The organism is Pseudomonas sp. A2 (assembly GCF_023100865.1).
GTDB classification, from domain to species: Bacteria; Pseudomonadota; Gammaproteobacteria; order Pseudomonadales; family Pseudomonadaceae; genus Aquipseudomonas; species Aquipseudomonas asiatica.
Map to the genome: position 1 here is coordinate 4,960,480 of NZ_CP039127.1, position 56,812 is coordinate 5,017,291.

Annotated in this window: 51 protein-coding genes and 1 pseudogene (2 of these 52 running past the window's edge); 25 read left to right on the forward strand and 27 right to left on the reverse strand. The window is 63.3% G+C overall.

Going from position 1 to position 56,812, the window contains the following annotated elements; translation table 11 throughout:
- The 3 genes from E5221_RS22985 to E5221_RS22995 form a co-directional block, all read left to right on the forward strand.
- Positions 1-340, forward strand: partial view of an ATP-binding protein gene (locus tag E5221_RS22985; protein ID WP_024087686.1) — the 3' portion only. It extends 1,418 nt beyond the left edge of the window; 340 of the gene's 1,758 nt are visible here — the last part of the coding sequence; its start codon lies off the left edge, out of view; its stop codon occupies positions 338-340.
- Complete coding sequence (locus tag E5221_RS22990; RefSeq protein WP_054571986.1) at positions 334-1,668, forward strand: sigma-54 dependent transcriptional regulator; 1,335 nt, start codon at positions 334-336, stop codon at positions 1,666-1,668. The genes E5221_RS22985 and E5221_RS22990 overlap by 7 nt, the downstream gene beginning before the upstream one ends.
- 278 nt (positions 1,669-1,946) lie before the next feature.
- On the forward strand, positions 1,947-3,266 hold the full coding sequence (locus tag E5221_RS22995) for an MFS transporter (RefSeq protein WP_003258436.1): 1,320 nt from the start codon (positions 1,947-1,949) through the stop codon (positions 3,264-3,266).
- 267 nt (positions 3,267-3,533) lie between these two features.
- Here the strand turns inward: E5221_RS22995 and E5221_RS23000 are convergent, their stop codons facing one another.
- The gene (locus E5221_RS23000) at positions 3,534-4,286 is read right to left on the reverse strand and encodes a membrane protein (protein WP_025340470.1); all 753 of its coding nucleotides are present in this window, start codon (positions 4,284-4,286) and stop codon (positions 3,534-3,536) included.
- Positions 4,287-4,630: 344 nt separating this feature from the next.
- Here E5221_RS23000 and E5221_RS23005 point away from each other — a divergent pair, with 344 nt between their 5' ends.
- Positions 4,631-4,996 (forward strand): hypothetical protein, encoded by a 366-nt coding sequence (locus tag E5221_RS23005; RefSeq protein WP_015271636.1) that lies wholly within the window; start codon positions 4,631-4,633, stop codon positions 4,994-4,996.
- Positions 4,997-5,114: 118 nt separating this feature from the next.
- Complete coding sequence (locus E5221_RS23010) at positions 5,115-5,720, forward strand: flavin reductase family protein (protein WP_013974025.1); 606 nt, start codon at positions 5,115-5,117, stop codon at positions 5,718-5,720.
- Here the strand turns inward: E5221_RS23010 and E5221_RS23015 are convergent, their stop codons facing one another.
- On the reverse strand, positions 5,721-5,987 hold the full coding sequence (locus E5221_RS23015; RefSeq protein WP_247846513.1) for a hypothetical protein: 267 nt from the start codon (positions 5,985-5,987) through the stop codon (positions 5,721-5,723).
- Positions 5,988-6,117: 130 nt separating this feature from the next.
- Positions 6,118-6,411: an antibiotic biosynthesis monooxygenase family protein gene (locus E5221_RS23020; RefSeq protein ID WP_003258431.1), complete on the reverse strand. Its 294-nt coding sequence runs from the start codon at positions 6,409-6,411 to the stop codon at positions 6,118-6,120.
- A gap of 202 nt (positions 6,412-6,613) precedes the next feature.
- On the opposite strand from E5221_RS23020, the gene E5221_RS23025 reads away from it, so the two are divergent.
- On the forward strand, positions 6,614-7,534 hold the full coding sequence (locus E5221_RS23025; protein WP_003258430.1) for an AraC family transcriptional regulator: 921 nt from the start codon (positions 6,614-6,616) through the stop codon (positions 7,532-7,534).
- Between the two features lie 134 nt (positions 7,535-7,668).
- Here E5221_RS23025 and E5221_RS23030 read toward each other — a convergent pair whose 3' ends face one another.
- Positions 7,669-9,306, reverse strand: coding sequence for a 5-guanidino-2-oxopentanoate decarboxylase (locus E5221_RS23030; protein WP_061550393.1), 1,638 nt, complete (start codon positions 9,304-9,306; stop codon positions 7,669-7,671).
- Positions 9,307-9,420: 114 nt separating this feature from the next.
- Here E5221_RS23030 and E5221_RS23035 point away from each other — a divergent pair, with 114 nt between their 5' ends.
- Positions 9,421-10,296, forward strand: a complete 876-nt coding sequence (locus E5221_RS23035; protein ID WP_247846514.1) for a LysR substrate-binding domain-containing protein — start codon at positions 9,421-9,423, stop codon at positions 10,294-10,296.
- Positions 10,297-10,394: 98 nt separating this feature from the next.
- Here E5221_RS23035 and E5221_RS23040 read toward each other — a convergent pair whose 3' ends face one another.
- Both E5221_RS23040 and E5221_RS23045 read right to left on the reverse strand, forming a co-directional pair.
- Complete coding sequence (locus E5221_RS23040) at positions 10,395-11,009, reverse strand: NAD(P)-dependent oxidoreductase (protein ID WP_061550395.1); 615 nt, start codon at positions 11,007-11,009, stop codon at positions 10,395-10,397.
- 27 nt (positions 11,010-11,036) lie between these two features.
- Positions 11,037-11,912 (reverse strand): MBL fold metallo-hydrolase, encoded by an 876-nt coding sequence (locus E5221_RS23045; protein WP_061550396.1) that lies wholly within the window; start codon positions 11,910-11,912, stop codon positions 11,037-11,039.
- Between the two features lie 103 nt (positions 11,913-12,015).
- On the opposite strand from E5221_RS23045, the gene E5221_RS23050 reads away from it, so the two are divergent.
- Positions 12,016-12,921, forward strand: coding sequence for a LysR family transcriptional regulator (locus E5221_RS23050; protein WP_061550397.1), 906 nt, complete (start codon positions 12,016-12,018; stop codon positions 12,919-12,921).
- Between the two features lie 25 nt (positions 12,922-12,946).
- Here E5221_RS23050 and E5221_RS23055 read toward each other — a convergent pair whose 3' ends face one another.
- Positions 12,947-13,816 (reverse strand): oxaloacetate decarboxylase, encoded by an 870-nt coding sequence (locus E5221_RS23055; RefSeq protein WP_003259571.1) that lies wholly within the window; start codon positions 13,814-13,816, stop codon positions 12,947-12,949.
- Positions 13,817-14,268: 452 nt separating this feature from the next.
- Between E5221_RS23055 and E5221_RS23060 the strand changes: the two genes are divergently transcribed.
- The gene (locus E5221_RS23060; protein WP_247846515.1) at positions 14,269-15,720 is read left to right on the forward strand and encodes an MDR family MFS transporter; all 1,452 of its coding nucleotides are present in this window, start codon (positions 14,269-14,271) and stop codon (positions 15,718-15,720) included.
- Positions 15,721-15,972: 252 nt separating this feature from the next.
- Here the strand turns inward: E5221_RS23060 and ttgR are convergent, their stop codons facing one another.
- The gene (gene ttgR, locus E5221_RS23065) at positions 15,973-16,605 is read right to left on the reverse strand and encodes an efflux transport transcriptional regulator TtgR (protein ID WP_013974034.1); all 633 of its coding nucleotides are present in this window, start codon (positions 16,603-16,605) and stop codon (positions 15,973-15,975) included.
- 259 nt (positions 16,606-16,864) lie between these two features.
- Here ttgR and ttgA point away from each other — a divergent pair, with 259 nt between their 5' ends.
- The 6 genes and pseudogenes from ttgA to E5221_RS23095 all read left to right on the forward strand — a co-directional run bounded on the left by ttgA (position 16,865) and on the right by E5221_RS23095 (position 25,220).
- On the forward strand, positions 16,865-18,019 hold the full coding sequence (ttgA, locus tag E5221_RS23070; RefSeq protein WP_013974035.1) for a toluene efflux RND transporter periplasmic adaptor subunit TtgA: 1,155 nt from the start codon (positions 16,865-16,867) through the stop codon (positions 18,017-18,019).
- 3 nt (positions 18,020-18,022) lie between these two features.
- Positions 18,023-21,175 carry a multidrug efflux RND transporter permease subunit TtgB gene (gene ttgB / locus E5221_RS23075; RefSeq protein WP_061550399.1) on the forward strand — a complete coding sequence of 1,051 codons (3,153 nt, stop codon included), beginning with the start codon at positions 18,023-18,025 and terminating at the stop codon, positions 21,173-21,175.
- A complete protein-coding gene (locus E5221_RS23080; RefSeq protein ID WP_039613768.1) occupies positions 21,172-22,629 on the forward strand; it encodes an AdeC/AdeK/OprM family multidrug efflux complex outer membrane factor in 1,458 nt (485 codons plus the stop codon). Before ttgB ends, E5221_RS23080 begins: the two co-directional genes overlap by 4 nt.
- Positions 22,630-22,991: 362 nt before the next feature.
- Positions 22,992-24,248 (forward strand): OprD family porin, encoded by a 1,257-nt coding sequence (locus E5221_RS23085; RefSeq protein ID WP_061550400.1) that lies wholly within the window; start codon positions 22,992-22,994, stop codon positions 24,246-24,248.
- Positions 24,249-24,334: 86 nt separating this feature from the next.
- Positions 24,335-24,505 (forward strand): annotated as a pseudogene (locus E5221_RS23090) (LysR family transcriptional regulator); the annotation flags it as partial.
- 202 nt (positions 24,506-24,707) lie between these two features.
- Positions 24,708-25,220 carry an Mpo1-like protein gene (locus E5221_RS23095; protein ID WP_247846516.1) on the forward strand — a complete coding sequence of 171 codons (513 nt, stop codon included), beginning with the start codon at positions 24,708-24,710 and terminating at the stop codon, positions 25,218-25,220.
- 127 nt (positions 25,221-25,347) lie between these two features.
- Here the strand turns inward: E5221_RS23095 and pcaC are convergent, their stop codons facing one another.
- The 9 genes from pcaC to pcaR form a co-directional block, all read right to left on the reverse strand.
- Entirely contained in the window at positions 25,348-25,740 is a 393-nt protein-coding gene (pcaC, locus tag E5221_RS23100; RefSeq protein ID WP_013974040.1) for a 4-carboxymuconolactone decarboxylase, read from the reverse strand.
- 10 nt (positions 25,741-25,750) lie between these two features.
- Positions 25,751-26,542, reverse strand: a complete 792-nt coding sequence (pcaD, locus tag E5221_RS23105; protein ID WP_039613769.1) for a 3-oxoadipate enol-lactonase — start codon at positions 26,540-26,542, stop codon at positions 25,751-25,753.
- 11 nt (positions 26,543-26,553) lie between these two features.
- On the reverse strand, positions 26,554-27,906 hold the full coding sequence (locus tag E5221_RS23110) for a 3-carboxy-cis,cis-muconate cycloisomerase (protein ID WP_061303730.1): 1,353 nt from the start codon (positions 27,904-27,906) through the stop codon (positions 26,554-26,556).
- 9 nt (positions 27,907-27,915) lie between these two features.
- Positions 27,916-29,205 (reverse strand): MFS family transporter, encoded by a 1,290-nt coding sequence (locus tag E5221_RS23115; protein ID WP_013974043.1) that lies wholly within the window; start codon positions 29,203-29,205, stop codon positions 27,916-27,918.
- 189 nt (positions 29,206-29,394) lie between these two features.
- Positions 29,395-30,600 carry a 3-oxoadipyl-CoA thiolase gene (gene pcaF / locus E5221_RS23120; protein ID WP_177342413.1) on the reverse strand — a complete coding sequence of 402 codons (1,206 nt, stop codon included), beginning with the start codon at positions 30,598-30,600 and terminating at the stop codon, positions 29,395-29,397.
- Positions 30,597-31,376 carry a CoA-transferase subunit beta gene (locus E5221_RS23125; protein ID WP_015271653.1) on the reverse strand — a complete coding sequence of 260 codons (780 nt, stop codon included), beginning with the start codon at positions 31,374-31,376 and terminating at the stop codon, positions 30,597-30,599. The genes pcaF and E5221_RS23125 overlap by 4 nt, the downstream gene beginning before the upstream one ends.
- Positions 31,373-32,233: a CoA transferase subunit A gene (locus E5221_RS23130; protein WP_015271654.1), complete on the reverse strand. Its 861-nt coding sequence runs from the start codon at positions 32,231-32,233 to the stop codon at positions 31,373-31,375. Before E5221_RS23130 ends, E5221_RS23125 begins: the two co-directional genes overlap by 4 nt.
- Positions 32,234-32,463: 230 nt before the next feature.
- The gene (locus tag E5221_RS23135) at positions 32,464-33,810 is read right to left on the reverse strand and encodes an MFS transporter (protein WP_023660978.1); all 1,347 of its coding nucleotides are present in this window, start codon (positions 33,808-33,810) and stop codon (positions 32,464-32,466) included.
- A gap of 328 nt (positions 33,811-34,138) precedes the next feature.
- Positions 34,139-35,029, reverse strand: coding sequence for a pca regulon transcriptional regulator PcaR (gene pcaR / locus E5221_RS23140; protein ID WP_013974048.1), 891 nt, complete (start codon positions 35,027-35,029; stop codon positions 34,139-34,141).
- 490 nt (positions 35,030-35,519) lie between these two features.
- Between pcaR and E5221_RS23145 the strand changes: the two genes are divergently transcribed.
- Together E5221_RS23145 and E5221_RS23150 are read left to right on the forward strand one after the other, a co-directional pair.
- Complete coding sequence (locus E5221_RS23145; protein WP_003259583.1) at positions 35,520-35,720, forward strand: hypothetical protein; 201 nt, start codon at positions 35,520-35,522, stop codon at positions 35,718-35,720.
- A 311-nt stretch (positions 35,721-36,031) separates the two neighbouring features.
- The gene (locus tag E5221_RS23150) at positions 36,032-37,504 is read left to right on the forward strand and encodes an inorganic phosphate transporter (protein ID WP_013974049.1); all 1,473 of its coding nucleotides are present in this window, start codon (positions 36,032-36,034) and stop codon (positions 37,502-37,504) included.
- 156 nt (positions 37,505-37,660) lie between these two features.
- On the opposite strand, the gene E5221_RS23155 is transcribed toward E5221_RS23150, so the two are convergent.
- On the reverse strand, positions 37,661-39,136 hold the full coding sequence (locus E5221_RS23155; RefSeq protein WP_247846517.1) for a helicase HerA-like domain-containing protein: 1,476 nt from the start codon (positions 39,134-39,136) through the stop codon (positions 37,661-37,663).
- Positions 39,137-39,305: 169 nt separating this feature from the next.
- On the opposite strand from E5221_RS23155, the gene E5221_RS23160 reads away from it, so the two are divergent.
- From E5221_RS23160 to E5221_RS23175, 4 genes are all read left to right on the forward strand, one after another.
- Positions 39,306-41,180 carry a methyl-accepting chemotaxis protein gene (locus tag E5221_RS23160; RefSeq protein ID WP_061551884.1) on the forward strand — a complete coding sequence of 625 codons (1,875 nt, stop codon included), beginning with the start codon at positions 39,306-39,308 and terminating at the stop codon, positions 41,178-41,180.
- Positions 41,181-41,431: 251 nt separating this feature from the next.
- Positions 41,432-42,553, forward strand: coding sequence for a glycosyltransferase family 1 protein (locus E5221_RS23165; protein ID WP_123084930.1), 1,122 nt, complete (start codon positions 41,432-41,434; stop codon positions 42,551-42,553).
- The gene (locus E5221_RS23170) at positions 42,546-43,310 is read left to right on the forward strand and encodes a DUF2334 domain-containing protein (protein WP_015271659.1); all 765 of its coding nucleotides are present in this window, start codon (positions 42,546-42,548) and stop codon (positions 43,308-43,310) included. Before E5221_RS23165 ends, E5221_RS23170 begins: the two co-directional genes overlap by 8 nt.
- The gene (locus E5221_RS23175) at positions 43,307-44,299 is read left to right on the forward strand and encodes a lysylphosphatidylglycerol synthase transmembrane domain-containing protein (protein ID WP_039613775.1); all 993 of its coding nucleotides are present in this window, start codon (positions 43,307-43,309) and stop codon (positions 44,297-44,299) included. The genes E5221_RS23170 and E5221_RS23175 overlap by 4 nt, the downstream gene beginning before the upstream one ends.
- Before the next feature lie 308 nt (positions 44,300-44,607).
- On the opposite strand, the gene purU is transcribed toward E5221_RS23175, so the two are convergent.
- Complete coding sequence (purU, locus tag E5221_RS23185; protein ID WP_023662871.1) at positions 44,608-45,459, reverse strand: formyltetrahydrofolate deformylase; 852 nt, start codon at positions 45,457-45,459, stop codon at positions 44,608-44,610.
- Between the two features lie 284 nt (positions 45,460-45,743).
- Between purU and mvaT the strand changes: the two genes are divergently transcribed.
- Entirely contained in the window at positions 45,744-46,121 is a 378-nt protein-coding gene (mvaT, locus tag E5221_RS23190) for a histone-like nucleoid-structuring protein MvaT (protein ID WP_003259590.1), read from the forward strand.
- An 85-nt stretch (positions 46,122-46,206) separates the two neighbouring features.
- On the opposite strand, the gene sbcB is transcribed toward mvaT, so the two are convergent.
- The 3 genes from sbcB to E5221_RS23205 all read right to left on the reverse strand — a co-directional run bounded on the left by sbcB (position 46,207) and on the right by E5221_RS23205 (position 48,581).
- On the reverse strand, positions 46,207-47,640 hold the full coding sequence (gene sbcB, locus E5221_RS23195; RefSeq protein WP_247846519.1) for an exodeoxyribonuclease I: 1,434 nt from the start codon (positions 47,638-47,640) through the stop codon (positions 46,207-46,209).
- A 71-nt stretch (positions 47,641-47,711) separates the two neighbouring features.
- Positions 47,712-48,071 (reverse strand): PilZ domain-containing protein, encoded by a 360-nt coding sequence (locus E5221_RS23200; protein ID WP_003259592.1) that lies wholly within the window; start codon positions 48,069-48,071, stop codon positions 47,712-47,714.
- Between the two features lie 123 nt (positions 48,072-48,194).
- Positions 48,195-48,581: a hypothetical protein gene (locus E5221_RS23205; RefSeq protein ID WP_003259593.1), complete on the reverse strand. Its 387-nt coding sequence runs from the start codon at positions 48,579-48,581 to the stop codon at positions 48,195-48,197.
- A 179-nt stretch (positions 48,582-48,760) separates the two neighbouring features.
- Between E5221_RS23205 and pyk the strand changes: the two genes are divergently transcribed.
- The gene (pyk, locus tag E5221_RS23210; protein WP_013974057.1) at positions 48,761-50,215 is read left to right on the forward strand and encodes a pyruvate kinase; all 1,455 of its coding nucleotides are present in this window, start codon (positions 48,761-48,763) and stop codon (positions 50,213-50,215) included.
- Between the two features lie 124 nt (positions 50,216-50,339).
- Here pyk and E5221_RS23215 read toward each other — a convergent pair whose 3' ends face one another.
- Positions 50,340-51,260: an iron-sulfur-binding ferredoxin reductase gene (locus E5221_RS23215; RefSeq protein ID WP_247846520.1), complete on the reverse strand. Its 921-nt coding sequence runs from the start codon at positions 51,258-51,260 to the stop codon at positions 50,340-50,342.
- Between the two features lie 248 nt (positions 51,261-51,508).
- Here E5221_RS23215 and E5221_RS23220 point away from each other — a divergent pair, with 248 nt between their 5' ends.
- Positions 51,509-53,032 carry a fumarate hydratase gene (locus tag E5221_RS23220; protein ID WP_013974059.1) on the forward strand — a complete coding sequence of 508 codons (1,524 nt, stop codon included), beginning with the start codon at positions 51,509-51,511 and terminating at the stop codon, positions 53,030-53,032.
- Between the two features lie 121 nt (positions 53,033-53,153).
- Here E5221_RS23220 and E5221_RS23225 read toward each other — a convergent pair whose 3' ends face one another.
- Positions 53,154-54,032 carry a carbon-nitrogen hydrolase family protein gene (locus tag E5221_RS23225; RefSeq protein ID WP_247846521.1) on the reverse strand — a complete coding sequence of 293 codons (879 nt, stop codon included), beginning with the start codon at positions 54,030-54,032 and terminating at the stop codon, positions 53,154-53,156.
- Positions 54,029-54,619, reverse strand: coding sequence for a GNAT family N-acetyltransferase (locus tag E5221_RS23230; protein ID WP_013974061.1), 591 nt, complete (start codon positions 54,617-54,619; stop codon positions 54,029-54,031). Before E5221_RS23230 ends, E5221_RS23225 begins: the two co-directional genes overlap by 4 nt.
- A gap of 115 nt (positions 54,620-54,734) precedes the next feature.
- Between E5221_RS23230 and E5221_RS23235 the strand changes: the two genes are divergently transcribed.
- Positions 54,735-55,133, forward strand: coding sequence for a nuclear transport factor 2 family protein (locus E5221_RS23235; protein ID WP_025340507.1), 399 nt, complete (start codon positions 54,735-54,737; stop codon positions 55,131-55,133).
- A gap of 117 nt (positions 55,134-55,250) precedes the next feature.
- On the opposite strand, the gene E5221_RS23240 is transcribed toward E5221_RS23235, so the two are convergent.
- Both E5221_RS23240 and E5221_RS23245 read right to left on the reverse strand, forming a co-directional pair.
- Complete coding sequence (locus tag E5221_RS23240; protein ID WP_186675098.1) at positions 55,251-55,829, reverse strand: DJ-1/PfpI family protein; 579 nt, start codon at positions 55,827-55,829, stop codon at positions 55,251-55,253.
- A gap of 51 nt (positions 55,830-55,880) precedes the next feature.
- On the reverse strand, positions 55,881-56,812 hold the 3' portion of the coding sequence (locus E5221_RS23245) for a phosphatidylserine/phosphatidylglycerophosphate/cardiolipin synthase family protein (RefSeq protein ID WP_247846522.1). The gene runs 226 nt beyond the window's last position; only the last 932 of its 1,158 coding nucleotides appear in the window; its start codon lies beyond the right edge, outside the window; it ends in the stop codon at positions 55,881-55,883.

A 56,812-nucleotide genomic window follows, 5' to 3' on the forward strand; every position in this document is an offset into this window, starting at 1 on the left:
TGCCATTCGCCTGGAGCAGGTGCTGATCAACCTGCTGCGCAATGCCCTCGACGCCATGGCCGACAAGCGCTACAAACGCCTGGAGATCCGCATCGAGCCCGACGGCGAGCTATGGCGCCTGAGCGTGCTGGATTCGGGTGGCGGCATTGCCGAGGCCAACCTGGCCAAGGTCTTCGACCCATTCTTCACCACAAAGCCGGTGGGTGAAGGCCTTGGGCTGGGGCTAGCCATTTCCTACGGCATCGTCCACGAGGCCGGCGGCAAGCTGCAGGCCGAAAACCTGCCTGGCGGCGCGCGCCTGAGCCTTACCCTGCCCCGTGACCTGGAGCCTGCATGTTGAATTCAGTGATCGTCGTCGATGATGAAGCCAGTATCCGCACGGCGGTCGAGCAATGGCTGAGCCTGTCGGGCTTCAGCGTGCAACTGTTCGCCCGCGCCGAAGAATGCCTGGCACACCTGCCACGGCACTTTCCCGGGGTGATCATCAGCGATGTACGCATGCCGGGCATGGATGGCCTGCAGTTGCTCGAACGCCTGCTGGCGGACGACCCCGACTTGCCGGTGATCCTGCTGACCGGCCACGGCGATGTGCCCATGGCAGTGGAAGCCATGCGCAGCGGGGCCTACGACTTCCTGGAAAAACCCTTTACCCCGCAGCACCTGCTGGGCAGCCTGCGCAGGGCCCTGGAAAAGCGCCAGCTGGTCTTGGAAAACCGCCGGCTGCACGAGCAGGCCGATCTCAAGTCACGCCTGGAAGGCACACTGCTGGGTATGTCCCAGGGCCTGCAACAGCTGCGTCGGCAAGTGCTGGACCTGGCCAGCCTGCCGGTCAATGTGCTGATCCGCGGCGAAACCGGCAGTGGCAAAGAGCGCGTGGCCCGCTGCCTGCACGATTTTGGCCCGCGCGCCGACAAGCCGTTCGTCGCCCTCAATTGTGCAGCCATCCCCGAGTCGCTGTTCGAGGCCGAGCTGTTCGGCCATGAAAGCGGCGCCTTTACCGGCGCCCAGGGCAAGCGCATCGGCAAGCTTGAGTACGCCAACGGTGGCACGGTGTTCCTCGACGAAATCGAAAGCATGCCACTGGCCCAACAGGCCAAGCTGCTGCGGGTAATCCAGGAACAGAAGCTGGAACGCCTGGGTGCCAACCAGAGCATCAGCGTCGACCTGCGCATCATTGCCGCGACCAAGCCCGACCTGCTCGAAGAAGCCCGCGCCGGGCGCTTCCGCGAAGACCTTGCCTATCGCCTGAACGTGGCCGAGTTGCGCCTGGCGCCGTTGCGTGAACGGCGTGAGGACATTCCACTGCTGTTCGAGCACTTTGCCCGTGCCGCCGGCGAAAAGCTTGGTCGCGCAGCCCCGCCACTGTCGGGCGCGCAACTGGCGCAGCTGCTGTCGCATGACTGGCCGGGCAACGTGCGTGAGCTGGCCAACGCGGCGGAGCGGCATGCATTGGGGCTGGGCTCGCCGAACATCGAGGTGACGCCTGCCGGGCAGTCGTTGAGCGAACAGATGGAAGCGTTCGAGGCGCAATGCCTGCGCGCGGCGCTGCGCCAGCACGGGGGCGAAATCAAGGCGGTGATGGAGGCCTTGCAGCTGCCGCGGCGCACGCTGAACGAAAAGATGCAGCGGCATGGGTTGGTGCGCGAGGACTTCATCGGGCGGGAATGAGCGGAAATCCGCTTATCTCGCTCAATCAGCAAGCAAAAAACCGCTCATTAATCTGATTTTCCGGGGCTGCTTTGCAGCCCTTCGCGGGCACGCCCGCTCCCACAAGGAAATGCGCCACGTCAGGAATAACGCGGCTTCTGTGGGAGCGGGCGTGCCCGCGAAGGGGTGCGCAGCGCCCCCATTTGAAGCCCAATGCACCCATTTGGCACACCTTCTGCAATCACCTGTGCAAGCTGCGCTACGGCGCGCTCCACAAAAACAACGAGAAGGTATCCCTGATGGATAATGCCACCTCCCTGCCAGCCGGGGCGTCCACCGCGCCTGCCACAGAAAAAACCACCGCCAGCCGCCTGAAGTCGATCTTCAGCGGGTCCATCGGCAACATGGTCGAATGGTACGACTGGTACGTCTACGCCGCATTCTCGCTGTACTTCGCCAAGGCCTTCTTCCCGGCCGGCGATTCCACCGCACAATTGCTCAATACCGCCGCGATCTTCGCCGTGGGCTTCCTCATGCGCCCGATCGGTGGCTGGTTGATGGGCCTGTACGCCGACCGCAAAGGCCGCAAGGCCGCATTGATGGCCTCGGTACTACTGATGTGCGCAGGCTCGCTGGTCATCGCCCTGACCCCGGGTTACGAAACCATCGGAGTCGCCGCACCCATCCTGCTGGTCATTGCACGCCTGATGCAGGGCCTGTCGGTGGGTGGTGAATACGGCACCTCGGCCACCTACCTCAGCGAGATGGCCAGCAAGGACCGCCGTGGTTTCTTCTCCAGCTTCCAGTACGTCACCCTGATCTCCGGCCAGCTCATCGCCCTGGCGGTACTGATCGTCCTGCAACAGACCCTGACCACCGAGCAGCTGTATGCCTGGGGCTGGCGCGTACCGTTCGTGATCGGTGCACTGTGCGCCGTGGTGGCCCTGTACCTGCGTCGCGGCATGGAAGAAACCGCCTCCTTCACCAAGAAGGAAAAGGCCAAGGAAAGCCTGATGCGCACCCTGCTGCGCCACCCCAAGGAGCTGATGACCGTGGTCGGGCTGACCATGGGCGGCACCCTGGCCTTCTACACCTACACCACCTACATGCAGAAGTACCTGGTCAACACCGTTGGCATGAGCATCAGCGACTCGACCACCATCTCGGCCGCCACGCTGTTCCTGTTCATGTGCCTGCAGCCGGTGATCGGCGGCCTGTCCGACAAAATCGGTCGACGCCCGATCCTGATCGCCTTCGGCGTGCTCGGCACCCTGTTCACCGTACCGATCCTCAGCACCCTGCACACCATCCAGACCTGGTGGGGCGCGTTCTTCCTTATCATGGCGGCGCTGATCATCGTCAGCGGCTACACCTCGATCAACGCCGTGGTCAAAGCCGAGCTGTTCCCTACCGAAATCCGCGCTCTGGGCGTGGGCCTGCCGTACGCCCTGACCGTGTCGATCTTCGGCGGCACCGCCGAGTACGTGGCCCTGTGGTTCAAGAGCGCCGGCATGGAGAGTGGCTTCTACTGGTACGTGACCGCCTGCATCGCCTGCTCGCTGCTGGTTTACGCAACCATGAAGGACACCAAGCAGCACTCGCGGATTACCACTGAGTGAGTGTGAGCTTGCCGTAATCAAGAAGGGCGCCCCGTTATCGGGGCGCCTTTTTTCATACATGCGAATGCGTCATGCAATCCAGGTGTACGGTTTTAGGGCTCCAGCGCATGCGAGACGCACCGCGCGGACGGCGCTCGATTTCAGCAACAGCGCAAACATCAAGCCATACCTCCGAAGCCTTCTGATGAGCCGATTAGAAATCCTGTTCGGCTCAACATGTGAGCCGAATAGCCCAATTAATCGGCTCACTGGTATCGGAAAGCAGGCTCAGGACATCTCCAACGCCTGACGCGGCTCACGGCGCTGGTACCAGGTGGCCATCAGCACCAGTACCAACAACACCCCTCCCAGCACCGCCGAAGAGCCGACCGTGCCGAAGTCCAAACCGCCCTTCTCGTGGGGCTTGGTGAGGAAGTCGCCCAAGGTGGCGCCGAACGGGCGGGTAAGCACGAACGCAACCCAGAACAACACCACGCCAGGGATGCGTGTCCAGTAGCGGGCCACCACTACCAAGGCGATGGCACTGCCGATCAACAGTGCGCCACCGGCAAAACCGAGCCCCGAGTCATCGGCCAGGTAATCGCCCAGCGCCGTGCCGAGGGTGTTGGAAAACAGGATCGCCACCCAGTAGAACAATTCGCCCGTGCGGTTCTTGATGCGGGTGACATCCAGCGGGTTGCCGCTCAGGCGCCATACCAGGAAGGTCAGCAGCAGGATGCCGATGAGGATGGCCGAACCCGCGGCGTAGCCCAGGCCCAGGGTGCGGTCCATGAAGTCGGACATGGTGGTGCCGGCGGTGCTGGTGGAGAGGATCACCAGCCAGTACAGCATCGGGTGGTAGCGGCGCGAGTACAGCTGGCCGAGCAAGGTCAGCAGGAACACGCTGATAAGCAGCAACGAACTGAGGGCATAGCCGATGTTCAGGGTCATCGACAGCAAATCCCCCGCCGTTTCGCCAAGGGTGGTAGCGCAGATCTTCATGACCCAGAAGGCCAAGGTGATTTGCGGAAGTTTGTTCATTGTTGTGCCGCTCCGGTTTGAGGTGCGGCGATGGTGCTGAGCAGCATTTGAAAAATCGGTTGGTGATGTATGAAAAATGCGTTCAGCAGCCTTCAATGACAAATTTTTCATCCTTAACGCCTCATTAATTCCACCGCCTCAAGCTGAAATGGCTGGCAGAACGTCGGCGCATGGGCGGGCACATCCTGAGCCAGAACCGCTGCCCGAGCCACAAGATGCACGCCAACACATATCGAACTATTCGATTTTCAAGCGCTACTATTTGCGCTTTTTAATCAAATTAATCGGCGTAGGATTAAACCCATAGAAACAAAACAACCTCAAAAACCCCTGGAGCAACGACCATGAAAAACAAACTGATCCTTACCCTGGCCCTCTCGGTTTTCGCTGCTGGCGCTTTCGCCGAAGATGGCTTCAACCGCACCAACGCCCACACCTTCGCAGCGACCCAGAGCCAATCCGCTGCCTACGCTGAAGATGGTTTCGACCGTACTGGCGGCCAGCGCTTCGCTGAAGATGGCTTCGACCGCACCGGTGGCCAGCGCTTCGCCGAAGACGGCTTCGACCGCACTGGTGGCCAACGCTTCGCCGAAGACGGCTTCGACCGCACCGGTGGTCAACGCTTCGCCGAAGACGGCTTCGACCGCACCGGTGGCCAGCGCTTCGCCGAAGACGGCTTCAACCGCACCAACGCCCACCGCATCAGCTGATCCCTGATGCGAGCACCCAGCCCGGCTTCGGCCGGGCTTGATCATTTGCAGGCGGGCACAGGCTTGGCACACTAGGCGCCTTGTCCACCAAGAGGTAGGGCCAGCAAGCCCAGCACAGATGTATTACTACGAACCCGCAAAAGGCCACGGCCTTCCCCACGACCCGTTCAACGCCATCGTCGGCCCCCGCCCTATCGGCTGGATCTCCTCACAGGACCGCGAAGGCCGCCTGAACCTGGCGCCCTACAGCTTCTTCAACGCCTTCAACTACATTCCGCCAATCATCGGTTTCTGCAGCGTCGGGCGCAAAGACAGCCTGAACAACATCGAGCAGACCGGCGAGTTCGTCTGGAACCTGGCCACTCGCACGTTGGCCGAGCAGATGAACCAGAGCTGCGCACCGGTTGCCGCCGAGGTAAGCGAATTCGAATTGAGCGGCCTCACCGCCACGCCATCGAGCATCGTCAATGTGCCGCGTGTCGGCGAAACCCCAGTGGCTTTCGAGTGCAAGGTCAGCCAGATCGTCCAGCTCAAGCGGGCCGACCAGGAACTGGTGCCCAGCTGGTTGATCCTGGGTGAAGTGGTGGCGGTGCACATTGCCGAGCACCTGTTGAAGAACGGCATCTACGATACCGCTGCCGCCGAGCCGATCCTGCGTGGTGGTGGCCCGGCAGATTATTTCGAGCTGGGCAACCTGTTCAAGATGGCCCGCCCACCGGCCTGATCACCAGATCAGCTCACCCTCTTCGCTGACGCCCTGCAGGCGTTGCAGCTCGGCCGTGGCCGCTTCGTCGGCGGCCACGGCGCCCTGGAACACCTGGCCGTCGAGAATCTTGTGAAAGCGCGGCGCGCCACCCATGCCCAGGGCCTTGACCGCGATGGCCGCGTTGTAGCCGCCACCTTCCACCGGGACCATCGCCGAAACCGCTTCGAAATGCGGGAATTCTCTACGTGCCATGTTGCTATCTACCAGGTTGATCAAGGGCAGCATCTTACCCTATTCATCTGTACCGGCCCTATCGCCGGCAAGCCAGCTCCCACAGGTACTGCACCGCCCTCGAAACCTGCGATAAACCTGTGGGAGCTGGCTTGCCGGCGATGAGGCCAGAACAGGCAACACCTCAATCAAAGGTATGCAGATCCAGGCTACTGACCACCTGTTCCTGCACCAACTCACCAAACACTTCCAGTGTCGGCGAAGCAAAGTAGCCACTCATCGCCTGCTGGTCTTGCCAGCTGCCACTGAGCAACCATAAATCGGCATCAGCCTGCGAACGCTGCACCGAAAAACTCAGGCAGCCCGGTGCTCGCAACGAGGGCTCGAGCAGGTCACGCAGGCGCGCGCCCAGCTCCGCCGAGCGCCCGCTGCTGGCACGGATGAAAGCAAGGTGGGTGACCGGTTGTGTCGGGGTCATTGCACAATCTCCTTGAAGCAGGCGGACGAAAAAGCCAGGCTGCCAAGGTTAGGGCCTCGCCCGCGCGACACGTTAGGCCATTACTGCTCGCCGATTGCCTGATCCTGCAGCGCGGCAGGATCAGGCAATCGGCGTGCAGCTTTTGACTAGCGCCCGCCATTGCCCAAACCTATGCTGCGTCGGTCAGCAGAGGAAAGCCATCATGACCATCGCCACGTCCATCGACCCAAGCCTGGAACTGCAACGCCAGGAGCTGGCCGAGCTGATCCGCCGCCACGCCGGGGAGCCTCACGGCCCGGCATCGGCCATCGATGACCTGTACCTGGTGCGGTACACCGAGAACGTGCGCTCGGTACCGACGCTGGCGCAACCTGCGCTGTGCATCCTCGCCCAGGGCAGCAAAAGCCTGTTCCTGGGTGACGAGCAGTACGCCTATGACCCGCTGCACTACATGGTGGTCTCGGTAACCTTGCCGCTTAGCGGCGTAAAGCTCGACGCCAGCCCCGAGCACCCGAGCCTTGGCCTGCGCATGGACCTTGACCCGGCCGAAATCAGCCAGCTGATCGCCGAAAGCGGACCGATGCTGGTGCCCAACCGGCCTTCCGGTCGTGGCTTGTATGTGGAAAGAACCGATGCCGCGTTGCTCGACGCCTTGCTGCGGCTGATACGCCTGCTGGACACCCCTCGCGACATCGCGATGCTGGCGCCGCTGTTCCGCCGGGAGATTCTGTACCGCCTGCTGCGCGGGCCGCAGGGCTATCGGTTGTACGAAATCGCCTTGGCCAACAGCCAGACCCACCGGGTTTGTCAGGCCATCACCTGGCTCAACCAGAACTACCAGCGGCCTTTGCGCATCGAGGATCTGGCGCGTGAAGTCAACCTCAGCACCTCGACCTTGCACCACCGGTTCAAGGCCGTGACGTCGATGAGCCCGTTGCAGTACCAGAAGCAACTGCGCCTGCAGGAGGCACGGCGATTGATGCTCAATGACGGCCTCGAGGCAGCGGTGGCGGCCTACCGGGTGGGGTATGAAAGCCCGTCACAGTTCAGCCGTGAATACAGCCGGCTGTATGGCGCGCCGCCGATTCGTGATGTGGCCAGGTTGCGGGCGACTGCTGGCTGAGTTTGGCTTTGCCTGTGCCGGCCTCTTCGCGGGTAAACCCGCTCCCACAGGTTTTGCACAGATATTGATAACTGTGCAGTACCTGTGGGAGCGGGTTCACCCGCGAAAGGGCCGGTACAGACAATAGCTTCACCTCAACCCAACACAGCCCCCTGCCACTGATTCTGGTCAACCTGGATCAAGGTCGGCCCCTTGCGCTCCACTGCCTGCCCCAACGCCACCTGCAGCTGCGCCACATCTGCCACCTGCTCCGCCGCCGCGCCCAGGGCCCGCGCCACACCGATGAAGTCCGGCGTATGGATATCCACCCCGACTGGCTCGATGGCCCGGTTGACCATGTACTTCTTGATTTCCTCGTACCCCTGGTTATTCCACAGCAGCACGATCAGCGGTACCTGCGCTTCCACCGCGCTGGCCAGCTCCGGCAAGGTGAACTGCAAACCGCCATCACCAATCAGGCACACCGCAGGGGCACGCTCACCGACCTGCTCCGCGCTGCCCAGCCAGGCGCCCATGGCCGCCGGCAATGCGTAACCCAAGGTGCCGTAGCCGGTCGAGGCATTGAACCAACGGCGTGGCTGGTCCATGTCCAGGGTCAGGTTGCCGGTGTACACCGGTTGGGTCGAATCGCCCACCAGAATGGCATTGGGCAGGCGCTCGATAATTGCATTCAGCAAACGCGTCTGGCTCAGGGTCGGCTGGTCCCAACCCGCCGCCAGTGCCTGGCGCAGCTTGGCCACCCGGGCCGCGCCCCACGTGCTTTCACGCACGGGTTGCGGCAGCGCCTGCAAGGCACCGAGCAGCGCCTCGGCGGCCAGTTCGGCATCGGCCACCAGCGACAGCGTCGGCAGGTAATTGCGCACGGTCTGGTCCGGGTCGATGTCGATGCGCAACAGGCTGCCCGGGATCTCGAAACCACCTTTGAAGGTCACGTCATAGTCGGTTTCGGCCAGTTCGGTGCCGATCGCCAGCACCACATCGGCCTCGGCCACCAGCGCCCGTGTGGCTGGCAGTGACTGGGTCGAGCCGATCTGCAGGGGGTGGCTGGCCGGCAGCAGCCCCTTGGCATTGATGGTAAGCGCCACCGGCGCCTGCAGCTGTTCGGCCAGGCGCGCCAGCGCGGCGCCCGCGGCCAATGCGCCGCCCCCGGCCAGGATCAATGGCCGCCGTGCATTGGCCAGGCGCTCGGCCATCTGCGCCACGGCCTGCGGCGCTGCCCCTGCCCGGCTACTGCGCACCACGCGCCCCGGCAGCAGGTGATCGGCCGGTTCGACCAGCACGTCGAGCGGGATCTCGATATGCACCGGGCGCGGTCGGGCGCCTTCGAACACGGCGAATGCCCGAGCCAGCACCTGCGGCAGGTCATCGGCACTCATCAGGGTGTGGGAAAATGCCGCCACACCCGACACCAGCGCGGCCTGGTTAGGCAACTCATGCAGCTTGCCACGGCCACCGCCCAGCTGGTCGCGGGATTGCACGCTGGAAATCACCAGCATCGGGATCGAGTCGGCATAGGCCTGGCCCATGGCGGTGGTGATGTTGGTCATGCCCGGGCCGGTGATGATGAAGCACACCCCCGGTTTGCCGCGGGTCCGCGCATAGCCGTCGGCCATGAACCCGGCCCCCTGCTCGTGGCGCGGGGTGACATGGCGGATGGACGAGCCGGCCAGGCCGCGGTAGAGCTCCACGGTATGTACACCAGGAATGCCGAAGACATGGTCAACGCCATAGCCTTCAAGGAGTTTTACCAGTACTTCGCCGCAGGTCGCCATTGGGTTTCACCGTGAATCTTGGTTGGGTTATGCCCCTATTGGACCCAGCCACGGCTATCGCCACAATGCAAAAAAACACATACTAGCCATGTTCTGCAATCATGGCTCAGCACAATGAAACGCCTCCCGCCCCTGCCCGCCCTGCATACCTTCCTGGTCACCGCCCAGCACTGCAATTTCACCCGTGCCGGGCAGCAGTTGCATATCACCCAGGGCGCCGTCAGCCGACAGATCGCGGCCCTCGAAGAGCATCTGGGCTATGCCTTGTTCCAGCGCCAGGCCCGTGGGTTGAGCCTGACCCGTGAAGGCCAGGACTGGCTGCCAAGGGTGCAACAGGTATTTGCGCTGATTGAACAAGGGGTGCGCGAGGTGGGTGGGCGCAGCGCTACGTTACAGCTCAAGGCACCGACCTGCGTGATGCGCTGGCTGCTGCCACGCCTGATGGAATGGCAGGCGCTACGCCCGGATGTACCGGTGGAGCTGACCACCACGGTGCAACATGGAGTGGACTTTCGCCGCGAGGGTTTCGATGCGGCGGTGGTGTATGGCGATGCGCCGAACCACGGGCTGCGCGTGCGCAAGCTGTTCGATGAGCAACTGACGCCGGTGTGCGCGCCGTCACTGCGCGAGGGGCCGGTGCCGTTGCAGCAGGTCGAGGACCTGGCGCGACACATGCTGCTGCACCCCTCGCGGAATGAGCATGACTGGCAGCTGTGGCTGCAGGCAGCCGGGGCAACGCTGGCCATTCAAGGTCCGAAGCAGCATTTCGAGACGCTGGACATGGCGATGGCCATGGCCTCGCAGGGCACCGGCGTGGCCATCGGCGACTGGTCGCTGATCGGCGATGACTTGCGCGGGGGGCGGTTGTGCATGCCGTTTGCGCTGAAGGTGATGACCGGCAAGGGGTATTACCTGGTGAGCCAGGCCAAGAGCTTGCCGGCGGGGTTGGGGGAGTTGCTAGATTGGCTGGAACACCAGGCCAGCCAGTGAGGGCCTCTTCGCGGGCACGCCCGCTCCCACAGGTACAGCACAGATTCCAAGACCTGTGCTTTACCTGTGGGAGCGGGCGTGCCCGCGAAGCAGGCGACTCAATAGCCGACAGTAAAACGCTGCCGCGAATGCGCCGGCTTTTCCAGTTCGTCGAGCATGGCAATCGCGTAATCGGCAAAGGTGATCCAGCTCTTGCCATCCGCGCCGATCAACAGATGATCCTTGCCCAGCTTGTAATGCCCGCTGCGCTCACCTTCAACGAACTCCGCCGACGGCGACAGGAAGGTCCAGTCCAGGTTCGGCTCCCGTTGCAACGCTTCCAGGAAACGCACTCCGGCAGTGGCCTCGGCCTTGTATGCCTCGGGGAAGTCCGGGCTGTCGATCACCCGATGCCCAGACGGCAGCAAAAGGCTACCGGCCCCACCCACCACCAGCAGGCGCCTGACCCCGGCCCGTTTGACTGGCTCGATGATGGCGTGTGGCTCGATGGTCGAGAAATGCGCCGCACTCAGCACCGCATCCACACCCGCGACCGCCGCTTGCAGGGCTGCGCTGTCCTTGGCATCCAGCGCCTTGACGGTCACCCCCTCCCGCCCCTGCAACCGCGACGGGTCGCGGGCGATGGCCAGCACACTGTGGCCACGGCGCAGGGCCTCCTCCAGCAACTGGCTGCCAGCGCGGCCGGTGGCACCGATGATTGCAATCTTGCTCATGGGATACTCTCCATCAGTTGAACGGAACTACCATTTCATCTCGCCCTTGGCGACCTTGGCCCCCAGCTCCAGCGAGCTTTCATCGGCCAGGCTCGGGTAACGTCGCTTCATCGCCGCGATCAACGCACCGGCGTCTTTCGCCTGGGCGGTCTCGGCATCGAAATCACGAATGTAGTTCGCCGTGAAACGCACGGCCTGCAGCGATCGGCTGCTGTCCCCCAGGTAATGCCCGGGTATGACCGTGCGCGGCGCCAGCGCTTCGATGTGCGCCAGGGTGCCGAGCCAGTCGGCGTGGGACTTGGCCGTTTGCGTGTCGGCCATCCATACATGAATGTTCTCCGACACCACCACGCCACCGACCACCGCCTTGATCGACGGGATCCACACAAAACTGCGGTCAGGTTGCGGGCCGTCCAGGCCGACCACCTCGAGGGCCTGCCCTTCCAGCGTCAGGCGGTTGCCTTCGAGCACCTGCGGCAGCACCAGTCGCGCTGGCTTGTCCCTGCCCATCTGCGGGCCCCAGTAGGCCAGCTTGGCATCCATGGTCTGGCGGATATGCGCAACCGTGGCGGCCGACGCCAGCACCTTGGCGTCCGGGAAGGCCTGGGTCAGGGTATCCAGGCCGAAGTAGTAGTCCGGGTCGCCATGGCTGATGTAGATAGTGGTCAGCTGCTTGCCGCCTGCCCGCAGGCGCTGCACCAGCTGCTCGGCCTGGGCCTTGCCGAACTGGGCATCGACGAGGATGGCGTCGTGCTCGCCGCTGACGATCACCGAACTGACCGGGAAGATCGCCTCATGCCCGGGGTTGTAAACCTCCAGCCGCAAGGGGTCGGCAGCCAGCGCCGGGCCGGCCAGGGTCACACAGGCCAGCAGCAGGCCACGCAAGGGAGTGAAAAGAGACATCGCAAACGCCCGTCAGATGAACAATGCCCAACAGCTTAGTTGCCCAATCCGTTACAAAAAATGCGATGCTCGAACATAGTTTGTTTCTGAAACCGGGCAAATCATGGACCGTCTCAACGCCATGCGCGTTTTCGTCACCGTCGTCGACCTGGGTAGCCAGTCGGCGGCGGCGGATCATCTGCAACTGTCGCGGCCGGTGGTATCGCGCTACCTGGCAGAGCTGGAGGACTGGGTTGGCGCACGGCTGATGCAGCGCACCACACGCAAGCTCAGCCTCACCGCCGCCGGCCAGGAAACCCTGCCTCGCTGCCGGCAATTGCTGGAACTGGCTGGCGACCTGCAGGCCGCGGTGCAGCAGCCGGATGACGCGCCCAGGGGCGCGCTGCGCATCAGCGTCAGCACCTCGTTCGGCCAGGCCCAGCTGGTGGATGCAGTGGCCGCCTACGTCCGGCGCTACCCCGGGGTGAAGGTGGAACTACAGATGCTCGATCGCACGGTCAACCTGGTGGACGAGCGCATCGACCTGGCCATCCGCACCAGCAATGACCTGGACCCCAACCTGATCGCCCGGCGCCTGAGCGTATGCCGCTCGGCAGTGTGTGCGGCACCGGCCTACCTGCGCGAGCACGGCACGCCGCAACGGGTCGAGGAACTGAGCCGGCACAACTGCCTGACACATGCCTACTTCGGCCACAGCCTGTGGCATTTCGAGGTAGCCGGCCAGCAAGTCGCCGTGCCAGTGGCGGGGAACATCAGTGCCAACGAGGCGATGACACTGCAGAAAGCGGCGCTGGCCGGCGCAGGTATCGCCATGCTGCCGACCTACCAGGCCGCGCAGGCCCTGCGCCGGGGTGAACTGGTGCGCCTGCTGCCCGAAGCCAGGCCACGCGAGCTGAACCTGAATGCGGTGTACACCTCACGCAAGCACATGCCGGCGACCTTGCGCAGCATGCTGGATTTTCTGGTGCAGCGGTTCAAGGACGAACCGGAGTGGGATCAGGACTTGTAAAGCCGCTCCTACAGGAATGGCACTGTCACTCCTCGACGCTCATGTACTCCTTCGCCCAGCGGATGTAGTCCTCTGGCTGGGTGTAGGTGTGCGAGAGTTCGGTGGCGCTGAGGTTTTCCGACTTGTTCTGCTGGCCGCGCTGCAGCCGCAGGCAATCGTAGGTGGCCTTGATGGCGGCAAAGTAGGCCGCGTGACCATCGACGACGATGCGCACGCCCAGGCGTGCCAGGCGCTCGTCGTCACGCAGGTTCGGGTTGCCGTAGGTCACCAGCATCAGTGGCACCGTCAGGTGCTCGGCAATCTGCTCGAGTTGTTCGAAGTCCTTCACCCCCACCATGCAGATGCCGTCGGCTCCGGCCTTCTGGTAGCTCTGGGTACGCACGATGATTTCTTCGGTGGTGAGCACGCCAGCGTTGGTCCGGGCAATGATCGACAGCGACGAATCGACCCGCGCCTCCAGCGCCGCACGGATCTTGCCGACGCCCTCTTCAACCGGGATCAGGTCGGTGGACTTGCGCCCGAACTGGGCAGGTAGCAGGGTGTCCTCGATGGTCAGCGCAGCCACGCCGGCGCGCTCCAGTTCGATGACTGTGCGCATGACGTTCAGCGCGTTGCCATAGCCGTGGTCGGCGTCAGCCAGCACCGGCAGTTGTGCCACGCGACCAATACGGGTGGCCTGCTCGACGAACTCGCTGAGGGTGATCAGGGCGAAGTCCGGTGCAGCCAGTACCTGAAGCGAAGCGACGGAGCCGCCGAGGATGCCGACCTCGAAGCCCAGGTCTGCGGCAATGCGTGCCGACATCGGGTCGAACACCGATGCGGTGTGATAACAGGAACCTGAAGCGAGCAGCTCGCGGAAGGCAAAACGCAGATCTTGATGGGAAGCCTTGGGCATGATCACTCCGCAAAATAAGTTGAAATTCGAACGGTAACTACCGACCCCTGTAATCGGGTCTACCTGGCCTGTTCCAACCGTCGCCATCTGGGCGGTCATGCTCGACATGCAGGCAGAGGAATAAAAGGTGTGGGAGACAGCGGCGCAAAAACCTGCGGCATAATGTTGCACCAAGCTGGTGCAAAGCCCCGATTTTCAGCCTCTGTGGCATACCAACGATATCACGCAGCCATGCAGCACTGAACGAATGCGCCAATGCCGATCTTGCATAGGGGATGCAGATAGTGGATAGGAAGCTACCTAACTCAGGTTACAATTCGGGGACTTCATGCTGGCCTATTCGCGGGTAAACCCGCTCCCACAGGGACCGCGCCGTCCTCAGGAGCGACACCGGACCTGTGGGAGCGGGTTTACCCGCGAAGAAGGCCGCCACCGTCATACAAGGTATCCCCGTGACCGCCGCCCTGCTCCCCACCACCCTGCGCAACGTGCTCACCGCCCTGATGCTGGCGATCTTCCTCGGCGCCCTGGACCAGACCATCGTCGCTGTCTCGCTGCCGGCGATCTCGGCGCAGTTCAACGATGTCGGCCTGCTGGCCTGGGTCATCTCCGGCTACATGGTGGCGATGACTGTCGCCGTGCCGATCTACGGCAAGCTGGGCGACCTGTACGGAAGGCGCCGGATGATCCTCACCGGCATCAGCCTGTTCACCCTGGCCTCGATCGCCTGCGCCCTGGCTCAGGACATGCAACAGCTGGTGCTGGCCCGGGTACTGCAGGGCATTGGTGCCGGTGGCATGGTCTCGGTGAGCCAGGCGATCATCGGCGACTTCGTACCCCCGCGAGAGCGCGGCCGCTACCAGGGATACTTCAGCAGCATGTACGCGGTGGCCAGTGTCGCCGGTCCGGTGCTGGGCGGCTGGTTGACCGAATACCTGTCATGGCGCTGGGTGTTCTGGATCAACCTGCCGCTGGGGCTGGTTGCACTGTGGGCGATCCGCCGCGCCCTCGGCGGCATGCCGGTGCAGCGCCGCGAGGCGCAGGTGGATTACCTGGGTGCCGTTTTGCTGATTCTCGGCCTGGGTAGCCTGTTGCTGGGCATTACCCTGGTCGGCCAGGGCCACGCCTGGGTCGCCCCGGCCGTGCTGGCCTTGTTCGCCTGCGCCGCGCTGGGCTTGATGCTGTTCATTGCCCATGAGCGCCGCTGCCCGGAGCCGCTGCTGCCGCTCGGCCTGTTCGGCAATCGCGTGGCGGTGCTGTGCTGGGGCGTGATCTTCTTCGCAAGCTTCCAGTCGATCTCCCTGACCATGCTCATGCCGTTGCGCTACCAGGGCATCACCGGTGCCGGCGCCGACAGTGCTGCCCTGCACCTCCTGCCGCTGGTGATGGGGCTACCCATGGGTGCCTTCACCGGCGGGCGCATGACCAGCCTGACCGGGCGCTACAAGCCGCAGATCCTGGCCGGCGCACTGCTGATGCCACTGGCCATTTTCGCCATGGCGCTGACCCCGCCGCAGTCGGTCTTGCTCAGTGCACTGTTCATGCTGCTGACCGGCATCGCTTGCGGGCTGCAATTCCCGACCTCGCTGGTAGGCACGCAAAGCGCGGTGGACAGCAAGGACATCGGCGTGGCCACCAGCACCACCAACCTGTTCCGCTCGCTAGGTGGGGCCATGGGGGTGGCCTGCATGTCCAGCCTGCTGCTGGCGCTGCTGCACCAGGGCGGGTTCGAGTCGCTGGGTAATCCGTTGCTGGGGAGCCTGAAGGCCGGAGAAGTGGACCTGGTGACACAGGGGCGGTTGCTGGAAACGTTCCAGCATTTGCTGATGGGGAGTGCCGGGGTAGCTGTGCTGGGACTGTTTGCAGCGCTTGCATTGCCCGACCGGCAACTGCGCGGACGCTGAAGTCGGCCGCACCGTTGTGTGGGCTGCTGCCTTGCTGCAAACCTGCATCTTGTGCGATCCCTGTGGGAGCGGGTTCACCCGCGAAGAAGGCAGCGCGGTGAATGGCACCGGCTTCGCCGGTGTTCGCGGGTAAACCCGCTCCCACAGAGATCTCGGCGCGCCGGCAGAACCTGCACAGCTGAGCATTCCGAAATGCATTAATCCCCCCTTAACACAAAGGGGTAACACTCCCTCACAATCCTTAACAAAGTGTCATTTGCGCAGAGCCGGGCTCAAGCGCAGCATATCCAGCCCGGTGTCGACCCATTTTTCGACATCCTTCAACAAATCGACACTGTCAGGCAGCAACAGCCAGCGCCCGATCAGGCCATCGACATAGGCAAACATGGCCACCGCCGCGCGCTCGACATCAAGCTCGCCTGGCAACTGGCCCCGGCGCACGGCATTGGCCAACGCCAGGGTGATGCCCTTATGGCAATCCAGCACAGCTGCCTGGCGCTGCTGGCGAATTTCACACATGTCATCGGTGAACTCGCACTTGTGATGCAGGATTTCGTTGATACGCCTGGTTCGGGCATCGAGCACCAGCTCGTTGAACACTTGCAGCAACAGCTTGCGCATGCAGCCAAGCGGGTCCACTTCGTCCTCGCTTTCGCTCGCCCGCGCCAGGTGGTCATGGGTTTCATGCAGGCTGTCGAGCAACGCCTGCACCAACTCGGCCTTGTTGTTGAAGTGCCAGTAGATCGCTCCTCGCGTCACACCCGCCAGTTCGGCGATGTCGGCCAGGGTGGTTCGCGCAACCCCGCGCTTGTAGAAGGCCTTTTCCGCCGCCTCGATGATCTGGGCGCGGGTTTCCTGGGCTTCTTCTTTGGTTCGACGGACCATGGCAGTACAAACCTCATCTGCCCCGAACGCGCGGCGCGTGCGGGGAACACTCCGGGGGCACCTCTGCAGGGTGCCTCGCGGGGGGAGCTAATCAAGAGCTGTGGCAGTACCCGAGTACAACCCAGCGGTATTTACAAACAACCATGAATGTAAGTATATTCCTTAGCAAGCTATTTATCCACCGGATAGCAATTTTTCCAGATCAAGACTCTTCCATTACTCTTGAGCGTCTCCCAGCTCCAGCGACCCGAGGATCCTCATGCAATTCAAGCCAGCCGTTACCGCTCTGGTTTCCGCCGTCGCCCTGGCAACCCTGCTCAGTGGCTGTAAGAAAGAAGAAGCAGCGCCAGCGGCGCAGGCTCCTCAGGTCGGCGTCGTGACCATCCAGCCCCAAGCCTTCACCCTGACCTCGGAATTGCCGGGGCGTACCACTGCCTACCGCGTCGCCGAAGTGCGCCCGCAGGTCAACGGCATCATCCTCAAGCGCCTGTTCAAGGAAGGCAGTGAGGTCAAGGAAGGCCAGCAGCTGTACCAGATCGACCCTGCCGTGTACGAAGCCAACCTGGCCAATGCCCAGGCCAACCTGCAGGCTACCCGCTCGCTGGCCGAGCGCTACAAGCAGCTGATCGACGAACAGGCTGTCTCCAAGCAGGAATACGACGACGCCAATGCCAAACGATTGCAGGCCGAGGCTTCGCTCAAAAGCGCGCAGATCGACCTGCGCTACACCAAGGTCCTGGCACCGATCAGCGGCCGTATCGGCCGTTCTTCGTTCACCGAAGGTGCACTGGTGAGCAATGGCCAGGCCAACGCCATGGCCACCATCCAGCAACTCGACCCGATCTACGTCGACGTCACCCAGTCCACCGCCGAACTCCTCAAGCTGCGCCGTGACCTGGAAAGCGGCCAGCTGCAGAAAGCCGGCGACAACGCCGCCTCGGTGCAGCTGGTGCTGGAAGACGGCAGCCTGTTCAAGCAGGAAGGCCGCCTGGAGTTCTCCGAAGTCGCGGTCGACGAGACCACCGGCTCGGTCACCCTGCGCGCCCTCTTCCCCAACCCCGATCACACCCTGCTGCCAGGCATGTTCGTGCATGCGCGGCTCAAGGCCGGGGTCAACGCCAACGCCATCCTGGCCCCGCAACAGGGCGTGACCCGCGACCTGAAAGGCGCGCCGACCGCGCTGGTGGTCAACCAGGAGAACAAGGTCGAACTGCGCCAGCTCAAGGCCAACCGTACCTTGGGCAGCGACTGGCTGATCGAGGAAGGCCTGAACCCGGGTGACCGCCTGATCACCGAAGGGCTGCAGTACGTGCGCCCGGGCGTCGAGGTCAAGGTCAGCGAAGCCACCAACGTCAAGAAGCCGGCCAGCCCTGTTCAGGCCAACGCGGCGAAAGCAGACGCCAAAGCGGAGTAAACCATGTCGAAGTTCTTTATCGATCGCCCGATCTTCGCCTGGGTGATCGCCTTGGTGATCATGCTGGTCGGCGCCTTGTCGATCCTGAAGCTGCCGATCAACCAGTACCCCAGCATCGCGCCGCCGGCCATCGCCATCGCCGTGACCTACCCGGGCGCCTCGGCGCAAACCGTGCAGGACACCGTGGTACAGGTGATCGAGCAGCAGCTCAACGGTATCGACAACCTGCGTTATGTGTCGTCGGAAAGTAACTCCGACGGCAGCATGACCATTACCGCCACCTTCGAGCAGGGCACCAACCCAGACACCGCGCAGGTGCAGGTGCAGAACAAGCTGAACCTGGCCACCCCGCTGCTGCCGCAGGAAGTGCAGCAGCAAGGTATCCGCGTCACCAAGGCAGTGAAGAACTTCCTGCTGGTGATCGGCCTGGTGTCCGAAGACGGCAGCATGACCAAGGACGACCTGGCCAACTACATCGTCTCCAACATGCAGGACCCGATCTCGCGTACCGCGGGTGTGGGTGACTTCCAGGTGTTCGGTGCGCAGTACGCCATGCGTATCTGGCTCGATCCGGCCAAGCTGAACAAGTTCCAGCTGACCCCGGTCGACGTCAAGACCGCCGTGGCCGCGCAGAACGTGCAGGTATCCTCCGGCCAGCTCGGCGGCCTGCCGGCCATGCCGGGTACCCAGCTGAACGCCACCATCATCGGCAAGACCCGCCTGCAAACTGCCGAGCAGTTCGAAAAGATCCTGCTCAAGGTCAACAGCGACGGTTCGCAGGTGCGTCTGGGTGATGTCGCCCAGGTTGGCCTCGGTGGTGAAAACTATGCCGTCAGCGCCCAGTTCAACGGCAAGCCGGCCTCCGGCCTGGCAGTTAAACTGGCTACCGGTGCCAACGCCCTGGACACCGCCAAGGCCCTGCGCCAGACCATCGCTGACCTGGAACCGTTCTTCCCGCCTGGGGTGAAAGCGGTATTCCCGTATGACACCACCCCGGTGGTCACCGAATCGATCAGTGGCGTTATCCACACCCTGATCGAAGCCGTGGTCCTGGTGTTCCTGGTGATGTACCTGTTCCTGCAGAACTTCCGCGCCACCATCATCACCACCATGACCGTACCGGTTGTGTTGCTGGGTACCTTCGGCATCCTTGCCGCTGCCGGCTTCAGCATCAACACCCTGACCATGTTCGCCATGGTCCTGGCCATCGGCTTGCTGGTGGACGACGCCATCGTCGTGGTGGAGAACGTCGAGCGGGTGATGTCCGAGGAAGGCTTGCCGCCCAAGGAAGCGACCAAGCGCTCGATGGAGCAGATCCAGGGTGCCCTGGTGGGTATCGCCCTGGTGCTGTCGGCGGTACTGCTGCCCATGGCGTTCTTCGGCGGCTCAACGGGTGTGATCTACCGGCAGTTCTCCATCACCATCGTTTCGGCCATGGGCCTGTCGGTGCTGGTGGCGCTCATCTTCACCCCGGCCCTGTGCGCCACCATGCTCAAGCCGCTGAAGAAGGGCGAGCACCATGTGGCCAAGCGCGGCTTCTTTGGTTGGTTCAACCGCAACTTCGACCGCAGCGTAACCGGCTACGAGCGCAGCGTGGGCACCATCCTGCGCAACAAGGTACCGTTCCTGCTGGCCTACGCGCTGATCGTGGTCGGCATGATCTGGCTGTTCGCCCGCATCCCTACCGCGTTCCTGCCGGAAGAAGACCAGGGCGTATTGTTCGCCCAGGTACAGACCCCGGCCGGCTCCAGTGCCGAGCGCACCCAGGTGGTGGTCGACCAGATGCGTGAGTACCTGCTCAGCGAAGAGGCCGACACCGTGGCTTCGGTTTTCACCGTCAACGGCTTCAACTTCGCCGGCCGTGGCCAGAGCTCGGGTATGGCATTCATCATGCTCAAGCCGTGGGATGAACGCTCCAAGGAAAACAGCGTGTTCGCCCTTGCCCAGCGCGCCCAGCAACACTTCTTCACCTTCCGCGATGCGATGGTGTTCGCCTTTGCCCCGCCTGCGGTGCTCGAACTGGGTAACGCCACCGGCTTCGACGTGTTCCTGCAGGACCGCGGCGGTGTCGGCCATGCCAAGCTGATGGAAGCGCGCAACCAGTTCCTGGCCAAGGCCGCGCAGAGCAAGATCCTCAGCGCCGTGCGCCCGAACGGCCTGAACGACGAGCCGCAGTACCAGCTGACCATCGATGACGAGCGTGCCAGCGCCCTGGGCGTGACCATCGCCGACATCAACAACACCCTGTCGATTGCCCTGGGTGCCAGCTACGTCAACGACTTCATCGACCGTGGCCGGGTCAAGAAGGTGTACATCCAGGGCGAGCCGAACGCGCGGATGAGCCCGGAAGACCTGCAGAAGTGGTACGTGCGCAACGGCGCTGGCGAAATGGTGCCGTTCTCCTCCTTCGCCAAAGGCGAATGGACCTACGGTTCGCCGAAGCTGTCGCGTTACAACGGCGTCGAGGCAATGGAAATCCTCGGTGCGCCGGCCCCGGGCTACAGTACCGGTGAAGCCATGGCCGAGGTCGAGCGCATTGCTGGCGAACTGCCAAGCGGCATCGGCTTCTCCTGGACCGGCATGTCCTACGAGGAAAAACTCTCCGGTTCGCAGATGCCGGCACTGTTCGCCCTCTCGGTACTGTTTGTGTTCCTGTGCCTGGCAGCCCTGTACGAAAGCTGGTCGATCCCGATCGCCGTGGTACTGGTAGTACCGCTGGGTATCATCGGTGCCCTGATCGCCACCAGCCTGCGCGGGTTGTCCAACGACGTGTACTTCCTGGTCGGCCTGTTGACCACCATCGGCCTGGCGGCGAAAAACGCCATCCTGATCGTCGAATTCGCCAAGGAACTGCACGAGCAAGGCCGCAGCCTGTACGACGCGGCGATCGAGGCGTGCCGCATGCGTCTGCGCCCGATCATCATGACCTCGCTGGCGTTCATCCTCGGCGTGGTACCGTTGACTATCGCCAGCGGCGCCGGCGCCGGCAGCCAGCATGCCATCGGTACTGGCGTGATCGGCGGCATGATCAGTGCGACCGTGCTGGCTATCTTCTGGGTACCACTGTTCTTCGTCGCAGTGTCGTCACTGTTCGGCAGCAAAGAGCCGGAAAAAGACGCCACCCCTGAAACTCCACGTTATGAGGCTGGGCAATGACCAAGTCTTTGTTGTCCCTGGCAGTAACCGCTTTCATTCTTGGCGGCTGCTCGCTGATCCCTGACTACCAGACCCCGGAATCGCCGGTGGCTGCGCAGTGGCCGCAAGGCCCGGCTTACTCGCCGACGCAGTCGGCGGAGGTTGCCGCCGCCGAACAGGGCTGGCGTCAGTTCTTCCACGACCCGGCCCTGCAGCAGCTGATCCAGACCGCGCTGGTGAACAACCGCGACCTGCGCGTTGCAGCGTTGAACATCGACGCCTACCGTGCGCAGTACCGCATCCAGCGTGCCGACCTGTTCCCTGCGGTTTCGGCCAACGGTAGCGGCAGCCGCCAGCGCGTACCGGCGAACATGTCGCAGACGGGCGAGGCAGGCATCACCAGCCAGTACTCGGCCACCCTGGGCGTCAGCGCCTATGAGCTGGACCTGTTCGGCCGCGTGCGCAGCCTGACCGAGCAGGCCCTGGAAACCTACCTGTCCAGCGAGCAGGCGCGTCGCTCCACGCAGATCAGCCTGGTGGCCAGTGTGGCCAACGCCTACTACACCTGGCAGGCCGACCAGGCGCTGTTCAAGCTGACCGAAGAAACGCTGAAGACCTACGAGGAAAGCTACAACCTCACCCGTCGCAGCAACGAAGTCGGCGTAGCCTCGGCACTCGACGTCAGCCAGGCGCGTACCGCCGTGGAAGGCGCCCGGGTCAAGTACTCGCAGTACCAGCGCCTGGTCGCCCAGGACGTCAACAGCCTGACCGTGCTGCTGGGCACCGGCATTCCCGCCGACCTGGCCAAGCCGCTGGAGCTCAATGCCGACCAACTGGCCGAAGTACCGGCCGGCCTGCCGTCGGACATCCTCCAGCGTCGCCCGGACATCCAGGAAGCCGAGCACCTGCTCAAGGCCGCCAATGCCAACATTGGCGCGGCCCGCGCAGCGTTCTTCCCGAGCATCAGCCTGACCGCCAATGCCGGCAGCCTGAGCCCCGACATGGGCCACCTGTTCTCGGGCGGCCAGGGCACCTGGCTGTTCCAGCCGCAGATCAACCTGCCGATCTTCAACGCCGGCAGCCTGAAGGCCAGCCTGGACTACTCGAAGATCCAGAAGGACATCAACGTCGCCAAGTACGAAAAGACCATCCAGACCGCGTTCCAGGAAGTCTCCGATGGCCTGGCGGCGCGCAAGACCTTCGAAGAGCAACTGCAGGCGCAACGTGACCTGGTGCAGGCGAACCAGGACTACTACCGCCTGGCTGAGCGCCGCTATCGCATCGGTATAGACAGCAACCTGACCTTCCTCGACGCCCAGCGCAACCTGTTCAGCGCCCAGCAGGCACTGATCGGTGACCGCTTGTCGCAGCTGACCAGCGAGGTCAACCTGTACAAGGCGCTTGGCGGTGGCTGGTACGAGCAGACCGGGCAGGCCAACAACCAGCAGGCAGCGGTGGAAGCACCGAAAGGCTGATCAGCCCTGTGATAGCAAAGAGCCCACCTGTAGCGGTGGGCTTTTTGTTTGTCGGTTGTCTGTGCAGGCCTCTTCGCGGGTGAACCCGCTCCCACAATGTTTTGCATCAATGCTGAAGGCTGTGCAGTACCTGTGGGAGCGGGTTTACCCGCGAAGAGGCCAGTGCAGGAGAACAATTAACCAACCAGAACATTCCGTTCGATTATCGCCCGCTTCCGCTTGTGGCGAATTGCCTCACCCCCGCCATACCCCGCAACATCCTCCCACGCAACGTTGCCCCGGTTCATCCCAAAAGACCCGCACCTGCAGGCCGCATCCTGCAGCGTACCGGCTCGCCCATAAAAACAAGAGATCCACGACAGATGAGCACTTTGCAACCCGCACGTCAGCTGCTGCCCGGCCTGTTGGCCATGTCCTGCGCACTCCCCGTGTTCGCCGCCGACCAAGGTGGTTTCCTGGAGGACGCCAAGGCCACCCTCAACCTGCGAAACTTCTACATCAACCGCAACTTCGTCGACCCGGCCCACCCGCAGGCCAAGGCCGAAGAGTGGACGCAGAGCTTTATCCTTGACGCCCGCTCCGGCTTTACCCAAGGCACCATCGGTTTCGGCGTGGACGTACTGGGCCTGTATTCGGTCAAGCTCGATGGCGGCAAAGGCACCACCAATACTCACCTGCTACCGGTGCACGACGATGGCCGCCCCGCCGATGACTTCGGCCGCCTGGGCGTGGCACTGAAAGCCAAGCTGTCCGAAACCGAGCTGAAAGTGGGCGAGTGGATGCCGGTACTGCCGATCCTGCGCTCGGACGATGGCCGCTCGCTGCCGCAGACCTTCCGCGGCGGCCAGCTGACCTCGAAGGAAATCGCCGGCCTGACCCTGTACGCCGGCCAGTTCCGCGGCAACAGCCCGCGCAACGACGCCAGCATGGAAGACATGTCGATGAACGGCAAGGCAGCGTTCACCTCCGACCGTTTCAACTTTGGCGGCGGCGAATACACCTTCAACGACAAGCGCACCATGATCGGCCTGTGGAATGCCCAGCTCAAGGATATCTACCGCCAGCAGTACCTCAACCTGGTGCACAGCCAACCCCTGGGCGACTGGACCCTGGGCGCCAACCTGGGCTACTTCATCGGCAAGGAAGACGGCGCCGAACGCGCTGGCGAACTGGACAACCGCACCGCCTCGGCCATGCTCTCGGCACGCTATCAGGGCCACACCTTCTACGTCGGCCTGCAGAAAGTCAGCGGCGACGACGCCTGGATGCGGGTGAACGGCACCAGTGGCGGCACCCTGGCAAACGACAGCTACAACTCCAGCTTCGACAACGCCAAGGAGCGCTCCTGGCAGGTGCGCCATGACTTCAACTTCGCCACCGTCGGCGTGCCAGGCCTGACCTTGATGAACCGCTACATCAAGGGTGACAACGTGACCGCAGGCGGTGTGGACGATGGCAAGGAATGGGCGCGGGAAACCGAGTTGGCCTATGTGGTGCAGTCGGGCAGCTTCAAGGACCTGTCGGTGAAGTGGCGCAACTCCACCATGCGCCGGGACTTCAGCACCAACTCATTCGATGAGAACCGGTTGATCGTGAGTTACCCGCTGAATCTGCTTTGAATTCTTCGCGGGCACGCCCGCTCCCACGAGGACCACACCAGCCTTGAAACCTGTGCGGTCCCTGTGGGAGCGGGCGTGCCCGCGAAGAGGCCATGGGCATCACCCAACCCGCCTTCAGCCGTGCCATCCAGAGCCTGGAGCACAGCTTCGGCTTCCCACTGGTCGACCGGGCCAGCAAAGCCCTGCCGCCCACCCCAGAAGGCCTGATGGTGCTGCAACATGCCCGGCGCCTGGATATGCCAGTGCGGGCTGCTGCCATTCGCTGAGCTGATGATGGTGGCAGGGGCGGGCTATCCTGAGCTATATCGGTCGCCTGTACCGGCCCTTTCGCGGGTAAACCCGCTCCCACAGGTCCAGCGCAGCCCTCAGGAGTTGTGGTGACCCTGTGGGAGCGGGTTTACCCGCGAAAGGGCCGGAACAGGCAATACACCTCGATCAGGCAACCAGGGAGGCACAACAATGAAAACCCTCGTCGACCACCTGAGCCAATACGCCAGCTACCACCGCGACCCACGCAACATCGCCACCCACTTCGTCGGCATCCCGATGATCGTGCTGGCGGTCACTATCCTGCTGTCGCGCCCTGGCTGGGAGGTAGCCGGCATGTGGCTGTCCCCTGCCCTGCCTGCGGCGGCGGCCTCGGTCTGGTTCTACCTGCGCCTGGACCTGCGCTTCGGCCTGGTGATGGGGTTGTTGCTTGGGCTATGCCTGTGGGTCAGCCAGGTGCTGGCGATGCAGACGACAGCGCTGTGGCTCGGCACCGGGCTGGGGGCGTTCGTGGTGGGCTGGATCATCCAGTTCGTCGGCCATTACTACGAAGGTCGCAAACCGGCGTTTGTCGACGATGTCAGCGGATTGATCATCGGGCCGTTGTTCGTGGTGGCAGAAGCGGCATTCATGCTCGGCCTGTGCCCGGCCCTGAAACGCGCCGTCGAGGCCAACGCCGGGCCCGTGGTGGCGCGCTCTATGTAGGAGCGGCCTTGTGTCGCGATAGGGCTGCGAAGCGGCCCCGGCAATATTGGCTGCGAAGCTGAAGCCTAGGGGCCGCTGCGCGGCCCATCGCGACGCAAGGCCGCTCCTACAAGGGACCGCGTAGTGGTCAGGTACGCGACTCCACACCCAGCTCATCCCACACCGACTCAGCCATGTGGAAGGTGGCATTGGCCGCCGGAATGCCGCAATAGATCGCGCTCTGCATCAGCACTTCCTTGATTTCGTCGCGGGTCACGCCGTTGTTGGCCGCCGCGCGCAGGTGCAGCTTCAGCTCGTCGTTGCGGTTCATGCCAATCAGCATGGCGATGGTGATCAGGCTACGGGTATGGCGCGGCAGGCCAGGGCGAGTCCAGATGTCACCCCAGGCGTGGCGGGTGATCATCTCCTGGAACTCGCCGTTGAAGTCGTTGAGCTTCTCCAGGCTGCGGTCCACGTGGGCATCGCCAAGCACTGCGCGGCGTACTTGCATGCCGGCGTCGTAACGTTGTTTCTCGTCCATGGCGGTATCCTCAGTGAGCCAGCAGGAAGTCGAGCACGCGGCGGCTGAACGCCTCGCCGATCTCGACGTTGGACAGGTGCGCCGCCGGGAAGTCGACGTACTCGGCACCCGCGATACCGGCCTGCATGAAGCGGCCGTGCTCCGGAGTGGTCACCACGTCCTCGGTACCGGCAACGATCAGCGCCGGCACCTGGATACGGCCCAGTTGCTCGCGGTAATCGGCATCACGCACCGCTGCGCAGTTGCCGGCATAACCTTGCGGGCTGGTTTGCGCCAGCATCTGGCAGATGCGCTGGGCCTGCGCTGGCTGGGCCTGGGCGAAGCCCGGGGTGAACCAGCGGGCGATGGAGGCATCGCGCAGGTCGACCATGGCCTGCTGGCCGCCCTTGAGCACGGTGTCGATACGGGTGTTCCACACCTCGTCGTTGGCGATCTTGGCGGCGGTGTTGCACAGGGTCAGGCTGTGCAGGCGCTCGCCGGCGTTTATGCCCAACCACTGGCCGATCAAGCCGCCCATCGACAGGCCGACGAAGTGCGCCTTGGCGATATCCAGGCCATCGAGCAGGGCCAGCACGTCACGGCCCAGCTGATCGATGCTGTAGGGGCCTTCAGTGACCAGCGACCCACCGTGGCCACGGGTGTCGTAGCGCAGCACGCGCAAGTGCTGGCTCCACAGTGGTATCTGTGTGTCCCACATGCCCAGGTCGGTGCCCAGCGAGTTGGACAGGACCAGCACCGGGGCGTTTTCCGGGCCATCGATCTGGTAATTCAAAACGCCATCGGCCAGTTGCAAGTGCGCCACAGCGGTCTCCTTCAGGCAGTGAAACGTTGATGTTCGGACACGGCGCGCGCCACCCAGACGCGGGCCTGGCCCAGATAATTGGCAGGGTCGAGCAAGCGATCGAGTTCTTCGGCGGACAGTTCGGCACTGACCTGCGGCTCTTCACCCAGCACGGTGCGCAGGTGGCGCTGTTCGGCCACAGCGCGCTGGCAGCACTGCTCCAGCAGGTGATGGGCGTGGTCGCGGCCCAGGCGCTGGGCGAGGACGATGCTCACCGCTTCGGCCAGCACCAGGCCCTGGGTCAGGTCGAGGTTACGGCGCATGCGCGCGGCATCCACTTCCATGCCCTCGGCAATCACCTGGGCCTGGCGCAGCGCACCAGATACCAGGCAGCAGATGTCCGGCAGGGTTTCCCATTCGGCATGCCACAGGCCGAGGCTGCGCTCGTGCTCCTGGGGCATGGCGGCGAACAGCGTAGAGACCAGCCCCGGCACGCGGGTCGCGGCGCCGATCAGCACCGCGGCGCCGACAGGGTTGCGCTTGTGCGGCATGGTCGAAGACCCACCCTTGCCCGGCGCAGAAGGCTCGAACAGTTCCCCCGCCTCGGTCTGCATCAGCAAGCTGACATCGCGGCCGAACTTGCCCAGGCTACCAGCGATCAGGCCCAGCACCGAGGCAAACTCCACCAGGCGGTCGCGCTGGGTGTGCCAGGGCTGCTCGGGCAGGGTCAACTTGAGCTGCTCGGCCAGGGCTTCGGCCACCGGCATCGCCTTGCTGCCCAAAGCCGCCAGGCTGCCCGAGGCGCCGCCGAACTGCAGCACCAGCAAGCGTGGGCGCAGCTCCTGCAGGCGCTGGCGGTGACGGGTCAAGGCGCCCAGCACACCGGCCAGTTTCATGCCCAGGGTCACGGGGGTCGCGTGCTGCAGCCAGGTGCGCCCCACCAGCGGCGTGTCGGCGTGCTGCAAAGCCTGACGGGACAGGGTATCGGCCAGCTTGCCGAGGTCGGCTTCGATCAGGTCGAGGGCCGCACGCAGCTGCAGGACCAGCCCGGTGTCCATCGCGTCCTGGCTGGTGGCGCCCAGGTGCACATAGCGCTCGGCTTCGGGCACGCCACTGGCAATCACCTTGCCCAACGCCTTCACCAGCGGGATCGCCGAGTTGCCAGCAGTGGCGATGGCATTGGCCAGCGCGCCAACGTCATAGCGCTCGGCGTGGCACGCCGCCTCGATGGCCGCTACAGCGCTATGCGGGACCAGCCCGGCAGCAGCCTCGGCCCGCGCCAGCGCCGCCTCGAAATCGAGCATGCCCTGCAGGCGGCCACGGTCGGAGAAGATCTCGCGCATGGCCGGTGCGGTGAAGTAGGCGTCGAACAGTTGGTTGGTCATGCCACGTCCTTAATTATCGTGGTGCAGGTACGCGGCCTGCTTCGGCAGGCGCAGGCTGAACAGGAAGGCAATCGCCATCATCGCCGTCACGTACCAGTAGAAAGTGTTTTCCATGCCCAGGGTCTTCAGGCCCAGGGCCACGTACTCGGCCGAACCGCCGAACGCCGCGTTTGCCACCGCATAGGCCAGCCCCACACCCAGTGCGCGCACCTGCGGCGGGAACATCTCGGCCTTCACCAGGCCGCTGATCGAGGTGTAGAAACTGACGATACACAACGCCAGGGAAATCAGCACGAAGGCCATGAAAGGGCTGCTCACGGTCTTCAGCGCCATCAGCAACGGCACGGTGAACAGCGTACCCAGGGCACCGAACAGCATCATCGAGTTACGCCGGCCGATGCGGTCGGAGAGCATGCCGAAGAACGGCTGCAGCACCATGAACAGGAACAGCGCGCCGGTCATTACGTAGCTGGCGTTTTTTGCGGTCATGCCAGCGGTGTTGACCAGGTACTTCTGCATGTAGGTGGTGAAGGTATAGAAGATCAGCGAACCGCCCGCGGTATAGCCGAGCACGGTGATGAAGGCCGCCGCATGGTCGCGGAACAGGCCCTTGATGGTGCCGGCATCCTTGTCCTGGCGGGTTTCGGCGCTGCTGGTCTCATGCAGCGAGCGGCGCAGCATCAGCGAGATCAGTGCGGCAATGGCACCGACCACGAACGGAATGCGCCAGCCCCAGGCGCGCAGCTCTTCTTCGGTGAGCAGTTGCTGCAGGATCACCACCACCAGCACCGCCAGCAACTGGCCGCCGATCAGGGTCACGTACTGGAACGAGGCGAAGAAACCGCGCTGGCCGCGCAGGGCTACTTCACTCATGTAAGTGGCAGTGGTGCCGTACTCGCCGCCTACCGACAGGCCCTGGATCAACCGGGCCAGCAAAAGCAGCGCCGGGGCCCAGGTGCCGATGCTGGCATAGGTAGGCAGGCAGGCGATCATCAGGGAGCCGAAGCACATCATCAGCACCGAGATCATCAGGGAATTCTTGCGACCATGGCGGTCAGCGAGGCGGCCGAAGATCCAGCCACCGATGGGGCGCATCAGAAAGCCCGCGGCGAACACGCCTGCCGTGTTCAACAACTGCACGGTGGGGTCGTCGGAGGGGAAGAAAGCCGGGGCAAAGTAGATCGCGCAGAAGGCATAGACGTAGAAGTCGAACCATTCCACCAGGTTGCCTGAAGAGGCACCAACGATAGCGAAGATGCGTTTGCTGCGTTCTTCGCCGGTGTAATAGGTTGAGGTCATGGTGAGTTTACTCCTGGAGGGTCGCAGGTAATTCTAGACACACCTGGTAACACACTCGTTCCGCTATCTGGCTGGCATCTGGCCTTGAGTCTGGCAGGACCGGCCTCTTCGCGGGCAAGCCCGCTCCCACAGTGGGAGGCGTGGTTCCCCCTGTGGGAGCGGGTTTACCCGCGAAGAGGCCGGTACAGGTCAAACCCGCTCGATGGCCAGCGCCAAACCTTGGCCTACGCCCACACACATGGTCGCCAGGCCCTTACGCCCACCGCTCTTCTCCAGCTGGTGAAGCGCAGTCAACACCAGGCGCGCACCGCTCATGCCCAGCGGGTGGCCCAGGGCGATGGCACCGCCGTTGGGGTTCACCTGCGGTGCATCGTCGGCCACACCCAGCTCACGCAGCACCGCCAGACCTTGGCTGGCAAAGGCTTCGTTGAGCTCGATCACATCGAAATCATTCACCGCCACACCCAGGCGCTCGGTCAGCTTGCGCACTGCCGGCACCGGACCAATGCCCATCACTCGCGGTGCAACACCGGCGCTGGCCATGCCCAGTACGCGGGCACGTGGGGTCAGGCCGTGTTTCTTCACAGCCTCGGCCGAAGCCAGGATCAACGCCGCGGCACCGTCGTTCACGCCCGAGGCATTGCCAGCGGTGACGGTCTTGTCCGGGCCGTTGACCGGCTTGAGCTTGGTCAAGGCTTCCAGCGTGGTTTCCGGGCGCAGGTGTTCGTCACGCTCGACGATGGTCTCGCCCTTCTTGTGCGCGATACGCACCGGCACGATCTCTTCGGCGAAGAAGCCGGCAGCCTGGGCCGCAGCTGCCTTCTGCTGGCTGCGCAGGGCGAAGGCGTCCTGGTCGGCACGCGAAACCTGGTAATTGTCGGCCACGTTGTCGGCGGTTTCCGGCATGGAGTCCACACCGTACTGGCTCTTCATCAGCGGGTTGATGAAACGCCAGCCGATGGTGGTGTCTTCGAGCTTCATGTTGCGCGAATAGCCGCTTTCGGCCTTGCCCATGACGAACGGGGCACGCGACATCGACTCGACGCCGCCGGCAATCGCCAGCTCCATTTCGCCGCTGGCAATGGCGCGGAAGGCAGTGCCGATGGCATCCATGCCCGACGCGCACAGGCGGTTCAAGGTGACACCCGGAATGCTCTCCGGCAGGCCGGCCAGCAGCAGCGCCATGCGTGCCACGTTGCGGTTGTCTTCACCTGCCTGGTTGGCGCAGCCGAAGAACACTTCGTCAACCTGATCCCACTGCACGGTCGGGTTGCGCTCGATCAGCGCCTTCAGTGGCACAGCGGCCAGGTCGTCGGCCCGCACGCCGGCCAGGGCGCCACCGAAGCGGCCGATCGGGGTGCGAATGGCGTCACAGATGAATACGTCGCGCATCAGGCTTCTCCTGCGACCTGGCCATGGGCCGCGGCGGTACGGGCTTCGAGGTCACGCAGCGCGGACAGCTCGACTTCGGTCGGTTCGGCGGTGGTCTGCACATCGTCGGCAAAGCGGATCGCCCAGCCAGTGGCGGCGATGATCTGCTCGCGGGTCACACCCGGGTGGATCGCAGTGACGACGAATTCGTGGGTGCCGGCTTCCGGCTCCATGATGCACAGGTCGGTGATAATGCCGACCGGGCCGTCGCCTGGCAGGCCCAGGCGTTTGCGCGAGTCGCCGCCTTCACCGTGGCCAACCGAGGTGATGAAGTCCAGCTTGTCGACAAAGGCACGCGGCGACTGCTTGAGGATGATCAGCACCTGCTTGGCGGAACCAGCGATTTCCGGTGCGCCACCAGCACCTGGCAGGCGGGTTTTCGGGGCATGGTAATCACCGACGACGGTAGTGTTGATGTTGCCGAAGCGGTCGACCTGGGCAGCGCCGAGGAAGCCGACGTCGATGCGCCCACCTTGCAGCCAGTAGCGGAAGATCTCGCCAGTCGGCACCACGGTGTCGGCGGTTTCGGCCAGCTCGCCGTCGCCGATAGACAGCGGCAGCACGCTTGGCTTGGCGCCGATCGGGCCGGATTCGTAGATCAGCACCACGTCTGGCGAAGATGTCAGGCGCGCCAGGTTGGCAGCCTTGGACGGCAGGCCGATGCCGACGAAGCACACAGCACCGTTGCGCAGGCGACGGGCTGCAGCGACGGTCATCATTTCGGAAGTGGAGTAGCTCATTGTGCGGCCTCCGCAGTGCTGGCCAACTTGGCCTTGAATTCGTTGAAATCGGCAGTGCCACGGATGTAGGTGTCGATCCAGGCGGTGAACGATTCGCGGCTACGCGCGATCGGGTCCCAGGCCTGGTAGAAGCGGTTGTCACGCTCGTAGTAGCCGTGGGCATAGGACGGGTGCGCACCGCCAGGTACCAGGCACACCGCGCTCAGGGCCCAGGTCGGCAGCACACAGGCGTTCATCGGGGCCTGCAGGTCGTCGACGATTTCCTCGACGGTGACGATGCAGCGCTTGGCGGCCAGGGCGGCTTCCTTCTGCACGCCGAGGATGCCCCACAGCAGCACATTGCCTTTGCGGTCGGCCTTTTGCGCGTGGATCACGGTCACATCCGGGCGCACCGACGGCACGGCTGCCAGCACTTCACCGGTGAACGGGCAGGTGACGCTCTTGATCAGCGGGTTGACCTTCGGCAGGTCGGAGCCGGCGTAGGCACGCAGCACGGCGAACGGCAGGCCAGAAGCACCGGCGACATAGGCGTTTGCCAGGTCGGCATGGCTGTGTTCTTCGATTTCGATGGCGTGTGGCCACTGCTTCTCGACGGCATCACGCAGGCGGTGCAGCGAACCGACACCTGGGTTACCACCCCAGGAGAAGATCAGCTTGCTGGCGCAGCCGGCGCCGATCAGCTGGTCGTAGATCAGGTCCGGAGTCATGCGCACCAGGGTCAGGTCGCGCTTGCCCTGACGGATGATCTCGTGGCCGGCGGCAGTCGGGATCAGGTGGGTGAAACCTTCGAGGGCGACGGTATCGCCATCCTGGATGAACTGCTTCACGGCTTCGTGAAGCGGGAGAATTGCAGCCATTTGGAGACTCCTGGTCAGGGTGCTTCGGTGAGCTCAGATTAAGGAGACTGGTGGGTGGCTTACAATCCGATAATCGACTATTTGTGCGATTATCGAACCATTTGTTGTCCTGCTACTCATTCACTAACGTGTCGAATTCTTCGCAGCACAAGGCTGCTCCTACAGCGGGCGGCGTCGCCTTTGTAGGAGCAGCCTTGTGCTGCGAAGGGCCGCAAAGCGGCCCTCGGGTTTCAGGTCGCGTCAGCGTGGCTCACCAGCCCTTTCACGATCACACCCACGGTCGCCAGCCCCGCCGGCACCAGCAATGCCGTGAGCACCTGTTCGAAGTTCCAGCCCAGCCCGAGCAGCGTCGCACCACTCCAGGCCCCGAGAATCGCACCGAAGCGGCCGATACCCAGCATCCACGATACCCCTGTGGCGCGGCCCTGTGTCGGATAGAAGCGCGCCGCCAGCGAAGGCATCGCCGATTGGGCACCGTTCACGCACATGCCGGCAACCAGCACCAGCGTGGCCAATACGGTGATGTTGCCCAGGCTCTGCCCCACGGCGTAGGCGAACACCCCGGCCAGCAGGTAGAAAATGCCGATCACCTTGTGCGGATTGAAGCGGTCCATGGCCCAACCCACACCGACGGCGCTCAGCACGCCACCGAACTGGAACAGTGCGCCGATAAAGGCAGCCTGTTCCATGCTCGCGCCGCTGTCGCGCATCAAGGTTGGCAACCAGCTGGTCAGCAGATAGACGATCACAAGGCCCATGAAATAGGTCAGCCACAACAGCATGGTGCCCATGCCGTAGGTACCGGAGAAGATCAGCGCAAACACGTTGCGCGCAGCCACTGCCTTCTGCTCCGGCACGCTGAAGCTGCCCGCCTCGGCCACCACCTGTGGCGCGATGGGCGACAAAGTCTTGCGCACCTTGTCGGTCCCCCGGTTGCGCACCACCAGGAACCGCGCTGACTCCGGCAGCCACACCATCAGCACCAGCGCCAGCAGCAACGGCAGCACGCCACCGATCACCAGCAGGCTGTGCCAGCCGTAGGCCGGGATCATCTTGGCGGAAATGAAACCACCACCGGCCATGCCCAGGTTGAAGCCGCAGAACATGCTGGTCACCAACAGCGACTTGAGGCGCTCGGGGGTATATTCAGACAATAGCGTGGTGGCGTTGGGCATACCTGCACCAAGGCCCAGGCCAGTCAGGAAGCGCAACACCAGCAACTGATCGACGTTGGTGGCGTAGGCCGAGGCCAGGCTGAAGCCACCGAATACCAGCACTGCGCCCACCAGCACGCCCTTGCGGCCAAAACGGTCCGCCAGCGGGCCGGAGCCGAGGGCACCGAAAACCATACCGATCAATGCAGCACTCATGACCGGGCCGAGGCTGGCGCGGTCTATCCCCCACTCCTGCGAAAGGGCCGGGGCGATGAAGCCCATGGCGGCGGTGTCCAGGCCATCGAGGAAGACGATCAGGAAGCACAGCAACACCACCCGCCATTGGTAGCGGGACAGCGGCTGCTGATTGATGAACGACTGGACGTCGAGGCTATTGCCGACGTTGGTTTGCGCTTGATTCATTATTGTTTTCCAGAATGAGGGGCACAGCCAGCCCACTGCACGCGATCAAACGGTACAGAGGACGATGATTTGGGGAATGCAGCCGGCGTCAGCCTGGATATAACGGTACTGCGCGCGGGTGCGGCCGCGGCAGCGAGGGGACAGTATTCATGTTAAGTGCCTCTTATGTTTTTCTTGTTCGGTCGGCACAGCCGACCGTTGCGAGAGACATTAATCAGCGAGCGGAGGCGGCGCAATTCACCGCGAACGACACTGTGCGTTTATCGCACAGGAAAGGGTTTTGCCTGTTCTAAATTTGAAAGTGGCGCGCTGTACGCCCCCGCGGGGCTCAGCCAAACAACTGATGGCAAAGGTCCCGGCTGGCTGCGAGCAGGATCGGCAAGAACCGCTGCTCCAGCTCACTGCGCGTCACCCGCCCGACATGGGTACTCACATTCAACGCCGCCAGCACCTGCCCCGAGGCGTCATACACCGGCACCGCAATCGAGCGCAGCCCCTGCTCCAGCTCCTGGTCTACCACGCACCAGCCCTGGGCACGCACCTGCTGGATACAGGCGAACAGCGACTCGGGGTCGTGCAAGGTACGGCTGGTACGCGCCTTCAGGTCGGCACGCTCCAGGTATTCACGCAGGCTGGTGTCGTCCATGGCCGCTAACAGAATACGCCCCATCGATGTGCAATAGGCCGGTAGGCGCCCGCCCACCGACAGGTCGACCGAAATCAACCGCTCCACGGTCGCCGAACGGGCTATATAAAGAATGTCGTCACCTTCGAGCGTGGCCATGTTGGCCGCCTCGTGCAGCTGGTCGCTGATGCGGTCCAGGTAAGGCTGGGCAGAAATCGCCAGCGGCGTCGACGACAGGTACGCATGCCCCAGCGTCAGCACCTTGGGCAACAGCGAATAGGTACGCCCGTCGGTGGTGGCGTAACCCAGCTTGATCAACGTGTGCAGGCAACGCCGTACCGCCGCACGGGGGATTTCGGTGCGGTGGCTGATCTGGGCGATGGTCAGGTGGCGCTTGCGTTCCTGAAAGGCCTGGATGACTGCCAGGCCTCGCGCCAGGGAGGTCATGAAGTCCGGGTCGCCGGTAAAGGCCTGGATGCGCTTGGCCGGTGACGCCACGATCGGTGGTGCCAGGGCTGCCGAGGCAGGTCGCCCCTGCTCCAGGTTGACCGACTCTGGATTGACGGAATCGCTGGCCAAGGTTTCGTCACTCATCGCACACCTCAAAAAAAAAACGCCCACTCGTGCGATTATCGAACAAACGGCCGATAATCGCAATTGACCGCTGACACTTTTACTTATACCTTTCTCATGCCACTTGTGGCTTCTTTGGAGAGACTGGTCAGGTACCCACCGTAGAAGTCCCCAGGCAACGGCCTCGCCTTTTGGCGAGGCCGTTTTTCATTACCCTCCCGTTCGACTGTCCCGCTGCTGCACTGCAACGAACTTTTGTCCGTATTGCCTTTCAAACTTGTACGAAAGGCCCAAACTGTCATCGAATGCATTCCATTACTTGCGTCTTGTGATGTCAGGGTTGGGTAAATTACGATGTTCGGCGAATATCGATTGCTATAATCGATTGCGCAGGCCTCGACGATGCCGTGGTAATGGAACCCTCCGCTGTATCAAGCCGTTGCGGCCAGCAAGGCATGTGCACGCTGCACAACGCTTAACAACTGTCATCAAACTTAATTCAGGTACTACTGTGACGAAAGATGAACTGCGCGCGGAACTCGAGCGCCAGGCTGAACGTTACAAGGATGTTTATGGTGGCGAAGTCACCACTTACGCCGCACAACCGGATCCGGAACGCAAACCTTGGCGCAAGCGCGCCAGCGTGCGCGACCAGGCCTTCAGCCAGGAACTGGAACGTATGGAAAAGGAACTGCGCAGCGACACTCCCTGACCCGGGACCACGCCAGCGCGTCGTCGCCCGGCCAGCCCGGGCGCGGTCGATCTTTACTGTCCGGCCGAAGGTGAAATGGAATTACACAAATTTCATACGACCGTTTGAAAAGAAGCGAAGCGGCTTTTTTTCCAGCTTTTTGCCGGTTTTCGCCAGCTTTTATGCGCTTTAGCGGATATTTCCCTGCCGGCACGTCGCACCGTGCACATCACGCTCGCGTCAGGAAGATTGCCGTCGGTCTGTCGCAAATGCATCGATTGCCAACGTTTTCTGGCATAATCCCGCCCCCCTAAGACCGCCAGACAACCTTCATGATCGAATTATTCAGCGGACTGGATGCCTGGGTGTTGGTGAGCCTGCTGCTCGCCTTGACCTTCGTGCTCGCCTTCGAGTTCATCAATGGCTTTCATGACACCGCCAACGCGGTAGCTACCGTCATCTATACCAAAGCCATGCCGCCGCACCTCGCCGTGTTCTTCTCCGGCGTGTTCAACTTCCTTGGCGTTCTGCTCGGCGGTGTCGGGGTGGCCTATGCCATCGTGCACCTGCTGCCAGTAGAGCTGCTGATCAATGTGAACACCGGACACGGCCTGGCCATGGTCTTCTCGCTGCTGGCTGCGGCCATCACCTGGAACCTGGGCACCTGGTACTTCGGTATCCCCGCCTCCAGCTCGCACACGCTGATCGGCTCCATCCTCGGCGTCGGCCTGGCCAACGCCCTGATCAACGACATCCCGCTGGGCGACGGTGTCAACTGGCAGAAGGCTATCGACATCGCCATGTCGCTGGTGGTCTCGCCGATGGCCGGCTTCGCCGTTGCCGCTATGGTGCTGATCGGCCTCAAGTGGTGGCGCCCGCTGTCGAAGATGCACAAGACCCCCGAGCAGCGCCGCAAGCTCGACGACAAGAAGCACCCGCCGTTCTGGAACCGCCTGGTACTGGTGGTTTCGGCCATGGGTGTGAGCTTCGTGCACGGCTCCAACGACGGCCAGAAAGGCATCGGCCTGATCATGCTGGTGCTGATCGGTATCGTCCCGGCCAAATTCGTCCTCGACCTGAACAGCACCACCTACCAGATCGAGCGTACCCGCGACGCCACCTTGCACATGAGCCAGTTCTACCAGCGCAACGCCGCCACCCTGGGCGAGTTCCTGGCACTGGGCAAGGCCAAGTCCAGCGACCTGCCGGAGCAGTTCAGCTGCAACCCACAGCAGACCGAGCCGACCATTGCCGCGCTGCAGTCCTCGCTGCAGGGCGTGACCGACTACCACAGCCTGAGTGCCGACAAGCGTGTCGAAGTGCGCCGCTACCTGCTGTGCCTGGACGACACGGCGAAGAAGGTCGGCAAGCTGCCAGGCCTGGAAGCCCGTGAAAAGGCCGATCTGGAAAAACTGCGCAAAGACCTGACCGCCACTACCGAGTACGCCCCGTTCTGGGTGATCGTGGCCGTCGCCCTGGCCCTGGGCCTGGGTACCATGGTCGGCTGGAAGCGCGTGGTACTGACCGTTGGCGAGAAGATCGGCAAGCAGGGCATGACCTATGCCCAGGGCATGTCGGCACAGATCACCGCGGCTTGCGCCATCGGCATGGCCAACATCTTCGCCCTGCCGGTATCGACCACCCACGTGCTGTCGTCCGGTGTGGCCGGCACCATGGTCGCCAACAAGAGCGGCCTGCAAGGCGGCACCGTGAAGACCATCCTGCTGGCCTGGGTACTGACCCTGCCTGCGTCGATGGGCCTGGCGGCCGGCCTGTTCTGGCTGGCGTCCAAAGCCATTGGCTGAGTGATACGGTTCTGAAAGAGGCGGCCTTCGGGTCGCCTTTTTTCTGTACCGGCCTCTTCGCGGGTAAACCCGCTCCCACAGGTAATGCACAGCTCTTGATATCTGTGATGAACCTGTGGGAGCGGGTTTACCCGCGAAGGGGCCGGTACAGGCAACCTACCTTTTCTTGCCCCCCAGCAACGACCCCATCAACCCTCGCACCAACTGCCGCCCCAACTGGTTGGCCGCCTGGCGCACCGCCGACTTGATGGCCTGCCCTGCCGCACTTTGCAAGAACTCACCAGCCTTGTCGGCAAAGCTTTCTTCATCCGCCTTGGGTTGCGGCGCGGGCTCCACCGGCTCGCCCTTGCGCTGGGTCAGCATCTCATAGGCAGACTCACGGTCCACCGGCTTGTCGTAACGCCCCGCCAGCGGCGAATTGGCAATCAGCACACTGCGCTCAGCCGCGCTCAACGGCCCGATACGCGACTGCGGCGGTGCAATCAGCACACGTTGCACCATCGCTGGCGTGCCCTTCTCTTCCAGTGTCCCCACCAGCGCCTCGCCAATACCCAGTTCGGTCAGCACCGCCAGGGTGTCGAACGCCGGGTTGGGGCGGAAGCCATCAGCCACCGCCCGCAGCGACTTCTGCTCCTTGGCGGTAAACGCCCGCAAGCCATGCTGAATGCGCAAGCCCAACTGGGCCAGCACCGCATCTGGCAAGTCCCCCGGCGACTGGGTGACGAAGTACACACCCACGCCCTTGGAACGAATCAGCCGCACCACCTGCTCCAGGCGATCCTGCAATGCCTTGGGTGTATCGTTGAACAACAAATGCGCTTCATCGAAGAACAACGCCAGCACCGGCTTGTCGGCATCACCGCGCTCGGGCAGTTGCTCGAACAACTCGGCCAGCAGCCACAACAGGAAGGTCGCGTACACCTTCGGTGCATCGTGAACCAACCGGCTGGCGTCCAGCAGGTGGATACGCCCACGGCCATCCGGGTCTGGCCGCAGGAGGTCCTCGAGCTGCAACCCCGGTTCACCGAACAACGCCTCGGCGCCCTGCTGCTCCAGGGTCGCCAACCGGCGCAAAAGCGCCTGAGTGGAGGCCGTGGTCATCAGCGCGCTGTCTTCGCCCAGCAGTTGCGGGTTGTCCTTCAGGTGCGCGAGCAGCGCCTTGAGGTCCTTGAGGTCCAGCAGCAGCAAGCCTTCACGGTCGGCTACCTTGAACGCCGCATACAGCGCCGCCTGTTGGCTGTCGGTCAGTTCCAGCAGGTTGCCCAGCAGCAGCGGCCCCATTTCACTGAGGGTGGTACGCAGCGGGTGGCCGGACTGCCCGGCAATGTCCCACAGGCTCACCGGGTAAGCCTGGGGCCTGTGCCCCAGCCAGGGCATGCCGGCGATGCGCTCGGCCACCTTGCCCTGCGGCGCACCAGCAGCGCCCAGGCCGCACAGGTCGCCTTTGACATCGGCGGCGAACACCGCAACCCCCGCGTCACTGAACGCTTCCGCCAGATGCTGCAAGGTGACGGTCTTGCCAGTACCCGTAGCGCCCGCTACCAGGCCATGGCGGTTGGCCAACCTCATGGCTTGCCCAACCGGTTGGCCATCCGGGCCAGCACCTAAAACGATGGTCGAAATTTCCGACATCTCTTAAATCCTCTGCTCAAGCTTTACCGTAATTCGGCCGATACCTGTGGGTGATATTCGCCTTAATAGAGAGGAACAACCGAAAAGGGACTTTTCGGGATATTGCACTGCTTTGCGACTCCACGCGTGCAAACGCCTGATATGAAACCTTAGCGGAACCGATTACGCCATGAACAAAAGCCTTCGTTTCAGCCACAAGATTCTTTTGGCAGCATCACTGATCGTGATACTCGCCTTCAGCCTTTTCACGCTCTACAACGATTACCTCCAGCGTAATGCGATCCGCGAGGACCTCGAGAACTATCTGGCTGAAATGGGCGCTTCCACTTCGACCAATATCCGCAACCTGTTCGAAGGCCGTATCAAGCTGGTGGAAAACCTGGCACAGAACATAGCCCAGGACCCGACCAACGCCGAAACCCTGATGGGCCAGAATGCGCTGGTTTCCAGCTTCCTCACCGTCTACCTGGGCAAGGTCGACGGTGGCTTCAGCGTGCGCCCTGATTCGAAAATGCCCGACGGTTACGACCCGCGCACCCGCCCCTGGTACAAGGACGGCATGAATGCCGCCGGCGCGACCCTGACCGAGCCGTACATCGACATGACCACCAACAAGATGGTCATCGGCATCCTCAGCAAGGTTTCCGCCAGTGTCGGTGTCGTCGGTGGCGACCTGGCCCTGGACGGCCTGGTGCAGATCATCAACTCGCTGAACTTCGGCGGCATGGGCTATGCCTTCCTGGTCAACGATCAAGGCAAGATCTTGGTGCACCCGGACAAAGACCTGGTGATGAAGTCGCTGTCGGACCTGTTCCCGCAGCACACGCCGAAACTGAGCGGTGAGCTGACCGAAGTGCAGAGCGACGGCCAGGCCCGCCTGCTGACCTTCACCCCGATCACCGGCCTGCCGTCGGCCAACTGGTACATCGGCCTGTCGGTGGACAAGGACAAGGCCTTCTCGATGCTGAGCACCTTCCGCACCTCGGCGGTGATCGCCACTCTGGTGGCGGTGGTGATCATCATCGGCCTGCTCGGGCTGCTGATCCGCGTGCTGATGCAGCCGCTGCACACCATGACCCGTGCCATGGAAGACATCGCCGAAGGTGAAGGCGACCTGACCAAGCGCCTGCGCATCCACAACCATGACGAGTTCGGCATCCTGGGCAGCGCCTTCAACCGTTTTGTCGAACGTATTCACAGTTCGATCCGCGAAGTGTCCTCGGCCACCGAGCAGGTCAACGAAGTTGCCCTGCGGGTCATCAGTGCCTCGAACTCGTCGATGACCAACTCCGACGAACAGTCCAACCGCACCAACAGCGTGGCCGCCGCCATCAACGAACTGGGCGCCGCCGCCCAGGAAATTGCCGGCAACGCCGCCCAGGCCTCGCAGCACGCCAGTTCGGCGCGGTTGCTGGCCGAAGAAGGGCAGCAGGTGGTGGAACGCAACATTGCGGCAATGAACCGCCTGTCCGACCTGATCGTCACTTCCAGCGCGCACATCGAGACGCTGAACAGCAAGACCGTCAACATCGGTCAGATCCTTGAGGTGATCACCAGCATTTCCCAGCAGACCAACCTGCTGGCGCTGAACGCGGCCATCGAAGCGGCCCGTGCCGGTGAAGCCGGGCGTGGTTTTGCCGTAGTCGCCGATGAAGTACGCAACCTGGCGCACCGCACCCAGGAGTCGGCGCAACAGGTGCAGACCATGATCGAGGAACTGCAGGTCGGCGCGCGCGAATCGGTCGAGACCATGGACCAGAGCCAGCGCCACAGCCAGGACAGCATGCAGATCGCCAACCAGGCCGGTGAGCGGCTGGACAGCGTTACCGTGCGCATCGGCGAGATCGACGGCATGAACCAGTCGGTAGCCACCGCCACCGAAGAGCAGACCGCCGTGGTCGAGGCGATCAACATGGACATCAACGAGATCAACATGCTCAACCAGGAGGGCGTGGAAAACCTGCAGGCCACCCTGCGTGCCTGCTCCGACCTGGAGCAGCAGGCCGGCCGCCTGAAGCATCTGGTGGGCAGCTTCCGCATCTGACAAGTGCTACTCCTCTCTTTGTAGGAGCAGCCTTGTGCTGCGAAGAGGCCAGTACAGGCAATACAACTGTGTTGCCTTCTCTGGCCCCTTCGCAGCACAAGGCTGCTCCTACAACGCTTGTGCAGCCTACCCTCTTCCCAACCCCGCCCAACCCCGATCGAACAAACTATCCTTCTGATAGGTCAACCTTTAGGCGCGTCATCGCCGGCCCGTTAACGCCGGATGACAGACCCGAAGACGATCCCGGAGGGATGCTGATCGTGCACATCGCCGACATCACCATGTTCTACGCCCCCGCCAGTGGTGGCGTACGTACCTATCTTGATGCCAAACACCACCGCCTCGACGCCATCCAGGGCGTCCGCCACAGCTTGCTGATACCCGGTGCCAGCGCCCAGCACGCCGATGGCATATACCAGGTGCCCGCACCGCCGCTGCCGTTCGGCAATGGCTACCGCTTCCCGGTACGCCTGGCCCCTTGGTGCAATGTGCTGCGCAGGCTCAAGCCCGACCTGATCGAAGTCGGCGACCCCTACCTGACCGCCTGGGCTGCGCTGGAAGCGCGGCGCAAGCTCGACGTGCCGGTAATCGGCTTCTACCATTCCGACCTGCCGCTGCTGGTCAGCAATCGCATGGGCAACTGGTTCACCCCCAATGTCGAGGCCTATGTCAGCAAGCTGTACGGCAATTTCGACCGGGTCCTGGCCCCCAGCCAGGTCATGGCAGACAAGTTGCGCCGCCTGGGCGTGCGCGATGTGCACGTGCAGCGCCTGGGCGTCGACCTGGCCACCTTCCACCCCAACCAGCGCGACCCGCAGCTGCGTGCCGAACTGGGTATTGCCGAAACCAGTCGCCTGCTGATCTACGCCGGCCGTGGCTCGCGAGAAAAGAACCTGCCAGTGCTGCTCGACTGCATGCAGCACCTGGGCCACCCCTACCACTTGCTGTTGGTGGGTTCGAACATGCCGGCCAACGTACCGCGGAACGTCAGTGTGATCGGTCACTTCTGCCCGGCACCGGAAGTCGCCCGGCTGATGGCCAGCGCCGACCTGCTGGTGCATGCCGGTGACCAGGAAACCTTCGGCCTGGTCATTCTCGAAGCGATGGCCAGCGCCACGCCGGTAGTGGCCGTGCGCGCAGGTGCTTTCGGCGAAATCGTCAACGAACAGTGCGGGCGCTTGTGCCGCCCCAACGATAGCCAAGCCATGGCGACGGCCGTGCAAGAGGCGTTCGAAGCCGGTGTGCGCACGCTTGGGGTACAGGCCCGTCGCCATGCCGAGCAGCACTATTCGTGGGACAACGTGGTCACCGGCCTGCTGCAGCACTACCAGGCTGTGCTCGGCCACCAGCCACAGGTGCGTGCCCATGGCTGAGCCGCTACCGGCATCGCGCAGCCTGATGCTGGTGCTGCACGATGTCGCGCCCGAAACGTGGCCGGACTACCAGCCTTTCGTCCAGGCCGTCGACGCCATCGGCGGCATCCCCATGACCTGGCTGGTGGTGCCGGACTTTCACCACCGCAACCCGCTGCAACGCTCGCCTACCTTCTGCCGCTTGCTGGAACGGCGCCTGGCCCAGGGCGACGAGCTTGCCCTGCACGGCTTCTACCATGCCGACAGCGGGCCACCACCGCGCACACCCGGCGAATACTTCATGCGCCGCATCTATACCCACGAAGGGGAATTCTACGCCCTTGACCAGCAGCAGGCCCTGCAACGCCTGGAGCACGGCCTTGCACTGTTCGCCCAGCAGGGCTGGCCAGTGGCAGGCTTCGTCGCGCCTGCCTGGCTGATGAGCGAAGGCACCCGCCAGGCACTGCGCCGTCTGCCGCTGCGCTACACCAGCACGCCACAGCACCTGTATCGTTTACCGGACTTCACCGCGATCAAGGCCCCAGGGCTTGTCTGGAGTGCACGCAGTGCCTGGCGCCGTGGCCTGTCACGGGTGCTGTGCGACTGGCAATGCCGGCGCTGGCGCGACGCCCAGACCCTGCGCCTGGGCCTGCACCCGGTGGACATGCGCCATCGCGCGTCCCGTGACTATTGGCTGAACACCTTGCACACGCTACTGGCACAGGGCCGCGAGCCGCTGACCAAGTCCACCTGGCTCGACCGCCAGGCCAGCGTATGAACCGCCTGGCCTGGCTGGCCCTGGCACTGCTGGGTGCCGTGCTGGTGCCGGCCCTGCTCGGTGGCAGCGAGCTTTTACCGAGGCTGCAGCGCTTCGCCCCCAGCCTCATGCTGACCCTGCTGGGCATGATCCTGCTTTGCTGGGTCATCAACGCCATCCGCTTGCGCCTGTTGCTCGGCCAGCAAGGAGCAAGGCTCGGGCGCCTGCGCAGCCTGGGTGTGGTGATGGCTACCGAGTTCGCCATCTGTACCACCCCCGGCGGCAGCGGCGGCCCCTTGACCCTGATGGCCCTGCTGGCACGTGACCGGATCGGCCCGGCGCGCAGCGGCGCGGTGTTTGCCATGGATCAGCTGAACGACCTGGTGTTCTTTTTCTGCGCGATGCTGGCTATTGCCGGCTATGCGCTGTTCCACAGCCTGGGCCGCAGCCAGGAGAGCATGTTGCTGGGCAGCGCGTTGCTGCTGTGCACGGCACTGGCCGGGGTGATCGGCCTGCTGCGCTACCGGCGCACGGTGATGCGCGTGAACGGCAGGTTGCTGCGCCGCCTGGGCATGAGCCGCCAGCGCAAGCGGCGCTGGGCACGCAAACTGCTACGCTTCATCGATGCACTGGCGCAGACCTGGCGCCTGCCCAAGCGTACGCTGACCTTGGTGTTCACCCTGACCTGCGCCCACTGGGGCCTGCGCTACAGCGTGTTGTATCTGGTATTGAGGGGGTTGGGGGTAGACTTGGCGTGGATCCCCAGCTTCCTGGTGCAGATGCTGTCGCTCAGTGCTGGCCAGTTCAGCCTGTTGCCGGGTGGTGCCGGCGCCGCCGAGCTGACTTCGGCCAGCCTGCTGACGCCACTGGTGGGCAGTTCGACCGCGGCTGCGGCGATCCTGATATGGCGGGCGGTCACTTACTACTTTTATCTGCTGGCGGGTGGGCCGGTGTTTGTGTGTCTGCTGGCGCGCCCGCTGCTGGATCGCTGGCGGCGTCAGGCGGGTTGAGCTGCTGCCAGAGTTCCGCGGCGCCGGGGAAATCGGTGCCATCGGTGTCGGCCAGGGCTTCGGGATCGTAGCGGGCCAGGCAGCCTTCACCGAGGGTGGGTGGGGGTGAGGCGGTGGGGTGATTGCGAGTCTTCGCCATTACGTATCCCTCAAGATTGCCGGGGGCGCTTTGCGCCCCTTTCGCGACACAAGGCCGCTCCTACAGGAGTTACGCGACGCAGTGCCGGTACGCGATCCCTTGTAGGAGCGGCCTTGTGTCGCGATGGGCTGCAAAGCTGCCCCAGAACCTCACAGGCAACCAGTCTGTATCAGTCAAACACCACAGTCTTGTTGCCATGCACCAGCACCCGGTCTTCCAGGTGATAACGCAGGCCACGGGCCAGCACCATCTTCTCCACATCACGGCCAAAGCGGACCATGTCATCGATGCTGTCGGCATGGCTGACACGTACCACGTCCTGCTCGATGATCGGGCCGGCGTCCAGCTCTTCGGTTACGTAGTGGCAAGTCGCTCCGATCAGTTTCACACCACGAAGGGCGGCCTGGTGATACGGCTTGGCGCCGACGAACGACGGCAGGAAGCTGTGGTGGATGTTGATCACCTTTTCAGCATAGTCCTGGCACAGCTGCGGCGGCAGGATCTGCATGTAGCGGGCCAGCACCACCACGTCGGCGGCATGCTCCTGCACCAGGCGCGAAACTTCGGCAAAGGCCGGTGCCTTGTCCTTGGGGTCGACCGGTACATGGAAGAACGGAATACCGTGCCACTCGACCATGCTGCGCAGGTCGTTGTGGTTGGAGATCACGCAAGGGATCTCGCAGTCCAGTTCATCGGTGTGCCAGCGGTGCAGCAGGTCGGCCAGGCAGTGCGACTCGCGGCTGGCCATCAGTACCACGCGCTTTTTCTGCGCCGAGTCGGTAATGCGCCAGGTCATGGAGAACTCTTCGGCGATCGGCGCAAACGCCTCACGGAAGGCTTCGATACCGAACGGCAGCGATTCGGCGCGGATTTCATGGCGCATGAAGAACCAACCGCTCTGCTCATCAGAGTGGTGGCTGGCTTCGTTGATCCAGCCATTGTACAAGGCCAGGAAATTACTGACTTTCGCCACGATGCCAACACGGTCGGGGCAGGCGATCACCAGACGATAGGTGCGCATGAATGAGACTCCAGAACTTCGCAAAGGCGCTCATTCTAGCGGCCCGCCAGGAAAAACGCAGTATTGATCGCAGCGGCCGTGGCCTGTGTTCCTGACGAGATGCACTGCCGGCATTCTCTGACAGACATGACGAAATGCAGGGTTAATTGTAAATTTTTGTTCACGTAGAGAAATGGTTGTCACAGCTTAGTTAACAGTTAATTGCCCAACAATATGTTTACTTGCGAGTATTGCCTGTCTATTATTGCCCCACACATTTCTGAACACGCATTAAGGAACACTCCATGTCCCTGATCAACGAGTACCGCGCTACCGAAGAAGCCATCAAGGAACTTCAGGCCCGCCTGGCCAACCTGTCGCAGGATGACAAGCTGAAGAAAGAACTGGAGTTCGAAGGCAAACTGCGCACACTGATGGGCGAATACTCCAAGTCGCTGCGCGACGTGATTGCCCTGCTCGACCCAGAGTCGAAACTGAGCAAGGCACCTCGTGGTGCGGTCAAGACTACCGCCACCAAGCGTGCACGCAAGGTCAAGCAATACAAGAACCCGCACAACAATGAAGTGATCGAAACCAAAGGCGGCAACCACAAGACCCTGAAAGAATGGAAAGCCAAGTGGGGTGGCGATGTGGTTGAAAGCTGGGCGACCCTGCTGGACTGATTGTCCGCACACGCCTGCTGCTTATCGCAACAAGAACGCCGGCATATTGCCGGCGTTTTTGTTTGTCCGCGTTTTGTGCCAGCGCTCAGCCAACTGCATACTGTGCCTGCAATTGCCTGGCATGTACCTGCCAGGCATCCAGCACACGCCGCCCGGCATCGTCAGCGCCCTCCCAGACTTGCTGCCGCGCCTGTTCGAAATCGCCCAGCGTATTCGGCGCGCCCCACTGCGGGTCGCTCAGGCGCTGCTGGCAGAAGCTGAACCAGCGTTGCCGCTCTTCGCCGGTCAGGGTCTCGGGGAAGTTGCGCGCCCGATAGCGGAACAACAGTTCAGGCAGGCGCGGGTCATCGAACATCCACTGCCCACGGCTCAACTGCGCCGGTTCCAGTGCACGAACTTGCTCGCATAAGCGGCGGTCACGGTCCCCCAGAAAACCGTCATACAACTGTTGTTCCGGGTCTTCACTCGGGGCAAAGTCTTCCTTGCCGTAGATGTGTTCCAGCTTGTCTTGCCATTGCGCCTGTTGCTCGGCCAATTCTTCGCCGCGCAATTGTAACAACGTCAAGTCCAGGCCCAACCGTTGTTGATCGGCCGGGCGCAATACCGAAAGTGGCGCCAGTACCGGGCAGCGATTGATCTGCACCAATTTGAGCGGCACGGGTAATTCGCCTTCGGCCAGTTCTTCATGGCGGGTATACAAACGCTGGCGTAGAACTTCAGCACTTTCCCGTAGTAACGGTAGGGTTTCCTGATGCAGGTCGCACACAATCAGTGCATTGCGATTACGCGGGTGCCAAGCCAGTGGCAATACGACACCAAGGTAATTGCGTGCCGCCGAGAAGCGCCCGGATATATGCACCAGTGGCTGCAACAAACTGATCTGCTCCATCACTTTATGCTTGCTGCGCAACTGAAACAGCCAGTCATACAACTTGGGCTGTTTCTGACGGATCAGGCGGGCCAGGGCGATGGTTGCCCGCACGTCGGAAAGCGCTTCGTGGGCATGCCCGTGGTCGATGCCATTGGCCTTGCTCAGCAGTTCAAGACGCAGGCTGGTGCGCCCGTCCTGTTGCGGCCACTCGATGCCGTCCGGGCGCAGTGCATAGGCCGTGCGCACGATGTCGATCAGGTCCCAGCGGCTGTTGCCGCCCTGCCACTCTCGGGCATAAGGGTCGAAAAAGTTGCGGTACAGGCTGTAGCGGGTCACTTCGTCGTCGAAGCGCAGGGTGTTGTAGCCGGCACCGCAGGTACCAGGGTGCGCGAGTTGCGCATGCACCCGGGTCATGAACTCCGCTTCGCACAAACCCTGCTCGGCCAGCAGGTGCGGGGTGATGCCGGTCACCGTGCAAGCCGCCGGGTGCGGCAGGATATCGTCGGAGGGCCGACAATAAAGGCTGATCGGCTCGTCGATTTCGTTGAGGTCGAAGTCGGTGCGCACGCCGGCCACCTGCAGCGGCCGGTCGCAACGCGGGTTGATGCCGGTGGTTTCGTAGTCGTGCCAGAAAATGCTGGAGGTCACGGGGTCGTCCTGTATCGAGGTCGACCCGATTCTAGCGCGATTCCAGTAGCTGGGCCCGGGGCTCAGCAGGTTCAGGCAGATGCGTTGGCGGGGCGGAAACTGAAATAGTCGCGCAACGAACGGACGAATTCATCGTACTCGCGGGGGGCCTGCAGCAGCATGAAACCGGAATCGTAGTGCCCGGGCGTCTGGTCTTCACGACACCACAGGCAGCTGGCGGTAAGGTTGACGAATTGATGCCCGCCACCAAGCAGCGGCAGGCGTAATTGCAGATCGTAGTCGGGCCCGACCAGCACAGGTAGCTGGCTTATCAGCATCAGCCCGTCTTCAGAGGCGTTACCCAGCTGGCCGATGGCCTGGCCGGTAATGCGGTTGAACACCTTGAGAACACAAGGCAGCTGATGGCGTTCGATGTGGCGCTTGTTGAACATGATCGCAAGTGCAGTCCGTATCCGATGCCAGGAATACGTGGAACTGGCGGTTGTTGTAACAACTGAGTTACAGATTAGCGCAGCGCGCGCGGCAAATCCCGTGAAATAAATCACACCTTGGTGTTAACGCCAAGGTGCGGCGGTCACCGGGTTCGCCACGGCGGCTTCGGTGCCGCGCAAATGGCCGAGTTTCTCCAGGGTCTGCAGGCGTGCCTGGGCACGATAGGCGTATTCATTGCCCGGGTACTGCTGGATCAGGTACTGGTAGGTCTGCGCCGCATCCACGTACAAGGCCTGGCGCTCCAGGCACTGGCCGCGCAGCAGCGACACCTCGGGGTGGATGAACGGTCGTGCACGGCTGGTGCGGTCGACCTGCGACAGCTCGAGCATGACCCGCGCGCAATCGCCACGGTCGTAGGCACGGTAGGCATTGTTCAGGTGGTGGTCCATGGACCAGCGGGTGCAGCCGACGGCGCTGGCCGCCAGGGCTAAAACGATCAGGGCTCGCATGGGGGTCTCCTTTGATGCCAGTGTATCGGCCTTTGCCGGCAAATCTTCACATCCTTTTGCAAGGATGCCCTGCCCGTTCAAATGCCACCCTGCCTCGGTCGCAGGTAGTGCAACGGAACAATGACTACAGCGAGATTCAGGAGTAGCCTTTCGCTGCGCTTCACTATAGGAGTCTGTGCATGAGCATCCGCCGTACCAAAATCGTCGCCACCCTTGGCCCCGCCAGCAACTCGCCGGAAGTGATCGAACAGCTGATCCTCGCCGGCCTGGACGTGGCACGCCTGAACTTCTCCCACGGCACTCCGGACGAGCACAAGGCCCGCGCGCGCCTGATCCGTGACATCGCCGCCAAGAACGGCCGCCATGTTGCACTGCTGGGCGACCTGCAGGGTCCGAAGATCCGCATCGCCAAGTTCGCCAACAAGCGTATCGAATTGAAGATCGGTGACAAGTTCACCTTCTCCACCGCCCACCCGCTGACCGAAGGCAACCAGGACATCGTCGGTATCGACTACCCCGACCTGGTCAAGGACTGCGGCGTTGGTGACGAACTGCTGCTCGACGATGGCCGCGTGGTGATGCGCGTCGAGACCGCCACCGCAGATGCCCTGCACTGCGTGGTGATCATCGGTGGCCCGCTGTCCGACCACAAAGGCATCAACCGTAAAGGTGGCGGCCTTACCGCACCGGCCCTGACCGAGAAGGACAAGGCCGACATCAAGCTGGCCGCGGAAATGGACCTGGACTACCTGGCCGTGTCCTTCCCGCGTGACGCCAGCGACATGGAATACGCGCGCAAGCTGCGTGACGAAGCTGGCGGCAGCGCCTGGCTGGTTGCCAAGATCGAACGCGCCGAAGCGGTGGCCGACGACGAGACCCTCGACAAGCTGATCCTCGCCTCCGACGCCGTCATGGTCGCCCGTGGCGACCTGGGCGTGGAAATCGGCGACGCCGAGCTGATCGCCATCCAGAAGAAGATCATCCAGCACGCCCGCCGCAACAACAAGGCGGTGATCGTGGCGACCCAGATGATGGAGTCGATGATCCAGAACCCGATGCCGACCCGTGCCGAAGTGTCCGACGTAGCCAACGCCGTGCTGGACAACACCGACGCGGTGATGCTGTCGGCCGAGAGCGCCGCCGGTGCCTACCCGATCGAAGCTGTCCAGGCCATGGCCCGCATCTGCCTGGGTGCCGAAAAGCACCCGACCAGCCAGAAGTCCAGCCACCGCCTGCACACTACCTTCGAGCGCTGCGACGAGAGCATCGCCCTGGCGGCCATGTACACCGCCAACCACTTCCCAGGCGTGAAGGCGATCATCGCCCTGACCGAGAGTGGCTACACCCCGCTGATCATGTCGCGCCTGCGTTCGCACGTGCCGATCTTCGCCCTGTCGCCGCACCGCGCTACCCAGGCCCGTGCCAACATGTTCCGCGGCGTGTACCCGATCGCCTTCGATCCGGCCTCGCTGCCGGCCGACAAGGTGAGTCAGGCAGCGGTCGACGAACTGCTCAAGCGTGGCCTGGTGGAGCAAGGTGACTGGGTAATCCTGACCAAGGGTGACAGCTACCACACCATCGGTGGCACCAATGGCATGAAGATCCTGCATGTCGGTGATCCGCTGGTCGGTTGATCCTGCTGAAAGGGGGCCGCTTTGCGGCCCTTCGCGACGCAAGGCCGCTCCTACAAGGGATACGCATTCCCCTGTAGGAGCGGCCTTGTGTCGCGAAAGGAGGGCAAAGCCCTCCCCTGCTCACTCAGGCATGCTCGACAAACACATCGGCCAACACCTGCCCCCGTGGCACCCCGGCAATGAACAGCCGCCGGGCAAACCGCTCGACACTCCCCGGCGCCCCGCACACCAGCGCCACCGTCTGCCGCGATGACGGCCGCAACCCGGCCAACGCTTCATCCAGCCGCTCTGCCAGTACCAACTCGACATTCACATCCGCCATCTGGCGCAACGGCTCGGCCAGATAATGCCCAACGCCCTCGCGCGCCACATGCATGACCCTGATTTCCCCTTGGTGCCCCTGCCGCAGAGCCTCGCGCAAGATGCCCCACAACGGCGCCAGCCCGGTCCCCGCCGCCAGCAACCACAGCGGCCGCTGCTGCCAGTCCGGGTCGTAGTGCAAGGCCCCACCCCTGAGCTCGCCCAGGCGCAGCACATCACCCAGTTGCAAGCCACGGGCCTTGTCACAAAAGGCGCCGGGGTGCTGGCAGTCGATATGAAACTCGAGGAAATCATCTTCGCCCGGCAGGCTGGCCAAGGAGTAAGGCCGCGCCACCGCGCCATTCCACAGCACCACATGCTGCCCCGCCTGGTAACGCATTGCCCTTTCGGGCCGCAGCCGCACGCGCAGCACATCGCCGAACCAGTCCAGGGCACAGACCTGCGCCGGCAGGCCATCCTGCTGCGGGTCGAACAGCGCCACGCGCAGATCTTCGACTACCCGACACTGACAGGCCAGCCGCCAGCCCTGGGCATGCTTGTCCGGCGCCAGGGCCTCGGGCATGGCATCCAGCGGTTGCCCGCCCAGGCAGTGCACCAGGCAGGCATGGCAACTGCCGGCGCGGCAACTGTAGGGTACGTTCAGCCCGGCCTCGTTCAAGGCATCGAGCAGGTTGCTGCCGGTCGGCACCGCCCAGCGGCGCTCGCCCACGCAAAGTACGGGCATGGTCGGTCTTTCTCCACATATCACAGTGCACTTTAAGCCAAGCACGCAACGGCAGCAAAAAGGATGCCCAAACACTGCCGACCATGGTCCAGACCGACCGCAGGTGTGCCCGGCACGGATGCGCGCTATACTGCCGCGCCTTTTTCCGTCGGCCTGACCTGCCGGCGCCTTGCAAGGCGCTTCGACACGCTGGTCGGCACCGTCGAGCGCCGTAATGAATGTTCCCGTCTTTAAGAGGAGCGCGCTGCATGACCGTGATCAAGCAAGACGACCTGATTCAGAGCGTCGCCGACGCCCTGCAATTCATCTCGTACTACCACCCCGTCGATTTCATCCAGGCCATGCACGAGGCCTATCTGCGTGAAGAATCGCCTGCTGCGCGCGATTCCATCGCCCAGATCCTGATCAACTCGCGCATGTGCGCCACTGGCCATCGCCCGATCTGCCAAGACACCGGTATCGTCACCGTGTTCATCCGCGTGGGCATGGACGTGCGCTGGGACGGCGCCACCATGAGCGTCGACGACATGATCAACGAAGGTGTGCGTCGCGCCTACAATCTGCCTGAAAACGTCCTGCGCGCTTCGATCCTGGCCGACCCGGCCGGTGCCCGCAAGAACACCAAGGACAACACCCCGGCAGTGATCCACTACTCCATCGTCCCCGGCGACAAGGTCGAGGTCGATGTCGCAGCCAAAGGCGGCGGCTCGGAGAACAAGTCGAAGATGGCCATGCTCAACCCGTCCGACTCGATCGTCGACTGGGTACTGAAGACCGTCCCGACCATGGGCGCTGGCTGGTGCCCGCCTGGCATGCTCGGCATCGGCATCGGCGGTACCGCCGAGAAGGCCGCCGTCATGGCCAAGGAAGTGTTGATGGAGTCCATCGACATCCACGAACTGAAAGCCCGTGGCCCGCAGAACCGCCTGGAAGAAATCCGCCTGGAGCTGTTCGAGAAGGTCAACCAGCTGGGCATCGGCGCCCAGGGCCTGGGTGGCCTGACCACCGTGCTCGACGTCAAGATCATGGACTACCCGACCCACGCCGCTTCGCTGCCGGTGTGCATGATCCCCAACTGCGCCGCCACCCGCCACGCCCACTTCGTGCTCGATGGCTCCGGCCCGGCCGAGCTGGAAGCGCCGTCGCTGGACGCCTACCCGGAAATCGTCTGGGAAGCCGGCCCGAGCGCCCGTCGCGTCAACCTCGACGCCATCACCCCGGAAGAAGTCGCGAGCTGGAAGCCGGGCGAAACCATCCTGCTCAACGGCAAGATGCTGACCGGCCGCGATGCCGCGCACAAGCGCATGGTCGAAATGCTCAACCGTGGCGAAGAGCTGCCGGTGGACCTGAAAGGCCGCTTCATCTACTACGTTGGCCCGGTCGACCCGGTCGGTGACGAAGTGGTAGGCCCAGCCGGCCCGACCACCGCCACCCGCATGGACAAGTTCACCCGCCAGATCCTCGAGCAGACCGGCCTGCTCGGCATGATCGGCAAGTCCGAGCGCGGCCCTGCCGCCATCGAAGCGATCAAGGACAACAAGGCCGTGTACCTGATGGCCGTCGGCGGTGCTGCCTACCTGGTGGCCCAGGCCATCCGCAAGTCGAAGGTCCTGGCCTTCGCCGAGCTGGGCATGGAAGCGATCTACGAGTTCGAGGTCAAGGACATGCCGGTGACCGTTGCCGTGGATAGCAACGGTGAGTCGGTACACATCACTGGCCCTGCCCTGTGGCAGAGCAAGATTGCCCAGAGCCTGGCAGTTGAAGTGAAGTAAATCTGCTGCAAAAGCGTCACGGCCCTGCTCTTTGTAGGAGCAGCCTTGTGCTGCGAAGAGGCCTTGTGTCACTCACAGATATTTGGGTGAGCACAGGCCCATTCGCAGCACAAGGCTGCTCCTACAGAGGGCAGATCCGGTCAAACTGCTCCGGCCAGTCCCTGCGGGTAAACACCTGCCCTTCCCGCCTCACCCGCCGTACTTCCTCAAGGTCCACCTCACAGACCAGCCACTGACTAGTGGCAGGGATCGATTCTTCACTCAAGGCCACCACCCCATCCCCCGGCATCCCATGATCCGGCGGCACGAACAGCCCTGCCCGGCCGATATTCTCGTCCAGCGCCGGCGACCAGGGCGCCAGCCCGACCGTGGGGCTCTGCATTACCGCAATCTGGTTCTCCAGCGCCCGCGCCTGGGCACCGATGCGCACCCGGTGGTAACCCGCCTCGGTGTCGGTACAGCTCGGCGCCAGGATCAGGTCGGCACCACCCTCCGCCAGGCGCCGCGCCAGCATCGGGAATTCGTTGTCGTAGCAGATCAGGATGCCCAGGCGCCCCAGTTCAGTGTCGAACACCTGCAGCCCCTGGCCCGCGGCTATGTCCCACTGCTCCCGTTCGAAACGGGTCATCATCAGTTTGTCCTGGTACCCCAGCACACCTTGGGGGCCGAACAGCCAGGCACGGTTGCGGTAGCGCCCATCGCTGTCCAGCACCGGTACGCTACCCGGTTGCAGGTAGATTCCCCAGCGCCGGGCAAGGCTCTCGCACAAGGCCCTCCAGGGTTCGATCAGCGGCTGGATACCGGCGATGGAAGCCTTCAGGTCACCCCGCTGCTCGGCACTCAGCTGCCCGCTGAGCACCAGGCCGGCGTACTCCGGCAACAGCAGCAAGCGGGCCCCCGCGTCCACCGCCTCGGCGCACAGGGCTTGCAGATGATCGGCGTAGGCCTCCCAGGTTTCATGCAGCTCGATGGCGTACTGGCAGGCCGCCAGGCGGATCATATCGGCAGTTCCTTGAGCCAGAACGACATCAGCTTGTCGGAGCTTTCCTGCTCGTCCAGGTCGCGCCAGGCGTAGCTGGTGCGCAGCGACGGGTCGTGCAGGAAGCCGCGGTTACGCCAGAAGCCATGCAACGGCTTGTAGTCCGCAGGCCGCCGCGGATGCACACCTGGCCGCTCGACCGCACAGAACGCGCAATAGTCGAACTCGGCCAGCTTGTGTGCGTAGGACTCGCGCTCGATGAAAAAGCGCACCCCTAGGCCCTGGCCACGGTACTCGGGCAGTACCACCGATTCACCGAAGTAATACACGCTGGCCGGGTCGCGCCCCTGGGCCAGGAACGGCTGCTGGAACTCGGGGGCGACATCCACCAGCGGCAGGCCGGTGGAGGCGCCGACCACCTTGCCGTCGTCCAGCGCCAGCACCACCAGGCTGCGCCCGGAGCGGGCATAAGTGGCCAGGTAGTCGGCCTCGTACTCCGGGGTGCCGTCATAAAGGTAGGGAAACTCGCGAAACACGGTAAGGCGCAGGCGAGCGAGGTCATCGATGTAAGGCGCGATAGCGGCGCCGTGCAACAGGCGTATTTCCATGCTTGGCGGTCGTTTTGTCGATGTGGATGACGCGCTCGGCTAAGCCGGGCTTGAGGGGAAACCCTATCATCCGGAGCGACAACCCGCCTTTTCCCTCCACGACAGGTATTGTTCCATGACCGCTACTGAACTGGTAAATGCTTACTACGCCGCCTTCAATGCGGGCGACATGCCGGCCTTTCTCGCCCTGCTCAGCGAGGATGTGATCCACGACATCAACCAGGGCGAGCGGCAGATGGGCAAGGCCCGGTTTGCAGCGTTCATGGACAAGATGAACCGCTGCTACCGCGAGCGCCTGGCCGATATCGTGGTGATGCAGAACGCCGACGGCAGCCGCGCGGCGGCGGAGTTCACCGTGCATGGGGAATATCTGGCCGATGACGAAGGGTTGCCGGCGGCCAACGGGCAGACCTATGTGCTGCCGGCAGGGGCGTTCTTCTATATCCACTGCGGGAAAATTGCCCGGGTGACCAACTACTACAACCTCAATGACTGGGTCGAGCAGGTGGCCTGATTAGGGTGTATTGCTTGTACTGGCCTATTCGCGGGCTCGCCCGCTCCCACAGGGATCCCACAGACGTGAGAGCAGTGAGGTACATGTGGGAGCGGGCATGCCCGCGAAGAGGCCCTCTCAGGCAATACGGGTACCAAGCACCTTGAGGAATGCCGCCAACCACGCCGGATGCGCCGGCCATGCCGGTGCCGTCACCAGGTTGCCGTCCACATGCGCCTGGTCCACCGCGATATCGATGAACGTCCCGCCCGCCAAGCGCACTTCCGGGGCACACGCCGGGTACGCACTGCATTCGCGCCCTTCCAGCACGCCAGCCGCCGCCAGCAACTGGGCACCATGGCATACCGCCGCGATCGGCTTGCCGGCCTGGTTGAATGCGCGTACCAGCTCCAGCACCTTCTCATCCAGGCGCAGGTACTCTGGCGCACGACCACCCGGGATCAGCAGCGCGTCGTAACTCTCGGGCCGTACACGCACGAAGTCATAATTCAAGGCAAAGTTGTGCCCCGGCTTTTCGCTGTAGGTCTGTTCGCCCTCGAAATCATGAATCGCGGTACGCACCGTCTGCCCCGCGACCTTTTCCGGGCATACCGCATGCACCGTGTGCCCGACCATGCTCAGCGCCTGGAACGGCACCATGACTTCGTAATCTTCGACGTAGTCGCCGACCAACATGAGAATTTTCTTTGCCGTCATCGCACCCACTCCTTCGATTGCCTTGAGCCAATCACTGCACGATAGCTGGTCTCAGTCGCGACGGTCGAGCAAGTTGACCACCAACCGGTCCAGCCACCCCCACAACCGCTGCTTCACCCGGCGCCACAGCGGCCGGGCATTCCAGTGGCCCAGGTCGACCACCTCGCTCAAGGCGAAATCACGCTCGAAACTGGCCTGCACGGCAGCCGTCAGCGGCGGGTCGAGTGCCTCGATATTGGCCTCGAGGTTGAAGCGCAGGTTCCAGTGATCGAAGTTGCATGAGCCGATACTGACCCAGTCGTCGATCAACACCATCTTCAGGTGCAGGAAACACGGCTGGTACTCGTAGATACGCACCCCGGCGCGCAGCAGACGCGGGTAATAGCGGTGCCCGGCGTAACGTACCGAGGGGTGATCGGTGCGCGGCCCGGTCAGCAGCAGCCGCACATCGACCCCCTTCCCGGCAGCCCGGCGCAGCGACCGGCGCACGCTCCAGGTCGGCAGGAAGTAAGGCGTGGCCAGCCACACTCGCTGCTTGCCGCTGTTGATCGCGCGCACCAGCGAATGCAGGATGTCCTGGTGCTGGCGGGCGTCGGCATAGGCCACCCGGCCCATGCCCTGCCCCTGCGCAGGCACCTTGGGCAGGCGCGGCAGGCCAAAGCCCTCGGCGGGGCGCCAGGCGGTGCGACGGTTGTTGGCGTGCCACTGGCGGTCGAACAGCAACTGCCAGTCGCTTACCACCGGCCCTTGCATCTGCACCATCACCTCGTGCCATTCACTGGTCGCCTCGCCGGGCGTCCAGAACTCGTCGGTGACGCCCGTGCCGCCCACCACTGCCCAGCGTTCGTCCACCAGCAGCAACTTGCGGTGATCGCGGTACAGGTTGCGCAAGCCACGCTTCCAGCGCAGGCGGTTGTACCAGCGCAGGTAAACACCTGCGTCCAGCAGGCGCTGACGCAACTTGCTGTTGAAGGCCAGCGAGC

Excerpts from the sequence above, each read along its gene's own strand:
- E5221_RS22990 (WP_054571986.1), top strand. The coding sequence starts at position 334 with ATGTTGAATTCAGTGATCGTCGTCGATGATGAAGCCAGTATCCGCACG.
- E5221_RS22995 (WP_003258436.1), top strand. The coding sequence starts at position 1,947 with ATGGATAATGCCACCTCCCTGCCAGCCGGGGCGTCCACCGCGCCTGCC.
- E5221_RS23000 (WP_025340470.1), bottom strand. The coding sequence starts at position 4,286 with ATGAACAAACTTCCGCAAATCACCTTGGCCTTCTGGGTCATGAAGATC.
- E5221_RS23005 (WP_015271636.1), top strand. The coding sequence starts at position 4,631 with ATGAAAAACAAACTGATCCTTACCCTGGCCCTCTCGGTTTTCGCTGCT.
- E5221_RS23010 (WP_013974025.1), top strand. The coding sequence starts at position 5,115 with ATGTATTACTACGAACCCGCAAAAGGCCACGGCCTTCCCCACGACCCG.
- E5221_RS23015 (WP_247846513.1), bottom strand. The coding sequence starts at position 5,987 with ATGCTGCCCTTGATCAACCTGGTAGATAGCAACATGGCACGTAGAGAA.
- E5221_RS23020 (WP_003258431.1), bottom strand. The coding sequence starts at position 6,411 with ATGACCCCGACACAACCGGTCACCCACCTTGCTTTCATCCGTGCCAGC.
- E5221_RS23025 (WP_003258430.1), top strand. The coding sequence starts at position 6,614 with ATGACCATCGCCACGTCCATCGACCCAAGCCTGGAACTGCAACGCCAG.
- E5221_RS23030 (WP_061550393.1), bottom strand. The coding sequence starts at position 9,306 with ATGGCGACCTGCGGCGAAGTACTGGTAAAACTCCTTGAAGGCTATGGC.
- E5221_RS23035 (WP_247846514.1), top strand. The coding sequence starts at position 9,421 with ATGAAACGCCTCCCGCCCCTGCCCGCCCTGCATACCTTCCTGGTCACC.
- E5221_RS23040 (WP_061550395.1), bottom strand. The coding sequence starts at position 11,009 with ATGAGCAAGATTGCAATCATCGGTGCCACCGGCCGCGCTGGCAGCCAG.
- E5221_RS23045 (WP_061550396.1), bottom strand. The coding sequence starts at position 11,912 with ATGTCTCTTTTCACTCCCTTGCGTGGCCTGCTGCTGGCCTGTGTGACC.
- E5221_RS23050 (WP_061550397.1), top strand. The coding sequence starts at position 12,016 with ATGGACCGTCTCAACGCCATGCGCGTTTTCGTCACCGTCGTCGACCTG.
- E5221_RS23055 (WP_003259571.1), bottom strand. The coding sequence starts at position 13,816 with ATGCCCAAGGCTTCCCATCAAGATCTGCGTTTTGCCTTCCGCGAGCTG.
- ttgR (WP_013974034.1), bottom strand. The coding sequence starts at position 16,605 with ATGGTCCGTCGAACCAAAGAAGAAGCCCAGGAAACCCGCGCCCAGATC.
- ttgA (WP_013974035.1), top strand. The coding sequence starts at position 16,865 with ATGCAATTCAAGCCAGCCGTTACCGCTCTGGTTTCCGCCGTCGCCCTG.
- ttgB (WP_061550399.1), top strand. The coding sequence starts at position 18,023 with ATGTCGAAGTTCTTTATCGATCGCCCGATCTTCGCCTGGGTGATCGCC.
- E5221_RS23080 (WP_039613768.1), top strand. The coding sequence starts at position 21,172 with ATGACCAAGTCTTTGTTGTCCCTGGCAGTAACCGCTTTCATTCTTGGC.
- E5221_RS23085 (WP_061550400.1), top strand. The coding sequence starts at position 22,992 with ATGAGCACTTTGCAACCCGCACGTCAGCTGCTGCCCGGCCTGTTGGCC.
- E5221_RS23095 (WP_247846516.1), top strand. The coding sequence starts at position 24,708 with ATGAAAACCCTCGTCGACCACCTGAGCCAATACGCCAGCTACCACCGC.
- pcaC (WP_013974040.1), bottom strand. The coding sequence starts at position 25,740 with ATGGACGAGAAACAACGTTACGACGCCGGCATGCAAGTACGCCGCGCA.
- E5221_RS23110 (WP_061303730.1), bottom strand. The coding sequence starts at position 27,906 with ATGACCAACCAACTGTTCGACGCCTACTTCACCGCACCGGCCATGCGC.
- E5221_RS23115 (WP_013974043.1), bottom strand. The coding sequence starts at position 29,205 with ATGACCTCAACCTATTACACCGGCGAAGAACGCAGCAAACGCATCTTC.
- E5221_RS23125 (WP_015271653.1), bottom strand. The coding sequence starts at position 31,376 with ATGAGCTACTCCACTTCCGAAATGATGACCGTCGCTGCAGCCCGTCGC.
- E5221_RS23130 (WP_015271654.1), bottom strand. The coding sequence starts at position 32,233 with ATGGCTGCAATTCTCCCGCTTCACGAAGCCGTGAAGCAGTTCATCCAG.
- E5221_RS23135 (WP_023660978.1), bottom strand. The coding sequence starts at position 33,810 with ATGAATCAAGCGCAAACCAACGTCGGCAATAGCCTCGACGTCCAGTCG.
- pcaR (WP_013974048.1), bottom strand. The coding sequence starts at position 35,029 with ATGAGTGACGAAACCTTGGCCAGCGATTCCGTCAATCCAGAGTCGGTC.
- E5221_RS23150 (WP_013974049.1), top strand. The coding sequence starts at position 36,032 with ATGATCGAATTATTCAGCGGACTGGATGCCTGGGTGTTGGTGAGCCTG.
- E5221_RS23155 (WP_247846517.1), bottom strand. The coding sequence starts at position 39,136 with ATGTCGGAAATTTCGACCATCGTTTTAGGTGCTGGCCCGGATGGCCAA.
- E5221_RS23160 (WP_061551884.1), top strand. The coding sequence starts at position 39,306 with ATGAACAAAAGCCTTCGTTTCAGCCACAAGATTCTTTTGGCAGCATCA.
- E5221_RS23165 (WP_123084930.1), top strand. The coding sequence starts at position 41,432 with ATGCTGATCGTGCACATCGCCGACATCACCATGTTCTACGCCCCCGCC.
- E5221_RS23170 (WP_015271659.1), top strand. The coding sequence starts at position 42,546 with ATGGCTGAGCCGCTACCGGCATCGCGCAGCCTGATGCTGGTGCTGCAC.
- E5221_RS23175 (WP_039613775.1), top strand. The coding sequence starts at position 43,307 with ATGAACCGCCTGGCCTGGCTGGCCCTGGCACTGCTGGGTGCCGTGCTG.
- purU (WP_023662871.1), bottom strand. The coding sequence starts at position 45,459 with ATGCGCACCTATCGTCTGGTGATCGCCTGCCCCGACCGTGTTGGCATC.
- mvaT (WP_003259590.1), top strand. The coding sequence starts at position 45,744 with ATGTCCCTGATCAACGAGTACCGCGCTACCGAAGAAGCCATCAAGGAA.
- E5221_RS23200 (WP_003259592.1), bottom strand. The coding sequence starts at position 48,071 with ATGTTCAACAAGCGCCACATCGAACGCCATCAGCTGCCTTGTGTTCTC.
- E5221_RS23205 (WP_003259593.1), bottom strand. The coding sequence starts at position 48,581 with ATGCGAGCCCTGATCGTTTTAGCCCTGGCGGCCAGCGCCGTCGGCTGC.
- pyk (WP_013974057.1), top strand. The coding sequence starts at position 48,761 with ATGAGCATCCGCCGTACCAAAATCGTCGCCACCCTTGGCCCCGCCAGC.
- E5221_RS23215 (WP_247846520.1), bottom strand. The coding sequence starts at position 51,260 with ATGCCCGTACTTTGCGTGGGCGAGCGCCGCTGGGCGGTGCCGACCGGC.
- E5221_RS23220 (WP_013974059.1), top strand. The coding sequence starts at position 51,509 with ATGACCGTGATCAAGCAAGACGACCTGATTCAGAGCGTCGCCGACGCC.
- E5221_RS23225 (WP_247846521.1), bottom strand. The coding sequence starts at position 54,032 with ATGATCCGCCTGGCGGCCTGCCAGTACGCCATCGAGCTGCATGAAACC.
- E5221_RS23230 (WP_013974061.1), bottom strand. The coding sequence starts at position 54,619 with ATGGAAATACGCCTGTTGCACGGCGCCGCTATCGCGCCTTACATCGAT.
- E5221_RS23235 (WP_025340507.1), top strand. The coding sequence starts at position 54,735 with ATGACCGCTACTGAACTGGTAAATGCTTACTACGCCGCCTTCAATGCG.
- E5221_RS23240 (WP_186675098.1), bottom strand. The coding sequence starts at position 55,829 with ATGACGGCAAAGAAAATTCTCATGTTGGTCGGCGACTACGTCGAAGAT.